At 56.3% G+C, this 54782-nt stretch carries 58 protein-coding genes and 1 tRNA gene (2 of these 59 only partly in view); 27 read left to right on the forward strand and 32 right to left on the reverse strand.

Annotated elements, in window-relative coordinates; translation table 11 throughout:
* The 5 genes from HKD42_RS02060 to argH all read right to left on the reverse strand — a co-directional run.
* Positions 1–1228 carry the 5' portion of a hypothetical protein gene (locus HKD42_RS02060; RefSeq protein WP_170009840.1) on the reverse strand. The gene continues 671 nt to the left of window position 1, outside the view, so the window shows 1228 of its 1899 coding nt (coding positions 1–1228); it begins with the start codon at positions 1226–1228; its stop codon lies beyond the left edge, outside the window.
* Between the two features lie 183 nt (positions 1229–1411).
* On the reverse strand, positions 1412–2182 hold the full coding sequence (locus HKD42_RS02065) for a precorrin-2 dehydrogenase/sirohydrochlorin ferrochelatase family protein (RefSeq protein WP_170009842.1): 771 nt from the start codon (positions 2180–2182) through the stop codon (positions 1412–1414).
* Between the two features lie 16 nt (positions 2183–2198).
* Complete coding sequence (gene lysA, locus HKD42_RS02070; RefSeq protein WP_170009844.1) at positions 2199–3461, reverse strand: diaminopimelate decarboxylase; 1263 nt, start codon at positions 3459–3461, stop codon at positions 2199–2201.
* A 20-nt stretch (positions 3462–3481) separates the two neighbouring features.
* Positions 3482–3739, reverse strand: coding sequence for a hypothetical protein (locus HKD42_RS02075; protein WP_170009846.1), 258 nt, complete (start codon positions 3737–3739; stop codon positions 3482–3484).
* A 4-nt stretch (positions 3740–3743) separates the two neighbouring features.
* Positions 3744–5120 carry an argininosuccinate lyase gene (gene argH / locus HKD42_RS02080; RefSeq protein WP_170009848.1) on the reverse strand — a complete coding sequence of 459 codons (1377 nt, stop codon included), beginning with the start codon at positions 5118–5120 and terminating at the stop codon, positions 3744–3746.
* Between the two features lie 103 nt (positions 5121–5223).
* Between argH and HKD42_RS02085 the strand changes: the two genes are divergently transcribed.
* Complete coding sequence (locus HKD42_RS02085) at positions 5224–5721, forward strand: TlpA family protein disulfide reductase (RefSeq protein ID WP_343042130.1); 498 nt, start codon at positions 5224–5226, stop codon at positions 5719–5721.
* Positions 5722–5817: 96 nt separating this feature from the next.
* Here HKD42_RS02085 and HKD42_RS02090 read toward each other — a convergent pair.
* A tRNA-Val gene (locus HKD42_RS02090) sits at positions 5818–5893 on the reverse strand.
* Positions 5894–5994: 101 nt separating this feature from the next.
* Between HKD42_RS02090 and HKD42_RS02095 the strand changes: the two genes are divergently transcribed.
* Positions 5995–6990, forward strand: a complete 996-nt coding sequence (locus HKD42_RS02095; RefSeq protein WP_170009852.1) for an asparaginase — start codon at positions 5995–5997, stop codon at positions 6988–6990.
* A gap of 15 nt (positions 6991–7005) precedes the next feature.
* Here HKD42_RS02095 and HKD42_RS02100 read toward each other — a convergent pair whose 3' ends face one another.
* From HKD42_RS02100 to fmt, 3 genes are read right to left on the reverse strand one after another with little or no spacing between them, the layout of a single operon-like run.
* On the reverse strand, positions 7006–8118 hold the full coding sequence (locus HKD42_RS02100; protein ID WP_170009854.1) for a zinc-binding dehydrogenase: 1113 nt from the start codon (positions 8116–8118) through the stop codon (positions 7006–7008).
* Between the two features lie 57 nt (positions 8119–8175).
* Positions 8176–8925 (reverse strand): tRNA pseudouridine(38-40) synthase TruA, encoded by a 750-nt coding sequence (truA, locus tag HKD42_RS02105; protein ID WP_170009856.1) that lies wholly within the window; start codon positions 8923–8925, stop codon positions 8176–8178.
* Positions 8922–9827 (reverse strand): methionyl-tRNA formyltransferase, encoded by a 906-nt coding sequence (gene fmt, locus HKD42_RS02110; protein ID WP_170009858.1) that lies wholly within the window; start codon positions 9825–9827, stop codon positions 8922–8924. The genes truA and fmt overlap by 4 nt, the downstream gene beginning before the upstream one ends.
* Positions 9828–9880: 53 nt before the next feature.
* Between fmt and recR the strand changes: the two genes are divergently transcribed.
* From recR to HKD42_RS02125, 3 genes are all read left to right on the forward strand, one after another.
* Positions 9881–10477 (forward strand): recombination mediator RecR, encoded by a 597-nt coding sequence (gene recR, locus HKD42_RS02115; RefSeq protein WP_170009860.1) that lies wholly within the window; start codon positions 9881–9883, stop codon positions 10475–10477.
* A 45-nt stretch (positions 10478–10522) separates the two neighbouring features.
* A complete protein-coding gene (def, locus tag HKD42_RS02120; RefSeq protein ID WP_170009862.1) occupies positions 10523–11113 on the forward strand; it encodes a peptide deformylase in 591 nt (196 codons plus the stop codon).
* Positions 11114–11235: 122 nt separating this feature from the next.
* Positions 11236–12660 (forward strand): DNA recombination protein RmuC, encoded by a 1425-nt coding sequence (locus tag HKD42_RS02125; RefSeq protein WP_170009864.1) that lies wholly within the window; start codon positions 11236–11238, stop codon positions 12658–12660.
* 326 nt (positions 12661–12986) lie between these two features.
* On the opposite strand, the gene HKD42_RS02130 is transcribed toward HKD42_RS02125, so the two are convergent.
* The 7 genes from HKD42_RS02130 to HKD42_RS02160 form a co-directional block, all read right to left on the reverse strand.
* Positions 12987–13838 carry a TrmH family RNA methyltransferase gene (locus tag HKD42_RS02130; protein WP_170009866.1) on the reverse strand — a complete coding sequence of 284 codons (852 nt, stop codon included), beginning with the start codon at positions 13836–13838 and terminating at the stop codon, positions 12987–12989.
* Positions 13838–14116, reverse strand: coding sequence for an HPr family phosphocarrier protein (locus HKD42_RS02135; RefSeq protein WP_170009868.1), 279 nt, complete (start codon positions 14114–14116; stop codon positions 13838–13840). Before HKD42_RS02135 ends, HKD42_RS02130 begins: the two co-directional genes overlap by 1 nt.
* A complete protein-coding gene (locus HKD42_RS02140) occupies positions 14113–14526 on the reverse strand; it encodes a PTS sugar transporter subunit IIA (RefSeq protein WP_170009870.1) in 414 nt (137 codons plus the stop codon). The genes HKD42_RS02135 and HKD42_RS02140 overlap by 4 nt, the downstream gene beginning before the upstream one ends.
* A 61-nt stretch (positions 14527–14587) precedes the next feature.
* A complete protein-coding gene (gene rapZ / locus HKD42_RS02145) occupies positions 14588–15514 on the reverse strand; it encodes an RNase adapter RapZ (protein ID WP_170009872.1) in 927 nt (308 codons plus the stop codon).
* A 39-nt stretch (positions 15515–15553) separates the two neighbouring features.
* Positions 15554–15982: an HPr kinase/phosphorylase gene (locus HKD42_RS02150; protein ID WP_170009874.1), complete on the reverse strand. Its 429-nt coding sequence runs from the start codon at positions 15980–15982 to the stop codon at positions 15554–15556.
* Positions 15983–15984: 2 nt separating this feature from the next.
* Positions 15985–17583 carry a sensor histidine kinase gene (locus tag HKD42_RS02155; RefSeq protein ID WP_170009876.1) on the reverse strand — a complete coding sequence of 533 codons (1599 nt, stop codon included), beginning with the start codon at positions 17581–17583 and terminating at the stop codon, positions 15985–15987.
* Positions 17576–18340 (reverse strand): response regulator transcription factor, encoded by a 765-nt coding sequence (locus HKD42_RS02160; protein ID WP_170009878.1) that lies wholly within the window; start codon positions 18338–18340, stop codon positions 17576–17578. Before HKD42_RS02160 ends, HKD42_RS02155 begins: the two co-directional genes overlap by 8 nt.
* Before the next feature lie 227 nt (positions 18341–18567).
* On the opposite strand from HKD42_RS02160, the gene HKD42_RS02165 reads away from it, so the two are divergent.
* The 4 genes from HKD42_RS02165 to HKD42_RS02180 all read left to right on the forward strand — a co-directional run bounded on the left by HKD42_RS02165 (position 18568) and on the right by HKD42_RS02180 (position 22099).
* Positions 18568–20220 (forward strand): phosphoenolpyruvate carboxykinase, encoded by a 1653-nt coding sequence (locus tag HKD42_RS02165; RefSeq protein ID WP_170009880.1) that lies wholly within the window; start codon positions 18568–18570, stop codon positions 20218–20220.
* 142 nt (positions 20221–20362) lie between these two features.
* Complete coding sequence (locus HKD42_RS02170; protein ID WP_170009882.1) at positions 20363–20725, forward strand: hypothetical protein; 363 nt, start codon at positions 20363–20365, stop codon at positions 20723–20725.
* Between the two features lie 28 nt (positions 20726–20753).
* Positions 20754–21278 (forward strand): DUF937 domain-containing protein, encoded by a 525-nt coding sequence (locus HKD42_RS02175; protein ID WP_170009884.1) that lies wholly within the window; start codon positions 20754–20756, stop codon positions 21276–21278.
* A 248-nt stretch (positions 21279–21526) separates the two neighbouring features.
* Positions 21527–22099, forward strand: a complete 573-nt coding sequence (locus tag HKD42_RS02180) for a phosphoribosyl-AMP cyclohydrolase (protein ID WP_170009886.1) — start codon at positions 21527–21529, stop codon at positions 22097–22099.
* 108 nt (positions 22100–22207) lie between these two features.
* On the opposite strand, the gene HKD42_RS02185 is transcribed toward HKD42_RS02180, so the two are convergent.
* From HKD42_RS02185 to HKD42_RS02195, 3 genes are all read right to left on the reverse strand, one after another.
* Positions 22208–23614 (reverse strand): tetratricopeptide repeat protein, encoded by a 1407-nt coding sequence (locus tag HKD42_RS02185; RefSeq protein WP_211483476.1) that lies wholly within the window; start codon positions 23612–23614, stop codon positions 22208–22210.
* 203 nt (positions 23615–23817) lie between these two features.
* Positions 23818–25671, reverse strand: coding sequence for a DUF885 domain-containing protein (locus HKD42_RS02190; protein WP_170009889.1), 1854 nt, complete (start codon positions 25669–25671; stop codon positions 23818–23820).
* Between the two features lie 55 nt (positions 25672–25726).
* Positions 25727–26092: a DUF3597 domain-containing protein gene (locus HKD42_RS02195; protein ID WP_170009891.1), complete on the reverse strand. Its 366-nt coding sequence runs from the start codon at positions 26090–26092 to the stop codon at positions 25727–25729.
* A gap of 124 nt (positions 26093–26216) precedes the next feature.
* Between HKD42_RS02195 and HKD42_RS02200 the strand changes: the two genes are divergently transcribed.
* Positions 26217–26441, forward strand: a complete 225-nt coding sequence (locus HKD42_RS02200; protein WP_170009893.1) for a hypothetical protein — start codon at positions 26217–26219, stop codon at positions 26439–26441.
* Positions 26442–26443: 2 nt separating this feature from the next.
* On the opposite strand, the gene HKD42_RS02205 is transcribed toward HKD42_RS02200, so the two are convergent.
* A complete protein-coding gene (locus HKD42_RS02205; RefSeq protein ID WP_170009895.1) occupies positions 26444–27136 on the reverse strand; it encodes a TonB family protein in 693 nt (230 codons plus the stop codon).
* Positions 27137–27294: 158 nt separating this feature from the next.
* On the reverse strand, positions 27295–27951 hold the full coding sequence (locus tag HKD42_RS02210; protein ID WP_170009897.1) for an alpha/beta hydrolase: 657 nt from the start codon (positions 27949–27951) through the stop codon (positions 27295–27297).
* 191 nt (positions 27952–28142) lie between these two features.
* Here HKD42_RS02210 and HKD42_RS02215 point away from each other — a divergent pair, with 191 nt between their 5' ends.
* Genes HKD42_RS02215 through HKD42_RS02225 form a run of 3 tightly spaced genes read left to right on the forward strand, consistent with a single transcriptional unit; the run spans position 28143 to position 30558 of the window.
* Complete coding sequence (locus HKD42_RS02215) at positions 28143–29135, forward strand: cysteine desulfurase family protein (protein ID WP_246236668.1); 993 nt, start codon at positions 28143–28145, stop codon at positions 29133–29135.
* Positions 29132–30226 carry a cysteine desulfurase family protein gene (locus HKD42_RS02220; RefSeq protein ID WP_170009899.1) on the forward strand — a complete coding sequence of 365 codons (1095 nt, stop codon included), beginning with the start codon at positions 29132–29134 and terminating at the stop codon, positions 30224–30226. Before HKD42_RS02215 ends, HKD42_RS02220 begins: the two co-directional genes overlap by 4 nt.
* A complete protein-coding gene (locus HKD42_RS02225) occupies positions 30223–30558 on the forward strand; it encodes a 2Fe-2S iron-sulfur cluster-binding protein (protein WP_170009901.1) in 336 nt (111 codons plus the stop codon). Before HKD42_RS02220 ends, HKD42_RS02225 begins: the two co-directional genes overlap by 4 nt.
* Before the next feature lie 5 nt (positions 30559–30563).
* Here HKD42_RS02225 and HKD42_RS02230 read toward each other — a convergent pair whose 3' ends face one another.
* Complete coding sequence (locus tag HKD42_RS02230; protein ID WP_170009903.1) at positions 30564–31481, reverse strand: DUF4349 domain-containing protein; 918 nt, start codon at positions 31479–31481, stop codon at positions 30564–30566.
* A 102-nt stretch (positions 31482–31583) separates the two neighbouring features.
* On the opposite strand from HKD42_RS02230, the gene HKD42_RS02235 reads away from it, so the two are divergent.
* Both HKD42_RS02235 and parC read left to right on the forward strand, forming a co-directional pair.
* Positions 31584–32423 (forward strand): ion transporter, encoded by an 840-nt coding sequence (locus HKD42_RS02235; RefSeq protein WP_211483477.1) that lies wholly within the window; start codon positions 31584–31586, stop codon positions 32421–32423.
* 83 nt (positions 32424–32506) lie between these two features.
* Positions 32507–34816, forward strand: a complete 2310-nt coding sequence (gene parC, locus HKD42_RS02240) for a DNA topoisomerase IV subunit A (RefSeq protein ID WP_170009905.1) — start codon at positions 32507–32509, stop codon at positions 34814–34816.
* A 67-nt stretch (positions 34817–34883) separates the two neighbouring features.
* Here the strand turns inward: parC and HKD42_RS02245 are convergent, their stop codons facing one another.
* The 6 genes from HKD42_RS02245 to HKD42_RS02270 form a co-directional block, all read right to left on the reverse strand.
* Complete coding sequence (locus HKD42_RS02245; protein WP_170009907.1) at positions 34884–36476, reverse strand: DEAD/DEAH box helicase; 1593 nt, start codon at positions 36474–36476, stop codon at positions 34884–34886.
* Between the two features lie 252 nt (positions 36477–36728).
* Positions 36729–37904, reverse strand: a complete 1176-nt coding sequence (locus tag HKD42_RS02250; protein WP_170009909.1) for a CCA tRNA nucleotidyltransferase — start codon at positions 37902–37904, stop codon at positions 36729–36731.
* Entirely contained in the window at positions 37897–38514 is a 618-nt protein-coding gene (locus HKD42_RS02255) for a CoA pyrophosphatase (protein ID WP_170009911.1), read from the reverse strand. Before HKD42_RS02255 ends, HKD42_RS02250 begins: the two co-directional genes overlap by 8 nt.
* A 7-nt stretch (positions 38515–38521) precedes the next feature.
* Positions 38522–39073 (reverse strand): DUF1285 domain-containing protein, encoded by a 552-nt coding sequence (locus HKD42_RS02260; RefSeq protein WP_170009913.1) that lies wholly within the window; start codon positions 39071–39073, stop codon positions 38522–38524.
* Positions 39074–39157: 84 nt separating this feature from the next.
* Positions 39158–39682 carry a GNAT family N-acetyltransferase gene (locus tag HKD42_RS02265; RefSeq protein ID WP_170009915.1) on the reverse strand — a complete coding sequence of 175 codons (525 nt, stop codon included), beginning with the start codon at positions 39680–39682 and terminating at the stop codon, positions 39158–39160.
* 82 nt (positions 39683–39764) lie between these two features.
* On the reverse strand, positions 39765–40988 hold the full coding sequence (locus HKD42_RS02270) for a PQQ-dependent sugar dehydrogenase (RefSeq protein ID WP_170009917.1): 1224 nt from the start codon (positions 40986–40988) through the stop codon (positions 39765–39767).
* On the opposite strand from HKD42_RS02270, the gene HKD42_RS02275 reads away from it, so the two are divergent.
* Positions 40987–41622 carry a ribonuclease HII gene (locus HKD42_RS02275; RefSeq protein ID WP_170009919.1) on the forward strand — a complete coding sequence of 212 codons (636 nt, stop codon included), beginning with the start codon at positions 40987–40989 and terminating at the stop codon, positions 41620–41622. The two genes, HKD42_RS02270 and HKD42_RS02275, sit on opposite strands and share 2 nt — an antisense overlap.
* A 20-nt stretch (positions 41623–41642) precedes the next feature.
* Here HKD42_RS02275 and HKD42_RS02280 read toward each other — a convergent pair whose 3' ends face one another.
* Entirely contained in the window at positions 41643–42542 is a 900-nt protein-coding gene (locus HKD42_RS02280) for a hydrogen peroxide-inducible genes activator (RefSeq protein ID WP_170009921.1), read from the reverse strand.
* 99 nt (positions 42543–42641) lie between these two features.
* Between HKD42_RS02280 and HKD42_RS02285 the strand changes: the two genes are divergently transcribed.
* The 5 genes from HKD42_RS02285 to folP all read left to right on the forward strand — a co-directional run bounded on the left by HKD42_RS02285 (position 42642) and on the right by folP (position 47741).
* Positions 42642–42815 (forward strand): DUF465 domain-containing protein, encoded by a 174-nt coding sequence (locus tag HKD42_RS02285; protein WP_170009923.1) that lies wholly within the window; start codon positions 42642–42644, stop codon positions 42813–42815.
* Positions 42816–42949: 134 nt separating this feature from the next.
* Positions 42950–44125: a Na+/H+ antiporter NhaA gene (nhaA, locus tag HKD42_RS02290; RefSeq protein ID WP_170009925.1), complete on the forward strand. Its 1176-nt coding sequence runs from the start codon at positions 42950–42952 to the stop codon at positions 44123–44125.
* Positions 44122–45039 carry a calcium/sodium antiporter gene (locus HKD42_RS02295; protein WP_170009927.1) on the forward strand — a complete coding sequence of 306 codons (918 nt, stop codon included), beginning with the start codon at positions 44122–44124 and terminating at the stop codon, positions 45037–45039. The genes nhaA and HKD42_RS02295 overlap by 4 nt, the downstream gene beginning before the upstream one ends.
* A gap of 248 nt (positions 45040–45287) precedes the next feature.
* Positions 45288–46439 carry a site-specific DNA-methyltransferase gene (locus HKD42_RS02300; RefSeq protein ID WP_170009929.1) on the forward strand — a complete coding sequence of 384 codons (1152 nt, stop codon included), beginning with the start codon at positions 45288–45290 and terminating at the stop codon, positions 46437–46439.
* Positions 46440–46625: 186 nt separating this feature from the next.
* A complete protein-coding gene (gene folP, locus HKD42_RS02305) occupies positions 46626–47741 on the forward strand; it encodes a dihydropteroate synthase (protein WP_170009931.1) in 1116 nt (371 codons plus the stop codon).
* Between the two features lie 26 nt (positions 47742–47767).
* On the opposite strand, the gene HKD42_RS02310 is transcribed toward folP, so the two are convergent.
* A complete protein-coding gene (locus HKD42_RS02310) occupies positions 47768–48193 on the reverse strand; it encodes a hypothetical protein (protein WP_170009933.1) in 426 nt (141 codons plus the stop codon).
* A 187-nt stretch (positions 48194–48380) separates the two neighbouring features.
* On the opposite strand from HKD42_RS02310, the gene HKD42_RS02315 reads away from it, so the two are divergent.
* Positions 48381–49157 (forward strand): outer membrane protein, encoded by a 777-nt coding sequence (locus tag HKD42_RS02315; RefSeq protein ID WP_170009935.1) that lies wholly within the window; start codon positions 48381–48383, stop codon positions 49155–49157.
* A 111-nt stretch (positions 49158–49268) separates the two neighbouring features.
* Here the strand turns inward: HKD42_RS02315 and HKD42_RS02320 are convergent, their stop codons facing one another.
* Positions 49269–50066 carry an SDR family NAD(P)-dependent oxidoreductase gene (locus tag HKD42_RS02320; protein ID WP_246236672.1) on the reverse strand — a complete coding sequence of 266 codons (798 nt, stop codon included), beginning with the start codon at positions 50064–50066 and terminating at the stop codon, positions 49269–49271.
* 47 nt (positions 50067–50113) lie between these two features.
* Positions 50114–51544 (reverse strand): sigma-54-dependent transcriptional regulator, encoded by a 1431-nt coding sequence (locus HKD42_RS02325; protein ID WP_170009937.1) that lies wholly within the window; start codon positions 51542–51544, stop codon positions 50114–50116.
* Positions 51545–51706: 162 nt separating this feature from the next.
* Here HKD42_RS02325 and HKD42_RS02330 point away from each other — a divergent pair, with 162 nt between their 5' ends.
* The 5 genes in view from HKD42_RS02330 to HKD42_RS02350 are tightly spaced (at most 54 nt apart) and all read left to right on the forward strand, a layout consistent with a single transcriptional unit that may run on beyond the window.
* A complete protein-coding gene (locus HKD42_RS02330; RefSeq protein ID WP_170009939.1) occupies positions 51707–51832 on the forward strand; it encodes an aa3-type cytochrome c oxidase subunit IV in 126 nt (41 codons plus the stop codon).
* Between the two features lie 12 nt (positions 51833–51844).
* Positions 51845–52963, forward strand: a complete 1119-nt coding sequence (locus HKD42_RS02335) for an NAD(P) transhydrogenase subunit alpha (RefSeq protein ID WP_170009941.1) — start codon at positions 51845–51847, stop codon at positions 52961–52963.
* The gene (locus tag HKD42_RS02340) at positions 52960–53400 is read left to right on the forward strand and encodes a hypothetical protein (RefSeq protein WP_170009943.1); all 441 of its coding nucleotides are present in this window, start codon (positions 52960–52962) and stop codon (positions 53398–53400) included. The genes HKD42_RS02335 and HKD42_RS02340 overlap by 4 nt, the downstream gene beginning before the upstream one ends.
* A 54-nt stretch (positions 53401–53454) precedes the next feature.
* Complete coding sequence (locus tag HKD42_RS02345) at positions 53455–53739, forward strand: NAD(P) transhydrogenase subunit alpha part 2 (RefSeq protein ID WP_170009945.1); 285 nt, start codon at positions 53455–53457, stop codon at positions 53737–53739.
* Positions 53739–54782: the 5' portion of an NAD(P)(+) transhydrogenase (Re/Si-specific) subunit beta gene (locus HKD42_RS02350; RefSeq protein ID WP_170009947.1), read on the forward strand. Its footprint extends 405 nt past the window's final position; only the first 1044 of its 1449 coding nucleotides appear in the window; it begins with the start codon at positions 53739–53741; the stop codon falls past the right edge of the window. Before HKD42_RS02345 ends, HKD42_RS02350 begins: the two co-directional genes overlap by 1 nt.

Genomic DNA, 54782 nt, shown 5'->3' on the forward strand with positions numbered 1-54782 from the left:
GGCCGATTGCTTTTCCGGTGTAATTGCAACCTTCATATAAAATCACTCTGGTATTGCCGGATAGAACCGGCGCGGGAACCCGGTTTGCTGTGTTCTGGCGCGGCGGGGTGGCTGCTGCGCGTCTGGTGGCAGGCTGCACGCGGATATACGATAATACGTCGTTGAAATCCTGATTGACCAGACAGGATTGGTAGGTGCTGAAAGTCTTGTTCACGCCGCCGCGAGCGTAATCATTAGAGGATGCCACCACTTCATATCCGGCTTGGATCTTGATCGAAGAAACAGTGTCATTTCTCATGCCCAAGCGGGACAATGCGGCTGTATCCCACGCGCCGGCATCCAGACCAACCGCCTTGCCGGTGAAATTGCACCCTTCATATAGGATGGCTTTGGTGTTCCCTGCCAAAACCGATGTGGTGTTCCGGTTTGGGGTGCTGGATGTTGTACGATTTCGGGTGTTTGAACTGGTGCGATTGTCGCTGCTATTCGTTCGCTGGCCGCGCTCCACTGCCTTAACAAAATCCGCTAGCGCGCCTGCCAATCCTGATCCTTTGGATGGCGGAGGAGAAGCGGGCGGACTGCTGCGTGTTGGTGCTGACCGGCTGGGTGTATCATCAGCGGAGAAAACAGTAAGTCCGCCGCTGCTGGCGGTATTACCGTTTGCTGATCGTGCCCGCGGAACACTGCTTGCCGGAACAAGGTTTAGTCCCATCGCATAGACCCTTTTCTTGTCCGCGCGGACGGTTAGTCCGGAAAATCTCAGATTATTGCCAAACAGCTGTTTGGATCGGCCATTTGCCAATGTGGATTGAAAGCCGCGTTTCGCGCCAGCTTCAGTTGTCAGCAAGAAAGAAGCGAGCGCTCCGGCAGGGCTGGTTTCAACTTCAAGCCCGTTGATGATGTCATCCCAACCCACGCTGACCCGTATTTGCTTCCCGACAAGCCGCCCGGCATAATTTGTACTGACGGGATCTGAATTGATATCGGGTTGATAATATATCTGAACCCCGTTGATCGCATCGACAGATTCATCATAAAATACGACAATCTCGCTCACATGTGCGGTCGGCGGCACATAGATTGTGAACTCGTTGCCCTTATCGAAACCATACGGTTCGGCAAAAGACGCTATCGCTGCTTTTTCGCTTTCATTCGATTGCGCGTGGCCGGGCGCAGAAAGACATACTGCAACAGCAGCGGTTAGCGAAAACAACGTGCGTAACTTCATCCAAATATCCCCAACCTATTGTGTCTTGAAGCGCCAATTTTAGCTATTTTTTTACAGGCAAGAAATGCCCCAATCGCCAAACAGCCCGAACTGATTATGCCTGCGGCCTAGCACGGCTGGACGCGTTTCATTGGTCAATTGCGACATCTGGCGGAATGATTGAGCTTTTGAGGGAAAAGGATATCACGCCCGCTTGAGCACCACCGTCAGCCCTTCTTTAGGCGGATCAAACGGCATTTCGCGGCGCAGGGCATCGGCGCGGGACCGGTCCAAAATTGCCGCCGGTATGGCGGGGTCATAGATCAGAGTGTCGACTGTGCCCAAGATGCGCGCTTGGCGCAGGGTCAGGTCTTCGGGATCGTCGCTGGTCAGCATGATTTCGATCGTTTGCGCGCCTGTGGGTTTTTCCTCCGAAGCGAGCCAGGCATCGACTTTTTCGGCCGAGGCGGGATCGAGCAGATCGAGCGTACCGCCTTCTGCAAGGGCTGCATCCAATGCGTTGCGGCGGTCTGATCCATCAGCCCAGCGCGCGCGCATGGCATCGCGGCTATTTTGCAGCTTGTCCGCCAATGCGCCCAGGCTTTGCGGCAACATAGCTTCCAGCCGCAGCCGCAATTGCTTGGCCATACCGGCGGATGCACCCGATGTGCCGATGGCGATCAATACCGGATCGCGGTCGAGTATGCTGGGTGTCGTAAATTCGCAGAGTTCGGGCCGGTCGGCGACATTGACCAGCAGGCCCTTATCGCTCAACCGTTTGGCGGCGGCTTCGGCCTCGCGCTCATCTTCCAATGCGATGAATGCCAGCTTTGCGTGATGCGCCTCTGGTTCGCCGCAGGGAATACCGCCAGCGCGTTCAATCAGCCGCGTCTTGGCTTCACCCATCTCGCCATCGCCCACAACCACAACGCGCTTGCCAGCAATGCGGTGGAGAAGTGGAAGGGACCGGATCATCGCGCTGCTAAAACCCTTACTCTAGCCAGTCGGGAACGCGTTCTGCGCCCATAATATCGGCGGGTGGCAGGCGGTCGGCCACAACGGCATATTTATCCCCATCAACGAGCACCTCGGCCACAAACCCGCGCGAGTTGTAACTGGATGCCATCGTCGCGCCATAGGCTCCGGCGGTGCGGAAAATCGCCAGATCGCCCGATTCCAACGTGTCCATTTCGCGGTTCATCGCAAAGGTATCACCCGTTTCGCAAATCGGGCCGACAATGTGCGATGTGCTTTTGCTTCCGGTTGGTTCAACCGCTTCGATATCGTGCCATGCGCCGTACATTGCGGGGCGAGCAAGATCGTTCATCGCGGCATCGACCACCACAAACGGGCTGGCGTTTGAACTGCGCTTTACGCGGATTACACGGGTCAGCAAAATGCCCGCATTGCCTGCAATAACGCGGCCCGGTTCAAAGGATAGCGCGCAGTCCCAATCCGCTGTGACCCGCGCAACCATCGCACCATATTCCGCCGGGCTGGGCAAAACCTCGCCCGCTTTATAGGGCACGCCAAGGCCGCCGCCGAGATCTGCATGGGTGACGCTTTGGCCCGCCGCGCGCAATTCCGTGATCAGCGCGCCGACTTTGCCAAAAGCGGTTTCGAGCGGTTCGAGTGTCGATAGTTGGCTGCCAATATGCACCGCAATCCCGCGCATTTCCATGCCGGGCAAAGCGGCCAACGCGCTGTAAATTTCCACTGCGCGGTCAATCGGCACGCCGAATTTGTTTTCCGCTTTGCCGGTGGAGATTTTTTCATGCGTGCGCGCATCGACATCGGGGTTCACGCGCAAAGCGCAGCGCGCGACTTTGCCAGCGCGCGCAGCAATTGCGGCCAGCTCGCGGCCTTCTTCTTCGGATTCCAGATTGAACTGGCCGATATTGGCTTCCAGCCCCTGAAGCAGTTCAGCATCGGTTTTTCCGACGCCGGAAAAGACAATATCTTCGGGCTTCATATCGGCTGCCAGCGCCCGGGTCAGCTCACCGCCGGATACTACATCCGCGCCGTATCCCTCGCGGCTGAGAACCTTCAGAACCGCCAGGTTAGGATTGGATTTCACCGCAAAGGCGATGTGCGGATTTCTTACGCCGCTCAGCGCATCGCGAAATACCCGCGCATGGCGCACCAGCGTGGCGCGGGAGTAGACATAGACAGGTGTGCCCACTTCCTCTGCAATTCGCGGCAAGGGGATGTCTTCGGCGTGCATCACGCCATTACGAAGTTGAAAATGGTCCATCGGGTCGCTTTGTCAGATGCTTATTCAGGAGGGGGGAGGTCGAAAGGGTCGTCCTCCCGTTCTTCGCTTCGGCGGCGCAGTTCGACACTACGTTCCGGAGCGGCTTGCGGAGTAGGCTCAAGCAGGTCAGCGGCAGTTGGCGCCGCGGCAGCTCCGGTTGGTGTCGGCGGTAAATCATTGCCAGCCAGCGGCACCAAATCAGCCGTTTGCGCGCAGGCTGACAAGGTGAGAAGACAGGCCGCAGCACTGCCGATGAGGGTAGCCTTTGCGTGTTTCATCGTCCTATCCCTCTATGTCCAGCGCGGCGCGTGCTTGCGCCACTTGACTACGCACTTGATCGGGCGCGGTTCCGCCATACGATGCTCTGGCAGCAACCGATGCTTCGACAGACAGCGCGGAATAGACCCGCTTATCCACCCGGCTGTCAATCGCTTGCAGTTCCTCGATAGAGAGTTCGTCTAACGCTACGCCCTTGCTTTCCGCCAGTTTGACGGCGGCGCCGGTAATATGATGCGCCTCACGAAACGGGATGTCCGCTTCTGTAACCAGCCAGTCGGCCAGATCTGTGGCCGTGGCGTAGCCCAGTTCCGCAGCTTGCCGCATCCGGTCCGTTTTGAACGTGCTGTCCGCCACCATGCCGGTCATCGCGGCAATGGACAGGGCCAGCAGACTGGCAGCTTCAAACACTGGCGGCTTATCGTCCTGCATATCTTTGGAATAGGCCAGCGGCAGGCCTTTCATCGTGATCATCAGGGATGTGCACGCGCCGATAATCCGCCCGGCATGACCGCGCACCAGCTCTGCCGCATCGGGGTTTTTCTTCTGCGGCATGATCGAACTGCCGGTGGAGAGGCTATCTGCCATCCGTACAAAGCCGAAAGGCTGGCTTGCCCAAATAATGAATTCTTCTGCGAGGCGCGACAGGTGCAACGATATCTGGCTTGCCGCCATCAGATAATCGAGCGCAAAATCGCGGTCTGATACAGCATCGAGGCTATTGGCGGTGGGCCGGTCAAAACCCAGCGCAGCCGATGTCGCATCACGGTCTATGGGAAAACCAGTGCCCGCCAGCGCCGCCGAACCGAGCGGGCTTTCATTCATCCGCACCCGCGCATCGGCGAGCCGCGAACGGTCCCGGCGGATCATTTCGTAATAGGCCATCAGATGGTGGCCCAGCGTGACCGGCTGCGCGGTTTGCAAATGGGTAAAACCGGGCATGATGCTGTCTGCATGATTGCCAGCCTGTATCACCAGCGCGCGTTGCAAAGCCTCCAGCCCGGCATCGGTTTGATCAATGGTTTCGCGCACCCACAAGCGAAAATCGGTGGCGACCTGATCATTGCGGCTGCGGGCAGTATGCAATCGGCCCGCAACAGGGCCAATCAGTTCGGCAAGCCGCCCTTCCGTGGTCATGTGAATATCTTCAAGATCCCAATCCTCCGGCACGCCGTCGCGCTCATATTCGGCGGCGACAGCATCAAGCCCGTCAGTAATGGTTTTGGCATCGTCGGCAGAGACAATATTCTGCGCGCCAAGCATGGCGACATGGGCCTTGCTCGCCGCGATATCCTGCCGCCATAAAGCCTTGTCAAAAGGGATCGAGGCATTGATTTCGCGCATGATCGCACTAGGTCCTTCAGCGAACCTTCCGCCCCACATTTGGTTGGAGCCTGCTGTGCTATTACCGTCTTCGCTCACAAAAACTGCCTTCATGCTTGCCGGACTGAGTCTGGCGCTAAGCGCTTGCGATAGGGAAGCCGCCGTGCCCGCGCAAGAACAGGCCGGTTTGGATGGTCAGAAGCAGAGCTTGTCAGGCGTAATTGATGATAGCCGGGCTGGAAGTCTGATGCCCGCGATCAATGTGACCGATCCAGCGGGTAACCAGCTTAATCTCGGCGCGCTTCAGGGAACGCCGGTTCTGGTCAACCTATGGGCAACCTGGTGCGCACCCTGCGTGGTTGAAATGCCGATGCTGGATGAACTGGCCGGCGATATGGACGGCGAGCTGCGCGTTCTTACCGTAAGCCAGGACTTACAAGGCGCGAAACAGGTTCAGCCATTCTTTGCAAAAATGCAGTTTGAAAATCTGGAACCGTGGATGGACCCGGAAAACCAGTTCGGCTTCGCTTTGGAAAGCGGCGTATTGCCCACGACGGTTCTCTACGATGGAAGCGGTCAAGAAATATGGCGCGTGGTCGGTGAATATGACTGGTCCAGCGCAGAAACACAGGAAGCCATCCGCGCTGCTTTGGCGAGCTGATTAGCTAAGTTTTTCTGCTGGGTAGGTTGCCCCGACGCTATCGCTCGGGATTTTTGGCCGAAAATCATTCCCCGAATGATTGCCTGTGGCCAAGAATGGTGGGCGCTGACGGGTTCGAACCGCCGACCCTCTCGGTGTAAACGAGATGCTCTACCAACTGAGCTAAGCGCCCGATATTCATCGGAAGCGCTGCTAATAGCGACCAAAGGTTCAAAATCAATTGCCAATGTGGATTTCTTTGAACCTTTTTTCATCGTGCCCTAAGGGCGGGCTATGAATAATGCTGACATTCGATCGCCGCATATCAAGGTGTTTGCCACTGGCGGGACCATCGCAGGTGTCGCAGGTTCCGCGACTCGGCGCGATTATCGGCCCGGTCAAATCGGAATAGATGATTTCTTGGGCGAGCTGGCCGCGATGGGTATTGAGACTGCGCTGATTGGCTCTCAATTCGCCAATATCGGTTCGGAAGATATCGGGCCCGCATTGTGGGCACAATTACATCAGGCGACCACCGACGCGTTGGCTGACGATGCGTGCAGGGGCGTCATCATCACACATGGCACGGATACTGCCGAAGAAACCGCGTTTTTGCTTGATCAGACAGTGTCCGCTGACAAGCCGGTGGTGATCGTGGGCGCGATGCGGCCGGCTGATGCGGTTGGATCGGACGGATTGCGCAATTTTGCCAATGCGGTGCGTGTTGCTGATGATCCGGATGCCGCGGGCAGAGGCGTTTTGCTGGTTATGAGTGACCGGATTTTCGCGGCCCGCGATGCGCGCAAAGCCCATACAGAGATGACCGACGCCTTTAAGGGATTTCCGCGTGGTCCTGTGGGCCATGTTACGCCGACTTCGCTGGAATGGTTCGGCCCGGCATGGCGCGCTGGCGAAGGGGCCCGATATAGGTTCTTCGAGGATATGCCGAAGGTGTCGATCCTGTATGCCTATGCAGGGATGCCGGCTGACAATGTTGCCGACGCACTCGATGGCGGAACTGCCGGGATTGTGCTGGCCGGTTTTGGCCACGGCAATGCGCCGCGCGGTATCCGCGATGCGTTGGCTGATGCAGTGAAGCAGGGTGTTCTGGTGGTCAGATCATCACGGGTGGATGAAGGCCTGGTTGACCGGGAGCCCGAAGATGATGATGCGGGCTTTATTGCCGCGCGCGCGCTAGGTCCGGCCAGAGCGCGTATTCTGTTGCAGCTCTTGCTCGCGAACGGGATCACTGACCCCGCTCGCGCTCAAGAAGAATTTAGCAGACGCTAGCCTGCCGCCGTTTTTTTAGGAATGCGGCGTGACGAGGTATTTCTCGCCAGTTTTCATCGCCCGGTAATCAAGAGCAGCCTCTTTCTCGAGCATTTGCTCCAGATTGACGTGCGCTTTGTAATTGCTGGCAAAGGTTGTTTTCATGTTGGTCAGCACGCGGGTGCGCATCCGGACGACCGTTTCCATGCCCGCTTTGGCGAGGAACGGCGTTAGCAGCCAGCCCGACACTGTCCATTGCAGACCGTAAGACGGGGTCAGAATGGTCGGGCCCAGATCGAGGCGGCCATACATGTACATTTTCTTGTCTTGATCCGAGCCATAGCGCGAAAATTCGGTCATCTTCCCGGCTGCGACTTGTTCCATTGCTTTCAGGACCGCATCGGTCATCTTGCCGCCGCCAATCGGATCAAAGCCAAGATATGCGTCGGTTTCATCAATTGCGCTGCGCAATTGCGCCATGAAATCATCATCGGATGAGTTCACAACATATTTCGCGCCTTGGCTTTTCAGCAGATCAGCGTGTTCTTGCTTGCGGACAATATTGACCAGCTTCATGTCGTCTTCTTGGCAGATGCGGTTAAGCATTTGGCCAAGGTTGGATGCGGCCGCCAAGTGGATGATGGCATTGTGCCCTTCCATCTTGGCAGTTTCCACGAAACCCAGCGCGGTCATCGGGTTCACAAAGGCAGACGCGCCATCGACGGAAGAAATGTCACCCAGCGGCAAACACATCGCGGCAGGTGCAACCGCATATTGGCCAAAGGCGTTGCCGGGTACGCACGCAACGCGCTGTCCAATAAGGGCCTGTGCCGCTGGATCTTCGCCAGCTGCAATCACAGTGCCAGCGCCTTCGTTACCGACAACCGATTTTTGGCCATGGCGGCCCTTGGCACCTGACAGAAACGGTTCTGGCATCTGTGCCACGATCTTGCCCGGAGTGTATTCCGCATTTTCCAGATCAGCGGCGCTGAACAGCAGGGCCAGATCAGACGGATTGATCGGGGCGGCCTCCATTTTAACCAGAACCTGCGCGCCGGTCGGGGCGTCAAACGACTTTTCGCCAACTTCCACGGTTAAAGTGCCGCCTGCGTCCAGAGTCGAGAAAATCTGCTTACCAGTAGTCGCCATTATGTGCTCTCCATTCACTTGAGTTGCTATACCGCTAGGCTGGCTCTGCTGATTTGGCTAGGTTTCATTTGGATACTGAGCTGACACGAAATACAATCCATGCGGCGGCGCATTGATGCCCAACATTTGCCGGTCTTTGGCCTCTAACGCGTCCTTCAAACGAGCTTCATCCCAGCGGCCCATGCCGACCAGAGCAAGACAGCCGACCATTGAGCGTACCTGATGATGCAAAAAACTACGCGCCTCAGCCTCGACAAAAACCCACTCATCCTTGCGGTACACATCGAGCCGGTCCAAGGTTTTTACCGGGCTTTGTGATTGGCAATTGACCGATCGGAAGGTGGTGAAATCATGCAATCCGGTAAGGATTTGCGCCGCATCATGCATCGCTTCTGCGTCCAGTTCCTGCGGGATTTGCCATGCATTGCCGCGTTCAAATGTCAGCGGCGCACGGCGGTTGCAGATTTTGTAAATATAGCTGCGTCCGGTGCAATCGAACCGCGAATGCCAATCATCCGGCTTGATCGCGATATGCGTAACCGCGACGGGATGAGGGCGCAGACAGGCGTTGATCGCTTCCTGCATCCGAAACAGCGAAAGGTCAGTGTCCAGATCAATGTGGGACACCATGCCATAGGCGTGGACCCCCGCATCGGTGCGGCCAGCGGATTGCATCCGCACATCTTGCCCGGAAAATTTTAGCACCGCGTCTTCCACGGCTTGCTGTACAGTCATGCCGTGGTTCTGGCGCTGCAAGCCCATAAAGGGTGCGCCATCAAATTCGAGAGTGAGCGCGTAACGGGTCAAGCGAGCTGCGTTCCCGCTGGCACGTTGGAGCCGCGCAGGAAATCATCGACATCCATTTTCGGCTTACCTGCGCGCTGGATCAGCAGCGGGCGTATCGCACCTGATCCGCACGCAATCGTCAATGCGTCATCCAATGTGCTGCCCGCGGGCCCTGTATCGCTGGCAAGCTGTGCCTTCAGCACTTTGATCCGTTCGCCATCCAGTTCAAACCATGCGCCGGGGAAGGGGGCCAGCGCCCGGATTTTGCGTTCGATGACAGCCGCATCATCGGCCCACACAATACGCGCTTCGGCCTTGTCGATTTTGGCGGCATGGGTGGCATCGCCGTCATCTTGCGCAACCGGGATATGATTGGCCAGTTCACGCAAGGTTTCCGCCATTAAACGTCCGCCCAATTCGGCCAGTTCAGCGGTTAATTCACCCGTTGTTTTGTCTTCGATGGGTGTCCGTATCGTGGACAGCATCGGGCCGGTATCCAGTCCCAGTTCCATTTGCATGATGGTAACGCCGGTTACTTCGTCACCAGCCATGATTGCGCGGTGGATGGGGGCCGCGCCGCGCCAACGGGGCAGGATAGAGGCATGGACATTGAGGCAGCCTTGCTTCGGCGCGTCGAGCACCGCTTGCGGCAGGATCAACCCATAGGCAGCCACCACCGCTACATCGGCGTTCAGTGCCGCAAATTCCTGCTGCGCTTCTGCAGTTTTGAGCGACACCGGATGGCGCACCATCAGCCCCAGTTCGTCTGCCCGTGTGTGGACGGCAGAGGGTTGCAGTTTCTTACCGCGCCCGGCGGGGCGGGGGGGCTGCGTGTACACTGCCGTAATATCATGCCCCAATTCGTGTAGGGCATTCAGCGTCGGCACGGCAAAGTCGGGTGTTCCCATGAAAATGATGCGCATAGCGGTGTCTGCTGGCCTTCCTATCAAGCTGCAAGCGCCCTATCTTGGCCCGCATGGCATCGCAAGAGATCGAGACACTGGCTTCGGCATTGGCACGGCTCCCCGGCTTGGGGCCACGCTCGGCACGCCGTGCGGTTTTGTGGCTGGTGAAGCGCCGCGACAATGCGCTTGATCCGCTCATCAATGCCCTTGTTGCCGTTCGTGACAGGTTGGTTGAATGCGAGACGTGTAGCAATGTCGATACGCAGAACCCGTGCGGCATCTGCGCCGATCCGCGCCGCGATCAAAAATCGATCTGCGTTGTCGAAGATGTGTCCGATCTGTGGGCGCTTGACCGGGCTAAGCTGTTTACCGGGCGCTATCACGTGCTGGGCGGCAAATTATCTGCAATGGACGGTGTCCGGCCAGAGGATTTGAATATTGCTGCATTGCTGGGCCGTGTGGCTGATGGCGGTATTGATGAAATCGTATTGGCGATGAATGCCACGTTGGAAGGGCAAACGACCGCCCATTACATCGCGGAGCGGTTGGAAGAATTCCCTATCAGGATCACGCAACTGGCGCACGGCCTGCCGGTTGGCGGGGAGCTGGATTACCTGGATGAAGGCACGCTGGCGCAGGCATTGCGCGCGCGGCGACCGGTGGATTAACTCTCACCGCTTGCAGCATTGCCCTCGCACCCCTAGATAGCGCCTATGGCTATCCGTGAAATCCTTGAAGTGCCGGACCCCCGGCTGAAAACCGTTTCGACCCCTGTGACAGAGTTCAATGATGAGCTCAAAACGCTGGTCGAGGATATGTTCGAAACCATGTATGACGCGCCGGGCATTGGCCTTGCCGCGATCCAAGTGGGTGTGCCCAAGCGTGTATTGGTGATTGATCTTCAACCGGAAGATACCGATGCGGAGCCGGAAGAATGCGGCCATGATCACGGGGATGGCCATGGGGACGGGCAGGGTTCTCACAAGCATTATCCGCTGAAAAAAGAACCGCGCATTTTCATCAATCCGGAAATCCTTGATCCGGCAGAGGAGCTGGCGACATATCAGGAAGGCTGCCTGTCGGTCCCTGAAATCTATGCCGATGTGGATCGCCCCGCGACCTGCCGTGTGCGCTATCAAGACCTTGATGGCAAAACGCATGAGGAAGATTTGGACGGCCTGATGGCCACCTGCATCCAGCATGAAATGGATCATCTGGAAGGCATTTTGTTCATCGATCACCTCAGCCGTTTGAAAAAGCAAATGGCGCTGAAGAAGCTGAACAAGCTGCGTAAGGCTGCCTAAGGCGCGTTTAAACAGCCCATCGCTACGCCGCTCTGGGTTCCCGCCTTCGCGGGAATGACGAAATTATGTGAGTATCACTGGGAGCCACTAGCGTTCCCTGTCCGTTCCGCCTATCAAGCGTTATGGATTCAACAATTTTAACCATCATCGTTCTACTCATCGGCCTCGCATTGGGTGGAGGGGCTGGTTGGTATTTCGGCTCTCGCCCCGTTGCCGATTGGCGCACCCGTTTTGAAGAACGTGATGCGGCGGCGAAAGAAGCGAGCGATACGGTCGCGCGCATGGCCCCCGAACTGGCGACCATGAGCGACCGCGCGGCACGGGCGGATGATCTGGCTGCGAAGCTCGATATGGCGCGGGATGAGAATGCGGCGTTCAAAGCCGAACGCGCCGGTTTTGCCGAGCAGAAAAAGCTGCTCGAAGAAAGCCGCGAGAAACTGCTCAAAGAATTTGAAAACACCGGCGCGCAAGTGCTTGGAAAGGCGCAGGAAGCCTTTCTACGGCGCGCGGATGAACGCTTCAAACAATCTGAAGAAACCGGCGAGCAGAAGATCAAAGCTTTGCTGGAACCTGTTGGTCAACGCCTCAAAAACTATGAAGAGCAAGTCGCGACTTTGGAGGCTAAGCGGGTTGATGCGTTCGGCCAGCTAACCGGCCTGATCGATAATATGCAGAAGGGCCAGGAAGAAGTCCGGCGCGAGGCGCAGCGGCTGGGGAATTCGCTGACCAACGCCCCGAAAGCGCGCGGGCGTTGGGGTGAGCGGGCATTGCAAAATGTGCTCGAACAATGCGGCCTGTCACAGCACACAGATTTCAATCTGGAACATTCCATTGACACATCGGAGGGTCGGTTGCGCCCGGATGCGATTGTGAACGTACCGGGCCAGAAAAAACTGATTATCGACGCGAAAGTTTCGCTCAATGCCTATCAGGAAGCGTTTGAGGCAGATGATGACGATGTGCGCAAAGTCTCGCTTGCTGCACACGCGAAATCCATGCGCAATCATGTCCAGCAATTGGGTGCTAAGTCGTATCAAAGCCAGTTCGATGAAGCGCCAGACTATGTCGTGATGTTTGTACCGGGCGAGCATTTCATTGCCGCGGCTTTGGAGGCTGATCCCGATCTGTGGGACTTCGCTTTCCAGAACGGGGTACTGCTGGCTTCCCCGACCAATCTGGTCGCCATTGCGCGCACAATCGCGCAGGTTTGGCGGCAGGACCAACTGGCCGATGAAGCGCGTGAAATTGGCAAGGCTGGGGCGGAACTATACGAGCGTCTCGCGGTTGCTTCCCAGCATTTGAAACGTATGGGCTCAGGCCTCGAAACAGCGGTCGGCAATTACAACAAATTTGTCGGCAGCTTTGAACGCAATGTCCTGTCGTCCGGCAAGCGCTTGGCAGAAAAAGGGATTGAGGTCGGCAAGCGGGAGATTGAAGAGGTGCCGCTGGTAGAGGCTGCGCCGCGCTATACTGCCAAAGACGCGGTGGAGGCAGATATCGATATGTCTGACATGGATGATGGCGAAACACCTGCTTTGCCCGGCTAATATCGGGGCCAAGCTAATATCGGGGCCGGACCGATAGGGTGCTCTTGCAAAGGCGGCTTATGGCTACGCGGTTTTCCTACTGGGAATCCTGCTGATATTATGACCCGGCTCTTTCACATCGTCAGTGTATCGCCCCCGCATGAATGGAACGGGTGAATTAGGATCAGCCGCGACCAAAACGTGCGCCACACGTGTCAACTTCGCAAAATCGCCTTAATGTACAGAAAACACAGAACAAATACATGATTTGGCTGCCTGACAGACTGTCAACTTCGTCAAGTTACCGCCCCGCCTGATTGATCCAGCCCCGATCAATCCAGCCTCAATCAATCGAGTGACGCCAAAACCTCGTAAGCCAGAACCGCACCGGCGACCGCTGCGTTCAAGCTATCGGCGCGGCCTTTCATCGGCATGGTCACCCGCAGATCGCAGGCGTCTTCGTATTCAGCGGGCAGTCCGCGCGATTCATTCCCCACCATGATGAAACACGGGGCGCAGTAGGGCGCGCCGCGATAATCGACCGCATCACGTAGGCTTGCCGCCACCAACTGGCCAGCACGGCCGCCATGATCTGCACGCAGCCATGCGGAGAAATCGTCCCACGTGGCTTGGCCGATTTGCTGGGTGAAAACCGCCCCCATGCTGGCGCGCACGGCCTCCACCGAAAAGGGATCAGCGCAATCGTCAATCAGGATCAATCCGCCGGCACCCACTGCATCGCAGGTCCGCAGCATCGTGCCCAGATTGCCAGGATCGCGCAGCGCCTGTGCCACCAGCCAGATATCGCCCCGGTCACGCTCCAATGCGGCCAGCGAGGTGTCAAATTCTGCGAACATCCCCACAACGGCTTGTGGATTATCCTTGCCGGTGATTTTGGTGAGGATGTCTGCCGAGGTTTCAATGATCTCTCCGCCAGCGTCCGCGACGGCCTGTTCAAGCTGCGACAAGAGCGGATGCGGATCACGTTTTGCCGCCATCACCAGCATTTGCGGAATATGGCCGCATTCGCGGGCATCGGTCAGCAACCGGAGGCCTTCGGCCAGAAATTTGCCTTCCCTCTTACGGTGCTTCTTCTCCCGCAAACTGCGAAGGTATTTGACAGTTGGGTTTGAGAAACCGGTTATTTCCCGGCGCGCTGAAAAACTCCCGCCTGCCCCGGTGCCCGTGTCAAAAGGCATTATTCTTCGCCGAAGCCATCTTCGATCATGGCCGCCAACCGGTCAAATGCGGGCTGCGGCTCGGTTCCGGACACGATCAGCTCAACCGTGTCGCCTTTGGCTGCCCCCAACATCATCAGGCCCAGTATCGATCCGCCTGCGGCCTCGTTACCGTCTTTGGCGATGGTGACTTTTACATCGCCGCCCAGATCAGCAACGGCACCGACGAATTTTGCACTTGCGCGTGCGTGCAGTCCGCGTTGGTTCACAATTACGATGTTCCGCCGCAGCTCGCTCATTTTGCGTCGCCTTCCTGACCCAAAAATTCTGATGCAATGGTGATATAGTTTTTGCCGGCGTCACGGGCGGCGGTGACTGCCTTCATAATGGTTTTCTTCTTCCGTGCCTCTGCCAGGCGGATGAGCATCGGTAGGTTAATTCCGGCTATCACTTCTACGTGGCCTGCTTCCATCAGTGAAATGGCCAAGTTTGACGGTGTGCCGCCAAACAGATCGGTAAGAATAACCACACCCGTGCCATCGTTCACGTCGTTAACCGCGCCAGCTATTTCAGACCGGCGCTGTTCCATATCGTCGCTTGGCCCAATGCAAATTGTAGCCAAGGCGGGCTGCTTGCCAACGACGTGTTCCATCGCGGACACGAATTCGTCGGCGAGATTGCCGTGAGTCACCAATACCATGCCGATCATGGTGCGAGCGTGTGTCCGAAAGTGATCGCAAGGTAAAGGGGTAACCGTTCAGCAAGCCACATCATGTCTTCCGCCCTTCGATTGCGTCAGCGGCTCTGGATGCCAGATTGCGGTGGATGACTGTCGGTTCAAATCCGGCTTCGGTCAGCTGGTTCGCCATTTGGGCGGCCGTATAGACGGAACGGTGCCGGCCGCCGGTGCATCCAAATGCAATATTCACGTAGCTTTTGCCCTGAGCGGCATAGCGTGGCAGCAACGTGATCAACAGCTCTCTGATCTGTGAAAACGCCTGATCAAAGGCGGGGTCTTTGCGGATATGCGCCCCAACGGGTTCATCCAGCCCGGTTTGCTCACGCAATTCTTCAATCCAGTGCGGATTGTCCAAAAACCGCATATCAAAGACCAGATCGGCCAGCGGAGGTGTGCCGCGCGCAAAGCCAAAGCTTGAAACGATAACCGACATTTGTTGCGGCGCGCTGCCCGAAAAGCGCTCACGGATAGATTGCTGCAATTGGTTGCTGGCAAATTCGGTTGTGTCCACGACCGCATCGGCCCAGCGGCGTAAAGGCTCCAGCAATTCACGTTCCGCCTGAATGCCGACATGGACAGGGCGCCCCTGAGCCATCGGGTGACGGCGGCGGGTTTCGTTATAGCGGCGTTCCAGCTCGCCCCCTGCGCAATCCAGAAACAGTGTGGTGACGACCAAATCATCACGCGCGGTGAGTTCTTTGACGGTTGCGATAATGTCATCGGGCACGAAGCCGCGTGTGCGAGAGTCAAATCCTATTGCGAGCGGGGCATGCTGGGCGTTATGCGCGTTGTGATCGACCAAGCCGCCCAGCAGCCGGATCGGGAAGTTGTCTATCGCTTCCCAGCCCAAATCTTCCAAGACACGCAGAGCGGTTGTTTTGCCGGCCCCGGACAACCCTGTGACGAGCAAGATACGTTGTCGTTCTTGGTCAGATGGAGTGGGCGAATCATAACTCATGGTGGCTTGTGTGCGCGCTATTGAGCCTGATGAAAAGACTTAGTCTGCACCACCGGGTAAGCCGTATCTTTTTAGCGCATATTCAGCCCGGATTGCGTCCGCAGAGCCATATAGCGGGAATTCCAGGCACGGGATGGCGTGCCCCATAAGGTGCGTCACCTGTGCTTCCTCAATATATCGAGGGGCCTCAGGTGCGATCTTTAAAACCAGTGATACAGGGGCGCGTCGGGCTGCGAGTTTGACAATTCCCACATTGCGTATTTCGATCAGGCCGACAGTCGCGGCTGGCGGCGCAGCCAACAAAGCGCCGTCATCATCTGTCAGGGCCACCCCGTCATCGCCAATCAAACTGGCTCCGCGATCAATCAAGGTCAAAGCTAGACCGGTTTTACCGCAACCGGGCGGGCCCTGTATCAGTAAGGCCCGGCCATTGATTGCCACAGCTGTGGCTTGGTGCAGATTTTCCATTGCTAGAAAACGCGCGGGCTGATGCGCGGTAGGCGCAGCAACAAACAGGCACCATCTTGACCGTCGGGCCGATCAATAGCTGTTAGCGTGCCGTCATGGGCATCAGCGATTGTCCGGGCAATAGCGAGCCCCAAACCGCTGTGATTTCCAAAATCCTCTCCATCGGGCCGGTCGGAATGAAATCGGGTAAAAATCTTCTCCCGGGCATCTACCGGGATGCCTTGACCATGATCACTGACTGTCAAGGAAACACATGTGTCATCGACGGAAATGGCCGCGCTGATGACCCCGCTAGGCGGCGAGAAAGATACGGCATTATCAAGCAAATTCTCGATCACGCGTTCCAGCCTTTCTGGAACACCGCGCACCATCGCCTTGCCAATAGGGTGGCTCAGTTCGACCCGCCTTTCATCATTCACCGACCGATAGGCGCGCCTATCGATGATAGCTTTGGTGATGGCGGTAAGGTCCATTTCTTCAAACGTCGCGCGGGACAGCTCTGCATCAATGCGGCTGGCATCAGCAATTTCGGTAATCAGCCGGTCCAAACGGCGTACATCGTGCGAGGCGATATCTGTCAGTTGTTTACGCAATTCCGGATCATCGACGCGGGCGAGCGATTCAATGGCACTGCGTAAGCTGGCAAGCGGGTTTTTGATTTCATGCGCCACGTCAGCCGCGAAATGTTCCACCGCATCGATCCGTTCACGCAAGGCTTCCGTCATATCGGAAACGGCGCGCGCGAGCAGGCCGATTTCATCATGCCTGTCGGGCAAGCGCGGGACTTCGACACCGCGCTCACGCCCCAGTCTGACCCGAATTGCTGCTTTCGATAAAGTCCGCAGCGGGCCAACGATAGTGCGGGCCATATAGAGCGATAATAATATGGAGCCGGTCAGCGCCAGCAACACGGCGATGCCCAATGTGGACCGGGCCGATCGCACCGCTTCTGTAATATCAACCGCGTTGCGAGTGGTAAGCAGTGTCGCGCCGATCAGGCCAACGGGGGCAGCGGCGGTGATGACAGGCGTGCCATCAGGCCAGTCGCGCAGTTCAATTTGGCTGACGCCTTCTTCGCGCGCACGGACGAGTTCCGGCCATGCATCTGCAGTGTCCGATTCCGGTTCGATATAATCAGGCACTGGTTCGGCAGACACAACAGTATCGACGATTTTGTCGAGCGTCTGAGCGAACTTTTGGCTCCAATCATCACGCGATGTGTCGGCGAAGCTAAAAGAGGGCTCGTCCAGGGCGAAACTATCAGCCCACAGATTTCCCTCAGCATCAAACATCCGCAAGCGCATCTTTTGCTCTTTGCCGATTTGGATCAGCAGCGCCTCTTGCCGTTCACGTGTCGCACCAGCCAATGCCTCGGCAGTGATCTGGGCCTCGATGCGGGCGAGTTTATACCGTTCATCCAGTAACTGGGCGCGGTAGCCATCCAGATAAAATATGCCGCCACCAAGAAAGGCGAGCGGCAATAGGTTGACGGCCAAGATACGCGCCGTGAGCGATATGCTTCGGAACCAGTTAAAGCGTACAGGATCCGTATCGGCGGATAGCGCCGCCAAATCCCCATTCTGTGAATAGGGTTCAGCCATCAGTGAAGCTGTATCCTGCGCCATAAAGCGTTTCGATTGCATCAAAATTTGGATCGACCACACGGAATTTGCGGCGCATCCGTTTGATGTGGCTGTCTACTGTACGGTCATCGACAAACATATCGTCGGGATAGGCTGCGTCCATCAGCAGGTTACGCGATTTGATGACACCTGGCCGCAATGCCAGAGCTTCCAAGATCAGAAACTCTGTCACGGTCAACGCTACTGCTTTTCCATCCCAGGAAACGTGATGCTTGGCGGGATCCATTTCCAACCGCCCACGGGAAAGCTTTTCGTTAGGGGGGCTCTGATCTTCTTCATAAGAAAAAGGCGAAGTTTCTGATCGAGCGTCGCTCCGCCGCAGGATTGCCCGGATGCGTGCCAGCAGCAAGCGCAGACTAAACGGCTTTGCGATGTAATCATCGGCGCCTTGCTCAAGACCGGCTTCTTCGTCTTGCTCATCATCTTTGCTGGTCAGGAAGATCACCGGCAAGGCAGAATGCTGCCGCAGGTTCTTCAGAAGCTCCATACCATCCATTTTCGGCATCTTGATATCGAACACTGCCAAATCAGGCGGGTTTTCCAGCAGAGCTTTCAAAGCGGCCTCACCATCTGAATATAGCCGCGTGGTATAGCCTTCCGCTTGTAAGGCGATTGATACGGTCGTCAGGATATTGCGATCATCATCGACAAGAGCAATCACGCGGTTGGGACCAGCGGATGCGGCAGGTGATGATGTGTCTGGCGATTCTGGCATGATGTCTCCGCCAGCCTTATGGCGTCTGGCCGTCGATATGCCAATATCACATCGTTAGCCCAGATGCCGGCGGCGGCTCTGTTGGTAGTTCAGCTAATGGTGGGTAAACAGCAAACGTCCTTCATCCACGCACAATTAGAGCGCGACAGTTTGACCTTACGGCAGACCGCTACTATGCGGGCCAAAATATTTTGCATTCGTATGCAGACGAGTCGAACCCCGCCGTAATGTGCACATCGCCGGACGTTTCTACCGGCCAGGAGACCATTGTGATCGCCCCCCTCGCTAAATCGCTTTCCAGTCAGAATATTGAAACTGGTGCAACCATCCATCCCAACCTTGGAACGCCGCAATTGGTAGAGCATGCTTTGGCCAACGGCGAAGGCCGTCTTGCCAAACATGGCGCATTGGTGGTGGAAACCGGCCAGCACACGGGCCGGTCGGCCAAGGATAAGTTCATTGTCCGCGACGAGGCGACTGAAGACGCGGTTTGGTGGGGCAAGGTCAACGCCTCCATGACACCTGAGCACTTCGCCAATCTCAAGGAAGATTTCCTCGTGGCTGTTGGCGAAAAAGACACTCTGTATGTCGCTGATTTGTTCGGCGGTTCGCAGCCAGAACACCGCGTAAACGTTCGCGTGATCAACGAACTGGCATGGCACAACCTGTTCATCCGGACGTTGTTGGTTCGCCCGACCGCGGAAGAGCTGGGCGCGTTTGCGCCGGAATATACAATCATCGATCTGCCGAGCTTCCGTGCTGACCCCGCGCGGCATGGCACCCGCAGCGAAACTGTTGTGGCGGTCAACTTGGCCGAAAAACTGATCCTGATTGGCGGCACCAAATATGCCGGTGAAATGAAGAAAAGTGTCTTCGGCATTCTCAATTACCTGCTGCCGACCAAAGGTGTGATGCCGATGCATTGCTCTGCCAATATTGGTGCGGATGGCAAAACAGCCGTGTTCTTCGGATTGTCGGGAACAGGCAAAACAACATTGTCTGCCGATGCGAGCCGCACGCTTATTGGTGATGATGAGCATGGTTGGTCAGACACCGCTGTCTTCAATTTTGAGGGTGGTTGCTACGCCAAGATGATCCGGCTTTCTGAAGAAGCGGAGCCGGAAATCTACGCGACGACCAAGAAATTCGGCACAGTCCTGGAAAACGTGGTCATGGATCCGGTTTCACGGGAGCTGGACTTTGATGACAACACGCTCGCGGAAAACACACGCGGCGCCTATCCGATTGAATCGATCCCCAACACATCTGCTGACAATCTTGGCCCGGTTCCAAGTAACGTCATCATGCTTACTGCGGATGCGTTTGGTGTATTGCCTCCGATCGCCCGTCTAACGCCTGATCAAGCGATGTATCACTTTCTGTCCGGCTACACAGCGAAGGTGGCAGGCACCGAAATCGGCGTGACGGAACCCGAAGCCACTTTTAGCACCTGTTTCGGTGCGCCGTTCATGCCGCGCCACCCAAGCGTCTATGGGAATTTGCTGAAAGAGCGTATCGCGACAGGCGGTGTGGCGTGCTGGCTGGTCAACACGGGTTGGACCGGCGGTAAATACGGGACTGGCAACCGGATGCCGATCAAAGCGACCCGTGCCTTGCTCAATGCTGCATTGGACGGTTCCCTTAATGATGTGGAATTCCGCAAGGATCCGAATTTCGGATTTGATGTGCCGGTAAGCGTTCCCAGTTTGGATGCGCTTGGTATCGACAGCACCATTCTTGATCCGCGTTCGACATGGGCAGATGGTGATGAGTATGACCAAACAGCGCAAAAACTCGTTCAGCTATTCGTTGATAACTTTGCAGAGTTTGAAGCCCATGTGGATGAAGGTGTGCGGCAGGCTGCACCTTCTGCTGCATAGATGGCCGCTGCATAAGCGGTTGGCGACAATCTAACACAATTTTACCAGTTGGAGAGGAGACCCTCTCCCCGCTTGTCGGGGAGGGGGTTTTTCTTTTGCCGGGAGTCGGCCAATGTAGGCGCAAACAACACATGGAGGTTTTATGAGCATTCTTGATTCGATCCTGACACAAGTCTCAGGCTCACCCGACACAGTGGCTGCCATCGCAGAGAAAGTCGGCATTGATCCGGCAATGGCAGAAAAAGCGGTTGCGGCGCTGGGGCAATCCCACGCTGAAGATGGTGACACCGTTGAACTGGCGGCGGGCAAGACCGGCCTAGACAGCGGCACGCTTGGTTCCATTATGGAGCAAATGGGCGGTGAGGGTGCATTGGGCGATCTGGCCGGGAAAATGGGCGGCGATTCCAAATTGGCCGGTCTCGCATCCATGCTTGATCGCGACGGTGATGGAAATCCGATCAACGATGTGATCGGTATGGCATCAAGCCTGTTTGGCAAAAAATAGTCACACTACCACCGCGGGGAGAAGATATATGAGTTTGGCGCAAATGCTGCAGCAAAGCGGCGTAATCGAAAGCATGGCGGGTGAGCTGGGCATTGATCCGCAAACCGCCAAGATCGGCGCCGGGGCTCTGTTGCCGGCCATCGTCGCAGGAATGGGGAGGAGTGCCACGGGCGGTTCATCGACGCCGGACCCGTTAGGTGGTTTGGGCGGCCTAGCCGGTGCAATTTTGGGCGGCGGCGGGGGCGGAATGCTCGATGCGGTACTCGGCCAGTCACCCACACCGACGCAACAGGGCAACGATATCCTCGGCACAATCTTCGGCAGCAAAGATGTCAGCCGCGGCGTTGCTGGCGAGGTTGCGGCAATGACCGGTATTGATGAAAGTGTTTTGAAAAAGATGCTGCCAATTCTGGCTATGGCAGCGGCTGGTTACATGGCCAAAAATGCCCAGGGTTCCGGCGGAGGCGCTGGCGGCAGTGCAGGCGGTAGTGCCGGGGGTGGGGCACTCGGCGGAATTCTTGGCTCTATCGTTACCGGCATGATTTCGCGCTAAACGCCCGGACAACATTCATAACAAACAAAAGCGGCGATGGGATTGGATCCCGTCGCCGCTTTTGTTTGGCATGCAGCATATTGAGGGATAGCTTTTCGATAGACTGGAACTATTGAAAAGTTCGATCATTTCATATTGGTCTATGTGATCATGTGACACCACATCTTAGATCAGACGGCGCGACCGAAGCGTCATCTGCAATTGGGGCTGAGGCGTAGATTTCTCCCCGGACAATGAAGGAAAAGATTATGAAACTTAAACACTTGGTTCTCGCAGCCGCTGCCCCACTTGCACTTGCAGCGTGTGGAACACCCTCCGACGCAGAAGGCACCACAGATGTAGCAACAGCGGAAGCTGGCGCGCCAATCACCGCTGAAGAAGTGGCTGCTGCTCAAACAGCCTGGGGTGAAGGCATTGTCGCAATCGGCAAAGTATTTACTGAAGAAGGCGACGTGAAAGCGGCTGCTGAGAAGCACATTGCTGACTTCTATGCCTATGAAGGTGGCGACACCGTTTTGTTCAAGCCAACTCTGGCCGCTGAAGACCAGTTCCGCGGTGACGCTGACGAAGCCCTGAGCTACTTCATCGGTACAGAAGGCACCGAAGATAAAGGCTTTGCGATCAAGCCATGGACTGCTGTTCGTTGGGAAAACGAAGGTACCGTAACCGATGGTGACAGCGCGATGGCAATGGGCAACTATTACTTCACTGACACCGATGGCAACGACACCAAGGTTGAATACACCTTCGGCTATGTGCGCGCTGAAGACGGTTCACTGAAGATCAATCTGCATCATAGCTCGGTACCCTTCTCGAGCTAAGACAGGGGAGCGTGGCGTTACCGCGAGTGGAGCGCCACGCTTTCATTCTATGGCGACTGTGCCTTGAATGGGCGTATTGAACGGCCCATCAATGGTGCCAGTAATCGTTTATTCTTCTCGACCATCTTGTTGGGTCACTTTGAACTTTGGCCTGCTGCGAGCTCTAAAGGGCTCTCCCTCGGTTGCGTTCTGTAGTGCAGCTATCAAGGCCTCGGCCCTAGAGGCCGTTCTACCTCCGTGAGGGTTGGCAGCTACCGGCGAAAGGCTTTCCTTTGCTAAAGCTATCTTGCCTTCTGCAGCTTGCATTGCGCCAACATTCACCCACAATCCGTGATCAAAGGGTGCGAGTTCCGCCGCCCGTTCCAATGCGTGCCTTGCCTGCTCAGGTGGCTCTTTTCCGCGCGCCACGAAACTACGGTAGTAATAGATCAAGGGCAAAGGGTGGTCATTCTCCAACGCATTCAACGCCGAAAATGGTGCCATCGCTGCTTTATAGGCGCTGTCCGGATCCTCTGCGTCAATTGCTTCACGAAATAGCGCATAGCCCTTTTGAACATATGCATTGCGCTGTTTTGGGTCGAGCGCGATAGCTGCGTTGGCAGCCGCAATGGCGGCTGCATTGTTACCTGCATCTACTTCCGCTTCGGCAAGAACCGTCAGAACAGCGGGATCATTTGGATATTGTTTGGCCACTTTCTGCACATCAGGTAGCAGCTCCAGCGCCTCCTCCCGTGTCACGCCCCTTTGTGAGCGCATCCTCAATGGCATTATGTCGGCTTCTCCCTCCGAAAGTTCCCGGATCGACACTTCACCGACAGTCAACCAGTCAGGTTTCAGGTTAAATGTCATCATTCGTCGCTGTTTCAAATAGCGATCCAAATCCTTACCGAGCTGATCAAGGTCTCCAAATGCTTCTTGTGCGGCATCGGTTGATGTCTCCCCTTCAACAACTCGTTTCCAATAGGCCGTGAGTTGCCCCTTCCGCGTGGGTTCAAACTGCAGGTAGTGATAAAGCAACCAGCTGCGACCATAGAATGAGTCGTATTTCCGCCCTTTGTTCTTCTCGTATAAGTTTCGATCAAGCAGTTCGTAGATGGAAACATCTTTGGCATAGGCCAATTCTCCAGCGCGGTGTTGCGCTGGCCTTCCAATCAGAACACTTCCGTCGCGATTGAATGTTGCTGCTGCAAAGAACTCAGCGGCACCCTCACTCATCCAGCGGGGCATTGCGTAGCGTGAGCTCGAGATCAAGAAGTGGTGTGCATACTCATGTAGCAGCACCACTGTTGAGAAATCAGGGTAGCCGCTTTTGAGACGAATATCCTGTACGAATGCCTTTGAGCCACCAGCACGCGGTATGTAAAAACCGGCTATCGTTGTGCTTTTTGATCCAGATAGCTTTCTGATGTCTCGTTTGCTGCCCACCGCAAAAATTGTAACTCTGTTTGATGGGCTAGGCTTATCCAGTTTGCGGCCCGTAATGAATTCCATCGAGGCATGATATTGTTCAAGCATTTCAGCGAAACGCCGAACATCCTTCTCGCTGTCATCGGCATAGATTACGAAATTATCGCTCTGTGCCTCGTACCACTTTGCTTCTGCCGCCGTGCTGAAAACCACCAATGAAAATAGTAGAATCCAATATTTCATTATCTGCCCCTATCGAATCGCCATTCAGACTAGCGAGATCGAAGAAGAATAGAAGTTGTATTTGTGATCTATGACACTGAAGTTATATAACGCGCGACGTTTTTGCCTAACACATCAAGCGGGGCGTTTCCGCCCAGAATAACTGCGTCGTTGAAGGCTTTGAAATCATAAGCATCGCCCAGTTTTTCCTCTGCCATGGTGCGTTGCCGAACAATTTCACTGTGGCCAACCTTGTAACCACAGGCTTGGCCGGGCCAGCTGCAATAGCGATCGACTTCGCTTTCAACCTCTTGCCGTTTGCTGCCATTGCGTTCGACGAAGAAGTTGACCGCTTCATCGCGGCTCCAGCGTTTGTGATGTAAGCCTGTATCAACGACCATCCGGCAGGCGCGGAAGGCCAAGCTTTGCAGATAGCCCAGACGGCCGACGACAAAATCGTCATAGGCGCCGAGTTCATCCGCCAATTGCTCGCCATAAAGTGCCCAACCTTCACTGAAGGCATTGAAGGCCAAAATGCTGCGGATCAGCGGTAAACGGTTAGAATATTCGCCTTCCCAAACGTGTCCCGGGATCGTTTCATGATAGGTGAGGTCGGCAAGGTCATATTTGCGGTGTAGATCGGTGGTGCGCAAATTGATCCACATCCGGCCAGGGATGGTGCCATCCTTGCTGCCAGCCCCGCCATACGCGCCGGGTGCGCCCGGTTCTTCCGCAAGCGGCAGGCGTTTTACCTCCAGATTAGGGTCGACAAGCGTATTGAAGGCGCGGGGCATCTGGCCCTTAATCCAACCGATCCGGTCTTTGATGAAATCCATGATCTCTTTACGGCCGGGATCGCCTTCTGCGAACTTGTACCGCGGATCTTGGCTGAGCGCCTGCATCCTTTCGCCAACCGTGCCGACCGTGTAGCCGATATCTTTGAGGATCGGGTCCATCCGCCCGTGCAAGGATGCGAGTTCTTCCAAACCCTGCTCATGCACTTCGTCCGGCGTTAGCGGCGTTGTGGTACTGGCGCGTAATGCCCATGCGTACCATTCGTCCCCTTTGGGCCGGGCGGCCATGCCCGGATCGCCGGTTGCGGATTTTTGTTGCCGGTACAGCTCTGCCAGTTGCGCCTCAAGCGCGGGTGCAATCTGGTTTTGCACTATGGCCTTGGCTTCGCCAGCTGCTTCGTTTGCAGCACCGAGTGTGGAATTTTCTAGCGGAGCGACCAGCGATCCGCCTTTCATGGCGTCGGTAATTGTCCGCTGCATTTGCGCGACGGCCTTCACCAATAAGAAATCTGGCGGCACCACACCCATATCGGTGGCTGCGCGCATCCGGTCCAATTCTCCGTCCAGCACGGCGGGGACTTGGGCCAGTCGGTCGAGATAGGCGCTGGCATCGCCTGCGTCCCGCATTGGATGGGTTGAATCCATAAAGCGAGGCAGATCGAGATAGGAGCCGACGTTCTGGATGACGACATATGGCGCGTTGCGCCAGCTGCCAACGGCAACGTCACCATAGGGCAGGGCGAACCCGTCCAGCGCGTTGGCATATCCGCTTTCGACGACTTCAAAATTGGTTCGGGTGTCGGCATCGAAACCGCTGGTGTCGATGGCGCGGATAGTGGTGAGGTCTTCGCGCAGTGTCGCCGCATACGCGTCTTGACCGGCTTGCGTCTGATCTTCCAATCGGGAGCGCAATCCAGCATAGGCGCCGGTATCAACACCCAGTCCGGTGGCGCGTTCTGGCTCATGTTGCAGCAGGCGATACGCCACCAGATCCAAAAACGCATTGGGCTGGATCATAGCGGCTGATTTTACCGCCTGGCTGGCAATACTGGCGGGCGCGCAGGCGGCGACGGCGGTTAAAGAAACACCCGCCCCAATCCCTGACAGGGCTTGGCGGCGGGTGATCGAATTCTGTGTGGGAATGGTCATTCCCAATGTCTGGCGTGGCTGAGCGTTTTAGTCAAACGTCCGCCACGCAGCAGGCTTAGTCGAGAAATTCAGCGGGAACTTTACCGCCATTTTTGGCCAGTTCTTGCAATGTCTTCTTGTGCAGCCAGATGTTCTCTTCAGCGGAACCGGAATAGTTTGTGTCACCCAGCTCACCAGCAAGTTCTTTGCGGTTGGCAAAGCTTGCATCGACACCGATCAGTTTCATAAGATCGACGATGGATGTGCGCCAGTTGAGTTTATCGGCACCGGGCATTGCATCCAGATTGGCGGCGACATCAACGTTGCTGATTGCGGCTGGTGCAGCAGGGGCCGCTGGCGCTGCTGGCGCTGCTGGTGCAGCTTTTGTTTCTTCTTCGTCTTTGCCGAAGACTGCGTTTTTGATTGAGCTGAAAATACCCATAGAAAATTCCCTATTCCAATAGCGAATCACCACCCCCGGCGTCGCTCTCCAACACCCACTATATGGGCATTGCGGCGCAGATATTAAACCGGTTCAAACCGCTGCATTTGTGCGCTAGTGTAAAATGATGAATATCGTTCTGTCTATCATGGTGCTGGCCGCGTTCGGGCTGCTGGCTGGCGCGTTCGCATTATGGAAGCGGGGCGGCCCCATAAAACAAGTGCTTATGATGGTGCTGCTTGCCGTTATCGCGGTGGTGAATGTCGCGATTTGGACGATACCCGATGCCGAGGGGACATCGCCCCTCGACAAGATCGAGCAAGTGGAAGAGCCTGCTAGCTCCTCTTAGCATCAATCGGGCAGTTCCCAGCGGACAGAACCGGTGTAGCTGCCAATGACTTTTTCACCGTTGCTATCACGGGCTGCTTCAAATCGGGCCCGGCGCGATGCCAATTTGCATGTTGCAGTATCCAAGACCGAATGGCCGGTAGATGCCATGATCTGGCAGTTTTGCACCCGGCCATTGGTCCCGATTGATAATTGGAAACGGGCAACCCCGGTATATTCGCGGTTGATCCAACTGGTCCGGTAATCGGACTGGGTGATCCAGCCGCTGGGGGCATTGCGCGGTTTGGCCGCAATCGGCTCAAATGTCGGCACCGGGGGTACGGGCGGCTGGATCACCATTATCGGTCCGGTTGGTAGTACCTCCCGCGTGACAGGGCCCGCCGGTACTGGTGTGGTGGATGTGGTGATCACCGGTCCGGCCGGGGTGATATCGATCGCCTGATCGGGCGTGAAGGGATCGGGCTGGGATATCGGATCAGCGCTGGGTTTGATGTCTTCAATGGGGGTCGGGGTCGGGGTTGGCTTGGGTAGCTCTATTTCGACATTGTGCCCTTCAAACGGTTTGGGCGGCGCCGCCGGAATGAAGTTTGTGGCCAGTCCTGTGACCAGCACAGTCCCAATCGCTGCGTGAATAACAATAACACCGGCTGCCGCTTTTTTTCGGTCTGCCGCCATGCCTTGATCGACATATGCCATGTTGTGTCTCCTCTACCCGCTGGTCGAGAAGTTACGACCAACTTCCAACAGGATGATACAACATCACAACAAGATACCCAAGAAGTATCGCGTGGCAATTTGCCACTAATACATTTTGGAATGAATATTAGATATGTAAACTAACGATGTTTGGGTGATCACTTGATCGGGCAGGATGGGTCCAGCCGGAAATCAAGGTAGTTATCAACCGAAGCCATCAATTCATCTTGTTCATTTTCAAAGAAATGGTTCGCGCGCGGAATTTCTTCGTGATGGATGGTGATGTGCTTTTGCGTGCGCAGCTTATCGACCAGTTTTTGTACGGCGCTGGGCTGCACAACTGTGTCAGCGGTACCCTGAATGAAGATACCGGAGGCAGGGCACGGGGCAAGGAAGCTGAAATCATACATGTTCGCAGGTGGCGCGATCGAAATGAAACCGCGCACTTCGGGACGGCGCATCAGCAATTGCATACCGATCAACGCACCGAAAGATACGCCCGCAACCCATGTGGTTTGCGCTTCTGCATGGATGGATTGCACCCAATCGAGAGCGGCGGCGGCATCGGATAATTCACCGATACCATTGTCAAAGCTTCCTTGGCTGCGCCCGACACCGCGGAAGTTAAACCGCAATGTCGCAAATCCGCGATCGGTGAATGTCTTGAACAGTTTTTGAGTCATCTGCTCGTTCATTGTACCGCCGCCCTGGGGGTGGGGGTGCAAGATCATAGCAACCGGCGCGCGCGGACGCGGAGCGGGAGTGTAACGGCCTTCAAGACGGCCTTCTGGACCGGGGAAAATTACGGATGGCATTGTTGATGTACCTGTCAGAAGATGAACACACGCGGGTAGCGCGGCGTATTTCGCAGTCTATATAGTGTTCTATCCATTTTTCGCAATTGCGATAACCATACACGCAAAGAAGTAGAGGCTGACCGATTACCGAGCGTATCTATCTTGACCATGCAGCGACCACTCCGATCCGGCCAGAGGCATCGGCCGCGATGCAGGAAGGTTTCGCGATCTGGGCCAATCCCAGCAGCCCGCACGCGGAAGGGCGCAAAGCCAAACAGGCGTTGGAAGATGCACGGGCGCGGGTAAAAAAAGCGCTCGGCTGGGATGGTGAAGTGATCTTCACCAGCGGGGCGAGCGAGGCCGCCGCCATTGCTGTTGGGCAGGTCCAAGCCGGACGCAAGGCTGTTAGCGAGATCGAACATGATGCGGTTTTTTTGAACGGGCCGGGTTCGTATGACGCGGTTCTTCCGGCCCAGAGTGACGGTTCTTTTGATCGCAGCGATATATATCAGGCAGTGGGCGCAGTCGGCATGGATCCTGCCGAGCGGGATTGGCGTACGCTTGTCTGCATCCAGCAGGTCAATTCCGAAACCGGTGCGCAGTTACAATTTGCAAAAGCGCAGCGGATTTTGGCTAATTTCGACGTGCTTACGCTGTCCGATTGTTCGCAAAGTGCCAGCAAGCTGGAATTGCCGGATGCGGATATGGTGATCGTTTCTGCCCATAAATTGGGCGGTCCCATAGGTATTGGCGCGTTACTGGTGCGGGATTACGCATTGCTACACCCAACCGGCGGACATGAACGTGGCTATCGGCGGGGAACGGAAAATCTGCCCGCGGCCATGGGCTTTGCAGCCGCGCTGGAGGCATCTGACTGGCAAACCTCTGCCGCGCAGCGCGCCGCGTTTTATGATGGTTTTGGCGATGCGCGGCTCAAGTTTACCGATCAAGTGGATTTTATCGGTGCCATCACTCATCCTACTTTGAGCGCCCAAGCGCTGCTGATCCGGCTCGATGCCATGGGCATTGCGGTATCGGCTGGCAGTGCGTGTTCCTCCGGCACTCTTAAGAAAAGCCGCGTGCTTGATGCTTTCGGCGTCGATGATGCCGTGGCAGCGAGGACAATCCGGGTCAGCCTAGGGTGGAATACAACACCGCAGGAACTGGAACGCTTCGCCGAGGCATGGGTAAGTCTTACATGATTTATCTCGATTATCAGGCCACCACACCCCTTGCCCCCGAAGCGCGCGATGCGATGCTGCGTTGGCTGGATGGTGCAGACGGGCAAGGCTTTGGTAATCCGCATTCATCACACCGGCTGGGGCGCAGCGCGGCGGCAGCTGTGGAGCTGGCGCGGGACCGGGTGGCGGCGTTGTTCCCTCCGGGTGGCTCAGTGGTGTTTACCAGCGGGGCGACAGAAGCGCTCAATACCGTGCTGAAGGGGTCTCGGGGCAATGTGCTGACCTTTGCCACGGAACATTCAGCGGTTCGCGATTGTGCCGTTCCGGTAGAGCGGCAGGGGCGTCAATTTAAAATTCTGCCAGTCGGTGATGACGGGATTGCAGACTTGGCCGCTTTGCGCGGTGCCGCCAATAAACAGACCGGTATTATCGCGGCGATGATGGTCAACAATGAAATTGGTTCGATCAATCCGCTGGCGGATATCACAGCGATTGCACGGGAAAACGGCGCGTTAGTGCTGTGTGACGGCGTTCAGGCCTACGGACGGATCGAAATGGCGGGGACGTGTGATTTCATCGCAGTTTCAGCCCATAAAATCCACGGGCCCAAAGGTATTGGCGCGCTGTGGATACGTGACGGGTTGGAAATCGATCCCTTGCTGCATGGCGGGGGACAGGAAGGCGCAGTGCGTTCTGGCACGCTCAGTCCGGCTCTGTGTGCTGGATTTGGCGCCGCAGCCAAGGTCGCGGCTGAGCGTATGCAGGACGATGCCGATCATATTGCGGGGCTGTGGATCGCGGCGCGTGCCCGTTTTGAAGGATGGGAATTGAACGGCAGTGCAGAGGCGCGCTGGCAAGGCAACCTCAACATCCGCAAGCAAGGCTTGGATGTGGCACGGCTGATGTCTGATGCGCGCACTCTGTGTTTTTCCGCCGGATCGGCCTGTGCCAGCGGGTCAGGACGGCCCAGCCATGTGTTGAAAGCGATCGGGCTTGATGATGCAGCGGCCAAAAGCTCCATCCGATTGGGCTTCGGGCGTTACACCACCATGGAAGAGTTAGACCAAGGTATCGACGCAATTCTGAAAGCGGTGAAGGAGCAAGGCCTGTGACTGTTTCTGTACGATTTACTGCCGCCAACGGTGATGTCGTTACCGCCGATGCGGCGTCCGGCTCCTCACTGCTTGAAGTCGGGCAAGCGGCGGGTATGCCCTTGGAAGGAACCTGCGAAGGCCAAATGGCGTGCTCCACCTGCCATGTCATTGTGGACACAGAATGGTTCGATCGCCTGCCCGAAGCGAGCGAGGAAGAGGAAGATATGCTTGACCTTGCTTATGGCGTGCAACGCACAAGCCGCCTGTCCTGCCAGATCGATCTGACAGATGAAATGGACGGATTATCCGTCGCTATCCCGAGCGATAGCAATGACGCATCGCGGATGTGATGGGATCACTCCTGCGCTTCCAGCGTAGTGTCGCGGGTTAAGGCAGATGGTTTGCGCAGTCGCATACCGCTTTTACGCCAGATCCAGCGGATACCCAGCACCAACAAGATGATCGGAATTGCAGCAGTCAGCAACAAGATGATCCCGGCAATCACTGAACCCATCACAGATCCTATGGATGAGAATGCCTGCCTGATCGGGCCCATAAAGCCGCCAGTGCTGCGTTCACCAGAGCTGTAATTGATCGTCATTTTGCTGAATGCGACCCGGTTTTTCATTTCAGCGAGCCAGCTGCTGGCTTGGTCAATTTCTTCGTTGACCTGCGCCACACCGCGTTCTGCTTCTACCAGCTCGGCCACTGTTCCACGCCGGGAGCGCAGAATTTCCATCAACCGGTCGCGCAGCAACGTCCGCGCCCGCAGCCGGGCTTCGGTGTCGACGATCTGCTTGGATAGGTCTTCACCCTGGATGGACTTCGATATTTGCTGTCCGTCCATTTGTTCCGAAACAGTAGCTAGCTCGGTGGAGAAGCTGCGCGCCGCGCCCGCCGCAACGGCAAGTTGCAGGCTGCCATAGGCATAGTCCCCCTCCGACCCTGATTGTTCGAGAGAGATAATACGGCACACCGTGTCGCCCTTGCTGGTGCACAGATCAGCGTGGCTCTGTTGGAGCGGGGACATCGCATCTGCAGTCACCCGGAACCCGAAATCATAAATATAGGCGATTTGCGGAGTGCTGACCGGAATGTCGGCGCTGGCGTTTGGGGCGGGTGATGTTTCGGCGACGCTAACTGCTGATTCAGCTTCTAACCGATCGGCTGGCGCCTCCGCTGCCTCGCGATCAGCGGTGTATTCCTGCGCGCCGTCTGAACATGCTGCCAGTAAAACCAACGGTCCCACCAACGGAAAAAGCACTTTGCGCATATCACATTCCTCTAGCTTGCCTTATTTTTGCCACAATTGACCGTGTCCGTTTGAAATAGTCAAGCAGAAAGCCCTGATTGCGGCGCCACATTGTTGGCGCTAATGGAGGGCGAATATCCGCCACGGGCTAGCCAGATTGCTGACTATAACCCCGTCGGGCGGCACATTACTGAAAGCAAAAAAATGCGCGAAACCATTCGCAACTTTATTGAATCGAGCCGGTTTGAATGGGGCATCACTGCCGTCATCGTGCTCAATGCGATTGTGCTCGGCATGGAAACAGTGCCGTCGGTAGTGCGCGATTATGGCGGGCTGCTGGCGCTATTGGATAGCGCATCCATTGCCATTTTTGTGGTTGAGATAGCGCTGAAATTGTTCGTCTACCGGCTGAAATTTTTCACCAATGGCTGGAATGTGTTCGATCTGATCATCGTATCGGTTGCGCTGATCCCTGCCAGCCAGCAGTTCAGCGTGTTGCGGGCGCTGCGCATATTGCGCGCTCTGCGGCTCATTTCGGTGGTCCCCAGCATGCGGAAGGTCATTGTGGGGCTGTTCAAGGCGATCCCCAGTATCGGTACGGTGATTGTGATGCTGTTGCTGCTATTTTATATCAGCGCGGTGATGGCGACCAAGCTGTTTGGCGCCGCCTTCCCCGACTGGTTCGGCAACCTTGGCCTGTCACTTTACTCACTATTCCAGATTATGACGCTGGAAAGCTGGTCGATGGGTATCGTTCGGCCGGTGATGGAAGTGTATCCCTATGCGTGGGTATTCTTCGTGCCGTTTATTCTGCTGACCAGCTTTATCGTGCTGAACCTGTTTATCGGTGTGATCGTCAACGCGATGGCAGAAGCAACCGAGGATGACGCGCATGGGGAGCGCGAGGAAATTCTGACCGAATTACGCAGGCTCAGGGCCGATATTGCCGAATTGAAGAAGTAAGCGCCCAAAATACCCAAACAAACTGGTGTGAAACCCACGATAAGCATCTCCCACAGTACGCGGCGACTTGCTAAGCACCGCGTATGAGCACAGCCGATACTGACAATTTAGAGCCTGATCCATTTGACGCGATTGTCGATGCACCGTTCGATTCCGCCTTGTCCGAACGGTATCTGGTCTATGCCTTGTCGACGATTACAGCGCGGTCCTTACCCGATTTGCGGGACGGCCTAAAACCGGTTCATCGCCGCTTATTGTGGACCATGCGGCAACTTAAGTTGGACCCGACCAACACGTTCAAGAAAAGTGCCCGTGTTGTGGGTGAGGTCATCGGTAAATATCACCCGCACGGCGATACTGCTGCCTATGATGCGATGGTCCGCCTCGCGCAGGATTTCTCGCTTCGTTATCCGCTGGTGGAAGGGCAAGGGAATTTCGGCAATATTGATGGCGATAATGCCGCTGCCTACCGCTATACCGAAGCGCGCCTGACAAAAACAGCGATGCATCTGATGGCGGGGCTTGATCAGGGCACGGTTGATTTCATTCCCACCTATAACGGGGAAGAAGAAGAGCCTGAGTTGATGCCGGGCCTGTTCCCCAATCTGTTGGCAAACGGCACCAGCGGTATTGCGGTGGGCATGGCGACCAATATTCCCAGCCATAATGTGGCCGAAATTATCGATGCAACGCTGGAGCTGATCGATAACCCCACGGTTGAACATAGCCGGTTGATGGAATTGTTCCACGGACCGGATCTTCCAACCGGCGGTTTGATTGTTGATAGTCCGGATGGTATTTCAAAAGCCTATGAAACCGGGCGCGGATCTTTCCGCATTCGCGGGCGGTTCCATGCCGGGGAAGCGGACAAAGAAGAAGACCGCAATGCAGGCATAGAGCGGCTGGGCGGCGGCCAATATCAGCTGGTGATCAGCGAAATTCCCTATCAGGTCCAGAAGGGTAAGCTGATAGAGCAGATCGCTCAACTGATCGCGGATAAGAAACTGCCGATTTTGGAAGATATCCGCGACGAGAGTGATGAAAATATCCGTCTCGTTCTGGTTCCGAAGAACCGCAATGTTGATCCCGAATTGCTGAAAGAGTCGCTGTATAAGCTGACCGATCTGGAAACGCGCTTCGGCCTCAATCTGAATGTGCTCGACGCATCGCGCACGCCGCTGGTGATGGGCCTGAAGGAACTGCTGCAAAATTGGACAGCGGCCCAGATCGAGATTTTGCAGCGCCGCACACAGCACCGGTTGGATAAGATCGCGGCGCGGCTGGAACTGTTGGAAGGCTATATCGTTGCTTTCCTCAATCTCGACCGTGTGATCGAGATTATCCGGTACGAGGACGAGCCCAAAGCGGTGATGATGGCCGAGTTCGAACTGACTGACCGTCAGGCAGAGGCCATCCTTAATATGCGGCTGCGCAGCTTGCGTAAGCTGGAAGAAATGCAGCTGCGCGGCGAACGCGATGATTTGCTGAAAGAACGCGATGAGCTGGAGAAGCTGCTCGGTTCTCCCGCTCGCCAGCGCACTCGTTTGAAGCGGGACTTGGCCAATCTGCGCAAGGAATATTCGGAGGAAACCGATCTCGGCCGCCGCCGCACCACCATTGCCGAAGCTGCGCCGACCGTTGAATTCAGCATGGATGCGATGATCGAGAAGGAACCGATCACGGTTATTCTGTCGCAAAAAGGCTGGATCAGAGGTGCGAAAGGCCATGTTGATCTGGGGGCAGATGGCAAGGGAGCCGACTTCAAATATAAAGAAGGCGATGGCCCCGCCTTTGCGCTTCATGCGCAGACCACAGACAAGCTGTTGATCGCGGCCGACAATGGCCGTTTCTTCACGCTGGGCTGTGATAAATTGCCCGGTGCGCGGGGCTTTGGTGAGCCTGTGCGGACGACTTTGGACATCGATGCCGAAGCGGCATTGGTTAACGTCATTGTCTACAAGCCGAAGGGGCAATTATTGCTCGCATCGACCAACGGAAAAGGCTTTGCCGCGCAGACTGACGAGATTTTGGCAGAAACGAAAAAGGGCCGACAAGTCGTTAATCTTAAAGGCGATGCCAAACTGTCTGTCGTTCGGTCAATCGAGACAGAGCATGATCACATTGCAGTGGTGGGCGACAACCGAAAGCTGGTTGTGTTCAATCTGGAAGAACTGCCAGAACTGGCGCGCGGGCAGGGCGTGATGCTGCAACGGTTCCGTGATGGCGGCTTGTCCGATGCAATCACCTTCAAGTTGGAAGATGGCCTTAGCTGGGCGATGGGCGGCGACAGTGGCCGTACCCGGACAGAAAGCGACATCTGGCAATGGAAAGTCGCCCGCGGTGCCGCCGGGCGGATGCCGCCACAAGGCTTCCCCCGCGATAATAAGTTCTAACGCACAAAAGGGCGCGAACCGGTCATACGGTTCGCGCCCTTTTTGGTAATGCGCTCGATAGCGTGGCTTAGCCTTGGCGGCGTCGTTGAGGGCGGTTTCCTGCGCCACCGCCTTGTGTTTGGCCGCCGCGTTTGTGGAACTTCTTGCCGGCTGGTTTGTCTGCAGACCGCTCATCGCGGCGCTTGGCTTCGACAATAGGTTTGGTCACTGGCCCTTTTTTATGACTCACATTTTTGGCGCGGCCATAGACAGGTTCGTCGCGGCCTTCTTTGCCGCCGCTGCGCCGGTCACGGTCGTCGCGGCTGCGGTAATTGCCTTGATCCGGGCTCCGGCCTTCTGCGTCACGCCAATTGCGATCCCGCGGTTGCTGCTTTTGTGGCTTCTTGCCGCGTGACTGGCCGCCGCGCGCACCGCCGCCACCAGAACCTTTCCGGAAGCGATTGGCACGGTCTTCGTCGCTGCGCTCGGCACCCGACCCTTTCCGCGCCGGTGCAGGAAGGCCAGCAGCCTGTGCGATAAAGTCATCCGGCAGTTTGGCCGGGGTCAATTTTACTTGGGTCAACCGTTCAATATCGCGGATATAGGGACGCTCGTCCGGCGCGATATAGCTGATCGCAATGCCGCTGCGACCTGCACGCGCGGTCCGGCCAATGCGGTGAACATATTGTTCTGCCACATTGGGAATTTCAAAGTTAAACACTGCGCTTACGCCGGGAACATCAATGCCGCGTGCAGCAATATCGGTGGCGACCAAAACGGGCACCGCACCGCGGCGGAAACCGTCGAGTGCGCGGGTCCGCTGGGCCTGTGATTTGTTGCCGTGAATGGCAGCGGCGTTAATGCCAGCGGCTACCAAATGGCGGACTACGCGGTCTGCACCGTGTTTGGTACGGGTAAATACCAGAGCTGTTTCAATCTCTCCGCTGTCGATGCCTTTGCGTAAGGAAATCGTCAGCAGCGCTTGCTTTTCCTTCTGGTCGATGAAGGTGGAGAACTGGTCGACCCGTTCTGCCGTGGTCGATTGCGGGGCAACCTCTACGCGGACGGGATTGGTGATGAAACGCTTGCCCAATTGCGCAATCGCATTCGGCATTGTGGCGCTGAAGAACAGGCTTTGGCGCTCTTTGGGCAGCATATTGGCAATACGGGTCAGCGGCTTGATAAAGCCCAGATCCATCATCTGGTCCGCTTCATCGAGAACGAAAATTTCCACGTGACCCAGTGTAAGTGCCCGCTGTTCGACCAGATCGAGCAGACGGCCCGGTGTCGCCACCAGAACATCGCACCCGGGGACGAGTTTACGCGCCTGTTGGCGCACCGGCAGTCCGCCAAATACGCATTGTACTGACAGGTCGAGGAAGCGTGCATAATCGCGCATATTGTCGGCGATTTGAGCCGCCAGCTCGCGGGTTGGTGACAGGATCAGCATCCGGCAACCGGCTGGGTGGCGGGCGATCGGGTTCTGCGCCAACCGGTGCAGGGATGGCAGCGAAAACGCCGCCGTTTTGCCGGTACCCGTTTGGGCAACACCCAGAAGGTCGCGGCCATCCAGCAGTGCGGGAATACTCTCGCGCTGGATCGGAGTAGGTTCAGTGTAACCCTTCGTGTTCAAAGCACGGAGGATAGGCTCGGCCAGGCCGAGTTGTTCAAAATAAGACATATATTACTTTCATTGCGCGCCAAGCGGATATGAGAATCCGGGCGCGGAGAGGTCCTTACGGCGACCCACGCGTGAAACGGGAAGCATTGCGATAACGCAAATTCCATGCACCATGTGCGGGACTAGCCCCTTGAAAATACGGGGAAGTTCACGCTCGCAGATGGTTTCACAGGACGGTTCCTGTGCTGGACGTTGAGAGCCATATAGGGGGCGACTTGTGAAGAAGCAATGAAATTACGCGATAGAGGCCGATCATTGCGCCAATATCGCGTCCAATATTTGCTCTACGCGGTCGCGATCCGGAAATGCTTCAGCCACCCACTGAGCCTCGACCTGTTTGAGAATGCGCGCCACTTCGGGGCCAGCCCCGACGCCGTGTGTCACGATCTCCCCACCTTTCATGGGCAGTTGCGGCGGGGTCCAATCCCGGATTGCCGATATGTCGGCACCGGCCAATAACAGCCGGTCCAGTGCACCTTGTGTGCCCTGGTAATAGGCCAGCGCTTTAGGGTCCGCAGCGTCGCTCGTTTGCCGTTCTGCCGCACACACCAATCGCGCGCGTTCAGCGCGGGACAGGCGCAATCGCACACCGACTTCATCGGCAATCGCGGGCAATGCAGGCAGTAAGGCAGCAAGTCGGCGAATGGGGTGGGGCGCAATATCCGCGCCAGCCTCCGCCGCGATAAGATCGCGCAGCCTTTGCAAATCGCGCGGGCCAGTTTCTGGCACAATCACTTTCCACACACCAAGCGACACCATCAATTCGGCAGTGTCCGCAGGGTCGGGCAATGCGAGAAGCAGCAATAGCTCTTTCGCCACACGTTCCCGGCTGAGCGCGGTCAAAGTTCCGGCAAGTTCGCGGCAGGCACTGATTGCTTCCTGATCCAGTTCAGCCCCAAACCGTGCCTGAAAGCGAAAATAGCGGAGGATACGTAGGTGGTCTTCACGAATGCGTTCACCAGCTTCGCCTATAAATCTTACATGGCGATTGGAAAGGTCCTCCAACCCGCCAAAAAAGTCGGAAATCTCCCCGGTTTCAGGGTTCGCATAAAGAGCATTGATCGTGAAATCACGACGGGCCGCGTCGTCGCGCCAGTCGCTTGCAAAGGCGACTGTCGCACGGCGACCATCGGTTGCCACATCTTTACGCAAGGTGGTAATTTCCACCGGGCCGCCATCCAAAACGCCGGTTACCGTGCCATGATCGATGCCGGTCGGGATGCAGCGAATGCCAGCCTCTTTCAATTGATCCATCACCGCGGCAGGAAGCAGCGGCGTTGCTGCATCGACATCGGAAACATCCGAACCCAGCAGGGTGTCACGCACTGCACCGCCAACCCAGCGGATATTGTCGGCGCCCAAAGCGGAAACCAACTGCGCCAAATCTTGCCGCCGTGTCCACGCGGCTGCGGGTAGAACCTTATCCATGATCTATACCGCCGAACACATCAGCAAATTTGATACGCTGAGACAGATTGTAGATGATACCGGCTGTCACGCCCCAAATGCGAAAACCTTGCCAGTTCATCTCAAGATACTCCCGCTTTGTGCCGCGCCATTCAACGGCATGGCGGGTCCACTGTGATTGATCGAGTACCAGATTGAGCGGTGCCTCAAACCATTCGTCCACTTCAGCCGGGTTCGGGGTAAGTGCGAGATCCGGCGGCACCACGCCCAAAACAGGGGTTACGTTGAAACCGGTGCCGGTGCGGTAGAGATCGGTGGTACCGATCAGCCGAACCGTTGCGGGATCAAGCGCCAGCTCTTCATTGGCCTCGCGAAGGGCAGCGGCAATGGCATCTTCGCCGGGGTCAAGCTTTCCCCCCGGAAAAGCCACTTGCCCGGGATGGTCGCGCATATCCTGCGGCCGCTGGGTCAGAATGATGCCCGGCTCAGCGCGGTCGGTAACAGCAATCAGCACAGCCGCGTCCTTGGTCCTGCGGTTGGCGTTGTAGCGTTCTTCGCTGATCAAATCACCGATGCCGGTACGGTGGCCGGCCTCGAACAGATTGGACAATTTGTTAAACAGAGCGCTCATACAGAGATCAAGAAGCCGGTATCAGAGAAAATGTTTGCCCAAGGCTGGAGACCGTCCAATCCTCTCCATTGGCCAAAGCGATGTCAGCCAATTGACCAAAGGTGCTGCGGTTGAGCCGCGCTTCGCAGCCTTGCCGGACATGAAGATAAAGAGCGGGAGTGTCGGGGTTGCCGCGGGCCACAAGCATATTGTCCGCCCCCGCAACAACCAGCTCGTCAGTATTGAGACGGAATGCCAAACCGTCACCGCGCAGCGCGACATCCACTGCGATAAAGGCAGCGTCTTCAACCTCTATCGACAGTTTCTGGAACGGGGTGACCAACCAATGGGCCCCGGCTTCATCGCGCAACAATAGGCTGGCAAAAGCCCGCACCATGGCTGGTCGTTTGATCGGGCTATCATCATGCAGCCAAGTGCCATCGGCACAAATACGCATCCGGCTGTCGCCTTCATGCTCCGGCGTCCAAGTGTTTACGGGCGGGAGCTTGCGCAGTTCAACCTGCTCGGCAATTTGGGCAAGCGACAGATCGGCAAGTTCTGGTGGGGGCGTATAGGGCATTTCGTGATGTGCGATGCCAGAAATAGGACCGGCGGCCAAGCCGTAAGCGTCTCATGCGCTTCTTATATACCGCATATTGGGGGCTTAGGCGTCTGGCAAATCGGTTGGCCAAGGGCCGAGCATGCCCTCGGTTGGGAGTATGGCTGGGTTTGCGCAACGGACCAGCAGACGGCTCCGCTCAAATGGCCCCGGGCAATGCCAATTTTGTGTTGGTGCGGCGGTAAACCCGAAAAAGCGTTCGTAATATTCAGGGTCGCCAATCATGATCTGGGGCAATGCGGAACCCGGTGCCAATGCGTCCAACGCAGCGACCATCAATGCCTTGCCGTAACCGTCATTCTGCTTTTCGGGTAGAACCGCGACCGGGCCGACCATGATCATTGGATGCGACCGCCCATCGGGATCAGTCAGAGCCACCGGCCATAATTGGATCGTGCCCGCGAGATATTCCTCATCATCCAAGGCGGCAAAGCTCAGCGCTTCGAGCCACTGGGCACCCTCGCGGATACGATAGGCAGTCCGCGCTTCGCGCCCCGGCCCGAAGGCGCGGTCAAGCAATTGCTCGATCATGTCCGGTTGGACGTTGGTGAGGGGGACAATCGTGGCCATAGAGCGCGCGCCGATAGGATGCGGCGCGCGCGCTGTCGATCAAATTCGGCTACAGGCCGGTAAGGACCAGCTTATGCGTAGATTATTGTCCTGCTTGCGGTTCGGCGTCCCAGCCGGCAGGCAACAAGCGCAACAAACGCCCGCCATCACCATCTTCCAGCACCCAGATTGCACCGTCAGGCGCTTCTGTCACTGCACGGATGCGCGCATCGAAATCATACCGGGCGCTTTCGGTGGCGTCGTCACCGTTAACGGTGATGTGGACCAAACCTTTGCTTTGCAAACCGGCGATTAAAGCGGTGCCTTTCCACTCGGCGAACATATCTCCGTCCAGGAATATCATATCGCCCGGTGCGATTACCGGTGTCCATGTAATGACAGAGCTGGCAAATTCCGGGCGAGTTGCGTTATCCGGGATGGCGTCACCATTATAGTGGTTGCCGTCTGATACAGCGGGCCAACCATAGTTTGCCCCCATTTTGACGAGGTTGAGTTCATCACCGCCAGCGGGACCGTGTTCGACTTCCCACAGGCGTCCATTTGCATCAAAATCCATACCCAGAATATTGCGGTGGCCGTAGGACCAGATTTCAGCGGTCGCTCCGCCTTTGTCAGCCATAGGGTTCTTCTCAGCCGGGCTGCCATCAAGGTTCAAGCGGACGATCGTACCGATCGTATTGGACGTATCCTGTGCCGGCGCCATTTTTTGCCGGTCGCCGGATGCCACGAATAAATACTGCCCATTGGGTGAGAAACGAATCCGGTGTGAATAGTGGCCGCGCCCGGTGGTCTTTGGCCCTTGGCGCCATATCACGGCGATATCTTCAACTGCGCAGCTGGTTGCCGTGAGGCAGTTTAACGTGCCGCGTCCAACCACAGCCCCGCGGGTGTTGTTCTCACCGGCCTCGGCCCAGCTCATATAGACCATTTTGCTGGTCTCATAATCGGGCGCAAACGCAATATCGCCCAAGCCGCCTTGGCCGCCATAATCTACGTCCGGCGCGCCCCCAACAGTGGCGATATTGCCTGTTGCGGGGTCAAACATCTTCAAATTGCCAGGCTTTTCAGTGATGAACAGCCGGCCAGTGCCCGGTTCAAACGCTGCCGCCCAAGGCTCCTCAAATTCACCATGCGCGGTGACTGAAAACGGGCCTACAATTTCCGCATCAGTGGCCCCGGCAATGGCGCTGACAGCCGGTTGACTGTCCCCCGATGCGGAGGCGCTACAGCTTGCGAGCATGATAGCAAAAGGGAATAGGGGAAGGGCGAATTTGCGCGCGAGCACAGTGGGATTTGTCTGGGTCATGCTTTTTGGAACTCCTGATCGCGGTTTTAGTGCCCGAAAATTGATTATCGGGGTTGATGAGGCAGGTCGAGGGCCTTTAGCCGGGCCAGTCGTAGCTGGTGCTGCGGTGCTGTGCGACAATCCGCCAACTGGGCTGGCAGATTCAAAAAAGCTGTCTGCGAAACGCCGGGCGGCGCTGGATATCGAAATCCGCCAGAGCTGTGTTTGGGCAGTCGGTGTGGTGGAGCCTGCCGAGATAGACGAATTGAACATTTTGGGTGCAACAATGCTCGCCATGACGCTGGCGGTGCAGCGGGTGACCGCCTTGTTGGAAGCGGCTCCCTCTGCGGTTCTGATTGACGGGAACATGACGCCAGATGGACGATGCGCGAATTGGGTCAATCCAGCCGGAGCGGATGTCAGGGCAATAGTCGGCGGTGACGGCAGTGAACCTTGCATTTCAGCGGCTTCTATCGTGGCCAAGGAATGGCGTGATCGGATCATGATCGATGCGGCAGTCAAATGGCCGCATTACGGGTGGGAGCGTAACAAAGGGTACGGAACTAAGGAGCATATGGAAGGCCTTCATTTGCATGGTCCCACACCGCTGCACCGACAAAGTTTTGCTCCGGTCGCTCAACTGAGTTTGCTCTAGATTACCTTTGCTCCGGGCCGTTAAGCCAGGATTTCGCGTGCTTCTGTCGCCACAACTTCGGCAATCGCGGCATATGTATCGGCAAACGCAGTACCTTCACGCCAGATCGCGGCGATCGACCGTTTTTCGGACCAGCCCTTGATATCAAACCGTTTGACCATGCCTTCGCCGCCGGTTTCCGATCGCAGGTATAGCTCGGGCAAAATGGCCATGCCCAGACCTGACCCGGCCATTTGGCGCAGACTGTCGAGACTGGTGCCTTCATAGTCGCGCTGGATATCGGCATTCATCTTCTCGCAAATTTGGTAGGCCTGGAGATGCAAGGGGTGGCGGCGATCAAGGCTCAAGACAGGCTCGCCCGTGAAGTCGCTATACTCGAGCGTCTCCTTCCCGAACAACGCATGATCGGGTGCGCCGATCAGATGCAGTCGCTCCTGAAATAGCGGTTCGATATGCAATTCAGAACCGGTCACGGGCAGCGGGGCCAGCATCATATCCAAAGTGCCATTGCGCAGCTCGGCAAATTGGTCTGAGGGAAGACCTTCACGCACATACAGCTTAAGCTGAGGATAATCCTTGTGCAGCCGCACCACCGCAAATGGCATCAGATAGGGGCCAATGGTTGGTGATACTCCAAAGCGAATGGTACCCGCCATGCCGTCTTTGCTGCGTTCTGCGATCAGCCGGATTTCGGAAATATCACGCAATACATTGCGTGCACGGGCGGCAATGTCCCGTCCGATAGGCGTCAAGCGGACGGGCCGTCCACGCTCCACCAATTTACTGCCAAGGCGCAATTCCAGCTCTTTGATCTGCTGGCTCAGCGTTGGCTGGGTGACGTGCACGCTATCGGCTGCACGTCCGAAATGGAGCGTGTCTTCGATAGCGACCAGATATTGTAATTGTCGAAGTGATGGCATGATAGACATTATCTATCAAATTAGACCAACACTTGCAATTGGATTTATCGACTTTTTGCTGCCATTTCATTCTCAGCGGGGCAACGAAAGGAGAGAATAATGAAAAATCATCTCGACAAATTGCGCCTTCGCCATCGGCGGTTGGATCGGTTGATCGACACGACGAAGGCTGCCGGCAAGCAAGAGGAATTGAAAACCCTCAAACGGATCCGGCTGAATTTGAAAGATAGAATTACCGCGCTGAGGCAGAGCAGAGCATCTGTGACGCAGTAGGTCGGTAAGGACGGCATCGGGTTTCCTCCCCCCTCCTCCTGGGAACCGGATGCCGTCCCAAACATATTAGATGAGACGAATTGCGGCGCGCGCAGGTCAATCCTGCCGCGCCGCACTGCTAAGGGGCACAAATAATGGCCGTTAAAGGCGCTGCACAATTCCTAAGGGATTTTCTAAAAGAGGAGAGCGCCGGCGGCGTTGTCCTGATGATCGCGGCGCTTGCCGCGCTTATAGTCGCCAATAGCGGTTTGGCCGGATGGTATTCCGATACGCTGGCCACACCCATCCACTTTACCGTGGGCGGAACCGGTATCGAAAAACCGGCCATCCTGTGGATCAATGACGGGCTGATGGCGCTGTTTTTCTTCCTAGTCGGTTTGGAAGTGAAGCGCGAAGTACTGACCGGCCAATTATCAAGCTGGAAACAAGCATCTTTACCGCTATTTGCCGCGCTTGGCGGAATGGTCGCACCGGCGCTCGTGTTCCTCGCGATCAACTGGAATACTCCGGAAAACCTCAATGGTTGGGCCATTCCGGCAGCGACCGATATTGCCTTCGCGCTCGGTATTCTTGCGTTGCTCGGCAGCCGGGTGCCAGTGGCTCTGAAAGCGCTGCTGCTCGCCATCGCAGTCATTGATGACATTGGGGCGATCATGATTATCGCATTGTTCTACACCCCAGGTGTGGAAACCAATATGCTGATCGGTGCAGCTGTGGTCTTTGCCGCGCTGTTTGCGATCGGCAAGGCACGGGTCGGATCCCGTTTGCCCTATGTCATTCTGGGCGTGATCCTGTGGTATCTGGTTCTGAAATCCGGTGTCCACGCGACACTGGCAGGCGTTGCCTTGGCGATGACTATCCCGCTCAAAAGTCGCGGCGGAGAAGACGTGCTTGAGCATATGGAGCATGACCTCCACCCATGGGTGGCATTCATGGTCGTCCCGATTTTTGCCTTTGCGAATGCCGGTGTCGGACTGCTTGATATCGAGTTCGCGGCGCTACTGGCACCGCTTCCACTCGGGATCGCTCTTGGCCTGTTGATCGGTAAGCAAATCGGGATCGTTGGTTTTGCATGGGTTGCGAAGGCAACCGGGATCGCCAGCCTACCGCCGGGCATCAGCTGGATGCAGCTATGGGGCCTATCGCTTATCGCCGGTATCGGCTTCACCATGAGCCTGTTTATCGGTAACTTGGCCTTCGCCTCGGCAGAGCAAATCGCAGCGGTGAAGCTGGGCGTACTCAGCGGATCGTTGATAGCGGCAATTGCAGGGGTGGTTATCCTCCGCGCAGCGAGTAATAAGCCTGCATGATAACTGCATCACTGCTGGTCCTCGCGGGCCTGATCGGATTGGGTTTTGGCGGCGAATGGCTGGTGCGCGGTTCCGTGGGGATCGCGCAGCGGATGGGCATATCCAATCTGGTAACAGGATTGGTGATTGTCGGTGCGGCGACATCCATGCCCGAAATGGTGGCGAGTATTCAGGCGGCCTTGATTGGGTCGCCTGAAATCGCATGGGGCAATATTGCCGGATCCAACTTGGCCAACACCCTACTGATTTTGGGCGCAGCAGCCATGGTTGCGCCGATTGTTTTGACCGGGGCAGGGCGGCGCGATGCCATCGTGGCCTTTGCAGCCTCAGTGCTTTTGTGGTTTCTGACATGGCAGGGTTATGCTTCGCCATTGATCGGTATCGGGCTGCTCGTCCTGTTGGTTGTCTACATCGTCTGGCGGTATCGTCATCCGCGCCCCGATGATGAGGAAGAAGACGAAGACCCGCCAGTGATGTGGCAGGCCATCGTCTATTTCCTCGTCGGTGTGGGCGCGCTGATTATCGGTGGTAAATTGCTGGTCGATGGGGCCGTGGATATTGCCCGCTTTGCTGGCCTGAGCGAGACCGTTATTGGTTTGACGGTGGTGGCCATTGGAACATCTTTGCCAGAACTGGCGGCTTCGGTGGCAGCGGCGTTGAAAGGCAAATCCGGCTTGGCGCTGGGCAATGTCGTCGGGTCGAATATCTACAATCTGCTGCTGATTGGCGGCGTCACTATGACGATTGCGCCGTTCCCGATTCCGGCGGAGCTGGTTGATGTCGAGTTTCCATTGGTTGTTGCCACGGCATTGCTCGTGCTGCTGATGTGTTGGTTCGCAAATAGCATTAGCCGCGTGGTTGGCGGCCTGTTGGTGGCAGCCTTTGCAGTGAACACAGTGCTATTCTTCGTCTGACAGGCGTTTAATAGGCCCTGCCAAAAAGAAATTCGCAAAAGCGAGTCTTCCACGCCACACCCCATCATATCGAGTCTGCCAAACGGGCGCAGACTCAAGATGTTGTGGCGGACTCCTTTCGTTCTCTCTCAAACAGAACATGGTTAGCGGCGCGTTAACCATGTTGGCCCATAGTCTGTGCTTGACGCGGAGTCCGTTTGGACTCACCCTGTGGATAACTTGCAGATCAGACAGTTTGGGGAACAATAATGGGGGTCATCGAGACCACGAGAATGCGCGCGAAAGCAGCGCCAAAACGGACAGAAAACGCTCCGGCTGATCTGCCGCTCAGCACCATTCTGTCTGGCGATTGTGTAGAGGCTATGCGCTCACTTCCCGACAATAGCGTGGATATGGTCTTCGCTGATCCGCCCTATAATCTGCAATTGGGTGGTGATCTCAATCGCCCGGATGGCAGCCAGGTCGATGCGGTTACCGATCACTGGGATCAGTTTGACAGCTTCAAAATCTATGATGATTTCACCCGCGACTGGATGACAGAGGCACGCCGCGTGCTGAAGCCCGACGGAGCATTGTGGGTCATTGGCAGCTATCACAATATCTTCCGCGTCGGATCAATTTTGCAGGATCTCGGTTTCTGGATCTTGAACGATATCGTGTGGCGCAAAAGCAACCCGATGCCGAATTTCAAAGGCACCCGTTTCACTAACGCGCATGAGACGTTGATCTGGGCGAGCCAGGGCGAGAAATCCAAATACCAGTTCAACTATCGCGCGATGAAAACGCTCAATGATGAATTGCAGATGCGCAGCGACTGGGTGCTGCCGATTTGCGGCGGCGGTGAACGGCTGAAACATAACGGCACCAAAGCCCATCCAACGCAGAAGCCGGAATCGCTTCTGTACCGCGTGATGCTGGCGACGACGGAGAAGGGCGATGTTGTGCTTGATCCTTTCTTTGGCACGGGCACGACCGGCGCGGTTGCAAAACGTCTTGGCCGCCAATGGATCGGCTGCGAGCGCGAGGATTTCTACCGCGATGTTGCGATGAAGCGCATCGAGAAAGAACTGCCGCTGGATGAAAGCGCTTTGGAAACCATGCAAAGCAAGAAGAACGCCCCGCGCGTTGCCTTCGGTGCTTTGGTAGAAAATGGTTATATCAAGCCCGGCACCGAAGTGTTTGACAAGAAACGCAAATGGGTGGCCACCGTGCGTGCGGATGGCTCACTAATCTATGGCAAGCAGATGGGATCAATCCACGGATTGGGTAAAGATTTGCAAGGCGCACCAAGCTGTAATGGCTGGACATTTTGGCATTTTGAACAAGACGGCCCCGGCGGCCCAGAAGTGAAACCGATTGATAGCGTGCGGCAGACATATTTGCTGGCTACTGAAGACTGACCGGCTGTCCTACAGAGCCGGCAGGTCCTACAAGACTGAGATCGCTCGGCTCCTATGCTGTGGGTGCGGCGCTATTATGTGCTAGCGCGTGGGCAGAAAACGGTGGGTGGGTGAGTAGATTTTTTTGCTTAGGACAGTGTACCATGTGTCACTCTCATTCAGTAATTCCGAGGTGAAGCTGAACGTATGACTGCTCAAATTTATATCCAACCTGTCGGTTTTACGGCGAGCCCGCAGAGTGAATTGGGCGATGCGATCCGTCTTGCAGGCGGCATGGTCTATGCCCACCGATTTGCGATCATCACCCGCGAAGATGGCCGAGTTGCTGACCGGGTTTTGGTGTCTTCACAGGGCATGGAACGGGCATTGTCTGCGCTGCCGGCAGACATCGCTGCTGATGCACGGGATCAATGGGCGGCGCTATCCAAGGTGCATTCCCCCATCCAATTGGGTGAACGGACCCTGCGGCTCGATCAGCCGCAGATTATGGGCATCCTCAATGTAACGCCGGACAGTTTTTCTGATGGCGGCGAATTTCTTGATCGACCAGAGGCCGGTAAAGCGCACGCTTCTGCAATGCTCGAAGCCGGAGCCGCGCTGGTCGATATTGGCGGTGAAAGCACGCGGCCCGGTGCTGCGGCCACATGGGAAGGTGACGAACTGGAGCGGGTTATCCCGGCAGTAGAATATTGTGCAGCTATGGGTGCAGCCATCAGTGTCGATACGCGCCGTCCTGCGGTGATGGAAGCAGCGTTGGACGCTGGCGCGCATATCATCAATGATGTGTCAGCGCTCCGCCACGATCCGCGCAGCCTGGCCTTAATGGCGGCGCAGGATTGCCCGGTTGTGCTGATGCATGCGCCGGGGGAGGGGGATAACCTCCACGCCAATGACAGCTATGATAACGTGGCTTTAGATGTGTTTGATTGGCTACGCACGGCACGGGATCGTGCGATCGAGGCGGGTATTGCGCGGGAACATATCATTCTTGATCCGGGTATCGGGTTTGGCAAAAGTCTGGCGGATAATCTGGCCCTGATAAATACCTTGCCGCTGTTCCATGCTTTGGGTCAGCCGCTGCTATTGGGGGCTAGCCGGAAACGGATGATTGGTGCCTTGTCCAATGAAGCCCCTGCTGACCAGCGGCTTGGCGGCAGTATTGCTCTCGCGATGGCGGGGATGAATGCAGGCGTGCAATTGCTCCGCGTGCATGATGTTCCGCAGACGGTTCAGGCGCGCAATGTGTGGCGCGGGCTGCGCGATGCGGCGCTTACCGATTTTGCTATGACGGCCCCGGACTGACGGCGCGAGCTTAGTTACCTTGTACTCTAAGCAGCTTGGTCCTGTGCGTTCCCGCCAACCGGACGGATGCGCGCAAAGATCAATTGCAGCGCCTGTTCCATCCAGCGTTCGTCCAAATGCTCAAACGCATCGGAGATCGGATTACCGGGATTGACGGTGAAGCGGCTGCGCTCAATCGGTTCGCATTGGATCACGACTTGGCCCTGTTGCAAGCTCATTGCGATGGCGATTGTCCGTTGACCGTGAATTTTGATGACGAACCGCTTGACCGCGCCGGTCGCGCCTTCTTCGGCCAGGTCAAAATCTTCGCGATCCTCAAATGCGCCGCGCAGCAGTTCCACCATCCGGGCAATCTTTGGCTGCTCGTCACGGGTCCAGCGAAACCGTTCAAATTGGGTGTTATCAACTGTGTTGGACAGTGTGTCACAAGCTTTCTGGAAATTGTCTTCCATTGTCATCATCCTCGGTTGATCTGGCGGCATTGCCTCTAGAATTGGGAATACCAAGAATGTCCTAACAACTTCCCATCACCGCGCTGCGATGATGGTGTGAAATAAAATTATTCAAATTTGTAACGGAATGCATCCGGCGTGCGAACAATCGATCGGGACGGGCACACTGATTGAGAGTTTTACTATTATGAATACCGCTATTTCACTTCGCACGATTGCTACTATCAGTTCAGTGGTCGCCTTGGCTGCTGCGTCTCCTGCGTTCGCGCAAGACACCAAAGAGTTTGAGCCAGAGGGTGGAGCCTATATTTCTGTTCTCGCCGGGGTTACGTCACCGACTGACAGTGATTTCAGCGGTGTTCAGGATCCACAAGGAAGCGCACCGGGTGTCGCCGGTGCACCAGCCGATGTGCGCGTGGAATTTGAAGATACGTTTCAGGGCGCGGTCGCCGTGGGATACCGGCTTCCAAAGCATGTCTTCGGCATCTTCCAACCCAGTCTTGAACTGGAATATAGCCGCTCCACACCGGACGTAGATGGCGGCGCCTTTAACGGCGGTAACCAGACATTCGCCGGTGATTTTGAAGTCAACACATATGCGGTCAATTACCAGTCGGATATTCGCTGGTCGAACAACCAGCGTGTGATTCCTTTCCTTGGCGGTGGTATCGGTATCGCTGACGTGGACGCAAACGCCACCTATTTCCCCAATAACGGCGTGGCGACAGCACCGACTTTCGCAGTTCGTGACAGCGATACGGCGCTATATTTGCAAAGCAATGCGGGCGTGACCTTCGTTCTCAACGAGAATTTCGACCTGAACACCCGGGTGCGTTATCAGCGTATTGATGGTTTGGATCTGGACCGCCGTTTCATTGCCGGCGGCGCCAATGACCTCAACGCCCAGCTGGAAGGTGATTATGAAACTGTCAGCTTGCTCGCTGGCATTCGGTTCCGCTTTTAATAGCTGACAGTTTTGGCGGCGTGTTCCCTCTCCTGAACATGCCGCCATACTGTGTTGCGACCACGCGGCAATCCAGCTGTAGACAGACTTGGGACAGACTTGGGCGATTTTCTAGAGCGAAAAGCCGCCATCGCTGATGTGGACTGTACCCGTTACGTTGGCCGCGGCGTCACTCAGCAGATATCCGATGTTCGCGGCGATTTCATCTGATGTAGCGAGCTTCCCGCGCGGGGTTCCCACGGCGAGCCCTTGCAAAGCGGCATCACGCCCATGCTTTTGAACGGCTTCGCGGAAGGCCTCGCCGGTGTCCCAAATCGCGGTATCTGCTCCGCCGGGGGCGATCGCATTCACGCGGATATTGTCTTGGGCACTTTCAGCTGCCGCCACGCGGGACATATGCGACACAGCAGCTTTGGCGACGCCGTAAGCGCCTATGCCGGGCACGGCCTTATGCCCTGTGACAGACGACACCAGAACAACACTGCCGCCGCCAGACTTTTTCATGGCGCGCAAAGATGTTCGCAAAGTCAGGAAGGCACCATCCAAATTGACACCCATCACACGCCGCCAGTCTTTCATGGTGTGTTCTGCAAACGGGCCGAATGCGCCAATGCCAGCATTTACCACGGCAAAATCCAGCTCGCTTAGCGAGGCATCCATCCTATCCCAGAAACTTTCATCACTGACATCGGCGCCATGGTTTTCGCAAGAGCATGACAGGCCCAGACGGCCGAGACCATCAAGGTCCCGATCAATCAAGATCAGTTTGCCAATGCCCTGACTGTCGAGCCAGCGCGCGCAGGAAGCGCCGATGCCCGATGCAGCGCCGGTTATGAGTGCGGTTTTGCCGGCAAAGCCGGGTAATGTAGTCGAAGGCATAGGTTTGGAAATCCCATCAAGGTTTCCCATTTCCTTGGCTGAGTTGGCCTGTCGAAGCAATGGCCAAGCGCACGGGCTTATGCCGCGTTGTCGATCCCTAAATCGCCGAGCTTGCGATACAGCGTAGACCGGCCAATTCCGAGGCGCCGGGCGACTTCGGTCATGCGGCCTCGATAATGGCCAATGGCCAACCGAATGACATCGGCTTCGATCTCTTCCAGTGGCCGCAAATTGCCATCTTCGGTGTAGAGCATAACGCCGACACCTTCCTGCAATGGATTGATAGCTTCGTCAAATTCACCAAGTAATTCAGACAATTGCGGGAAGCTTTCGGCTGTAAGCGCTTCTTTGTCGCAATGGACAGCAGCACGGAACAACACCGCTTGCAATTGGCGGACATTGCCGGGCCAATCGAAAGCTGAAAGCAGGGCCAATGCACTGTCATTGATTGATATTTTGCGCAGACCGGGTTGTTCGCCGATCCGGGCAAGGAAATAGCGTGCAAGGGCCGAAATATCACCCTGGCGCTTGCGCAAAGGTGGCAAGATGATGGTGGTTTGCGATATCTGCTTCAACAAGTCCGGGTGGAAGTGACCCACGCTGTTTTGGGTGCTGGTCATATCGGCAAGCGGTAAGTTGCTTGCGCATAATAGCCGCACATCAACCCGGAACCCGTGCTGTGCACCGATCGGGCGGACAATGCCGGTCGCCATTGTCTCTGCCAATTTGGCTTGCAATGTCTCATCCAGCCGGTCGATCTCATCCAAGATCAGCGTGCCACCATCGCAGTGCTGCAAAGCACCAATTTTGCGGTCAAACGCCCCGGGAAATGCGTTTTGCTCATGCCCGAACAACACGGATTCAATCGAGTTGGCCGCGACGCTGCGCACATTGATCAGCCGGAAGGCATTTTTTGCACGCGGACTGGCAGAATGCATCGCACGCATCAGCATTTCCTTGCCGGTGCCGTTCTCTCCCTCGATCAGAACCGGGCCGTGACCACGAGCAGCCTTTGCCGCTTTTGCCAAAGCAGCCCGGAAATCAGGCGCGTTTCCGATCATGGAATCGAAATCGAGCGCAGTGTGCATTTTCTCGGTTAGAGGTTGCAGTTCATCCTTTGGCGGTTCTTTCTTGGTGGAACTGCGAAGCGCCTGCATCAAACGGTCTGGTGATACCGGCTTGATCAGATAATCTGTTGCACCAGCGCGCATCGCTTCAACGGCGAGAAGCGGGCTCGCACTGGTCGTCAGCATTAAAATCGGCATTGCGGGGCGCCGCGTCTTGAGTTCTTCGATTAGCGTGCACGCATCATCGCCCGGAACCCATTGATCCAGTATGATGGCAGAGCACTGCATGCCTTGGCGGGTGCCGAGCGTAGCAATGGCTGTTTCGGAATCTTTGACCACGAGCGTGCGCCATCCTTCACGCGCGGCGAGCGCGGTGATCAACCGGCTTTGTGCCGGTTCATCATCGATCAACATGAGGAGTCGTGTATCGCTGTCTGACATAATCCCAAAATCGTCCCGCTGTGGTACAGTGGGTGCATTTAACCAGCATGAGTAAAGGTCAGATTAAGGGTAAGAAAAGCTTTCTCGCTCTTGAAGCACGGATCGTCGCACTATAGACGGATAGGCAATTCAAAATACAAACTGTGTGTAGGGATCAATATCATGCCGTCTGCAAATGACATGAAAGCCGCTGAAAAGACATATGACAGCTTCATCGCAAGCTTGAAATGGAGCGTGCCGTTAATCGCTGTGATTACCGCGATTGTCGTAATTATCATTGCAACATAAGCAGCACCTGCTTTGAAAATTGCAGCCTTGAAAGAGCGCGCTTCGGGGGAAGCGCGTGTATCGGTAACTCCCGAAACGGTGAAGAAATTCATCGCACTGGGCGCGGCAGTTTCGGTTGAAAAGGGCGCGGGTGAAGCCGCCTCTATATCCGATTCTGCTTACGAAGATGCCGGTGCCACTGTTGCGGCAGCCGCGAAAACCGTTGCTGGCGCTGATATAGTGTTGGGGGTCCAGGCCCCCGATGTGAAACTGCTGAAGGGTGTTAATCCTGGGGCCTGGGTGGCAGCCACCTTTGATCCCTTCGGTGATCCGCAGCGCGTTGAAGCTTATGCAAAGGCGGGTCTTGAAGGCCTGTCGATGGAATTCATGCCGCGCATCACACGCGCGCAGAGCATGGATGTTTTGTCCAGCCAGTCCAACCTTTCCGGCTACAAGGCGGTTTTAGCCTGTGCAGATGCATATGGCCGTGCTTTTCCGATGATGATGACCGCGGCTGGTACCGTTCAAGCCGCACGAGCATTCGTCATGGGTGTGGGCGTCGCGGGGCTGCAAGCTATTGCGACGGCCAAGCGGCTTGGGGCCCAAGTGTCGGCGACGGATGTTCGTTCTGCGACCAAAGAACAAATCGCATCGCTGGGTGCAAAGCCGATATTTGTTGAAGATGTTGCCGGCATCGAAGGCGAAGGCAGCGGCGGCTATGCGACTGAAATGAGCGAGGAATACCAGAAGGCGCAGGCCGAACTGGTATCGAGCCATATTGCCAAACAGGATATCGTGGTCACAACGGCACTGATTCCGGGCAAAGCAGCGCCGCGCCTGATCACCGACGCGCAAATCGCGACCATGAAGGCCGGCAGTGTGATTTTTGATCTTGCCGTTGCGCAAGGCGGCAATGTTGAAGGTAGCGAGCCTGATGCAATTGTAATCAAGCACGGCGTGAAGATTATCGGCTATTCCAACACGCCAAGCCATTTGCCTGCAGATGCATCAGCGCTGTTTGCACGGAACCTGTTTAATTTCCTGTCTGCATTTTGGGATCAAGAGCAGGGCAAACCTGTACTCGACGAAGAAATTGGTGATGCCGTCCGGCTCACCCAAGGCGGTAAAATCGTGAATGAGAGGCTGACATGAAAATCGGAAACATCAAAACGACTGGCGCAACGCTGGCTCTGACTGCAATGTGTTTTGGCATCGCGGGCTGTTCTATGCCGGGCGGCGAGGGTGGTTATAGCCCCGCTGATGCTGCCAATGGTGCAGCATTCCGTGTTGAGGCCAGCGAAGCATTTGGCCGCCTTGATCCCGTTTGCCCGTTTACCGACGATGCGGACCAGCTTGCCCGTTATGATGAACCACGGGCGCGTTATGCCGCTCTTAAGGAATGGGTCAGCGGTACTCCCTTCGCTACCGATCTGGCGATAATCGAAGCCGATTATCAGCAATATTGGGCGACCAATAGCGTGGATTGCGGCCCCAAAGACACTGAAGAGGGCATGATCCAGTTCAATGCCGAGCTGGAGGAGATCAACATCCGGTTGAACGCTCTGGAACAGTTAGCAGGAGTCGTTTGATCGGTTTGATCGAACATTTATTCTGGCTCCTAGATATCCGATGAAAGACCGCTGATGGACTTTATTTCGATCCTATCCATTTTCGTAATGGCCTGTTTTGTTGGTTATTACGTTGTTTGGTCGGTTACCCCGGCATTGCACACGCCTCTGATGGCGGTGACCAATGCGATTTCATCGGTGATTATTGTTGGCGCGTTGATCGCATCGGCAGAAGCGGGAAGCATGGTCGCAAAGTGGTTGGGGTTGGCCGGTGTCGTGCTTGCCAGCATCAATATTTTTGGCGGTTTTGCGGTGACGGAGCGAATGCTCGCAATGTATAAGAAGAAGGAGAAGAAGTAATGCTTCCTCTCCTCGCCAGCGGTGCGGACGCCGCCGCCACACCCGCGTGGGCCATGCTTGCATATTTGGCATCCGGCGTATTGTTCATTCTTGCACTGCGCGGGCTCAGTTCCCCGCAAACCAGCCGGGCGGGTAACCGTTATGGCATGATCGGTATGTTGATTGCTGTAGTTACCACGCTTGTGACGCATAGCATCGCGACACTGCCGGAAATCGGGATTGCGATTCTGCTGGGCGGGATCATCGGCTTCACCATTGCGCGCCGTATTGCGATGACGGATATGCCGCAATTGGTGGCGGCGTTTCACTCATTGGTGGGCTTGGCAGCGGTTTTGGTCGCTCTGGCGGCGTTCCTGGATCCGGGTGCGTTTGGCATTGTTGACGCGGCAGGGCAGATACTGCTCGTCAGCCGTGTAGAGCTGGCACTGGGTGCGGCGATTGGTGCCATTACCTTCTCCGGTTCGGTAATCGCTTTTGCCAAGCTGAACGGTAATATGTCGGGCACTCCGATCTTGTTACCCGCACGGCATATTATCAATTTGGGCACGCTGGCTGCCATTCTTGGTCTGACTGCACTCTATGCTGTTAGCCCGATGGGCGGTGCTGGCGAAGGATGGATGTTCTGGGCGATTTTGGCCGCTGCGTTCATCATCGGTTTCTTGCTGATCATCCCGATTGGCGGGGCGGATATGCCGGTCGTTGTGTCGATGCTGAACAGCTATTCCGGTTGGGCTGCGGCGGCGATGGGCTTCACCCTTGGCAATACTGCAATGATCATCACCGGCGCGTTGGTCGGCGCATCGGGCGCGATCCTAAGTTACATCATGTGCAAGGCCATGAACCGCAGTTTCATCAGCGTGATTGCTGGCGGTTTCGGGGCGGAGGCAGCATCCACCGATGGCGCCCCGCGTGAACAGCGTCCCTATAAGCAAGGCAGCGCAGCCGATGCCGCCTTTATGCTGGAGCAAGCAGAGCGGGTTATCATCATCCCGGGATACGGCATGGCGGTGGCCCAGGCGCAGCACGTATTGCGCGAGATGGCT

It is taken from the genome of Pontixanthobacter rizhaonensis (genome assembly GCF_012972675.1).
In the GTDB taxonomy this organism is placed as follows: Bacteria; Pseudomonadota; Alphaproteobacteria; order Sphingomonadales; family Sphingomonadaceae; genus Pontixanthobacter; species Pontixanthobacter rizhaonensis.

Excerpts from the sequence above, each read along its gene's own strand:
- HKD42_RS02180 (WP_170009886.1), top strand. The coding sequence starts at position 21,527 with ATGAAACTTAAACACTTGGTTCTCGCAGCCGCTGCCCCACTTGCACTT.
- HKD42_RS02245 (WP_170009907.1), bottom strand. The coding sequence starts at position 36,476 with ATGTCTTATTTTGAACAACTCGGCCTGGCCGAGCCTATCCTCCGTGCT.
- HKD42_RS02185 (WP_211483476.1), bottom strand. The coding sequence starts at position 23,614 with ATGCTTGAACAATATCATGCCTCGATGGAATTCATTACGGGCCGCAAA.
- def (WP_170009862.1), top strand. The coding sequence starts at position 10,523 with ATGGCTATCCGTGAAATCCTTGAAGTGCCGGACCCCCGGCTGAAAACC.
- HKD42_RS02300 (WP_170009929.1), top strand. The coding sequence starts at position 45,288 with ATGGGGGTCATCGAGACCACGAGAATGCGCGCGAAAGCAGCGCCAAAA.
- HKD42_RS02130 (WP_170009866.1), bottom strand. The coding sequence starts at position 13,838 with ATGCCTTTTGACACGGGCACCGGGGCAGGCGGGAGTTTTTCAGCGCGC.
- HKD42_RS02095 (WP_170009852.1), top strand. The coding sequence starts at position 5,995 with ATGAATAATGCTGACATTCGATCGCCGCATATCAAGGTGTTTGCCACT.
- HKD42_RS02170 (WP_170009882.1), top strand. The coding sequence starts at position 20,363 with ATGAGCATTCTTGATTCGATCCTGACACAAGTCTCAGGCTCACCCGAC.
- HKD42_RS02275 (WP_170009919.1), top strand. The coding sequence starts at position 40,987 with ATGCTTTTTGGAACTCCTGATCGCGGTTTTAGTGCCCGAAAATTGATT.
- HKD42_RS02260 (WP_170009913.1), bottom strand. The coding sequence starts at position 39,073 with ATGCCCTATACGCCCCCACCAGAACTTGCCGATCTGTCGCTTGCCCAA.
- HKD42_RS02135 (WP_170009868.1), bottom strand. The coding sequence starts at position 14,116 with ATGAGCGAGCTGCGGCGGAACATCGTAATTGTGAACCAACGCGGACTG.
- HKD42_RS02200 (WP_170009893.1), top strand. The coding sequence starts at position 26,217 with ATGATGAATATCGTTCTGTCTATCATGGTGCTGGCCGCGTTCGGGCTG.
- parC (WP_170009905.1), top strand. The coding sequence starts at position 32,507 with ATGAGCACAGCCGATACTGACAATTTAGAGCCTGATCCATTTGACGCG.
- HKD42_RS02065 (WP_170009842.1), bottom strand. The coding sequence starts at position 2,182 with ATGATCCGGTCCCTTCCACTTCTCCACCGCATTGCTGGCAAGCGCGTT.
- HKD42_RS02220 (WP_170009899.1), top strand. The coding sequence starts at position 29,132 with ATGATTTATCTCGATTATCAGGCCACCACACCCCTTGCCCCCGAAGCG.
- HKD42_RS02165 (WP_170009880.1), top strand. The coding sequence starts at position 18,568 with ATGTGCACATCGCCGGACGTTTCTACCGGCCAGGAGACCATTGTGATC.
- HKD42_RS02140 (WP_170009870.1), bottom strand. The coding sequence starts at position 14,526 with ATGATCGGCATGGTATTGGTGACTCACGGCAATCTCGCCGACGAATTC.
- HKD42_RS02235 (WP_211483477.1), top strand. The coding sequence starts at position 31,584 with ATGGAGGGCGAATATCCGCCACGGGCTAGCCAGATTGCTGACTATAAC.
- HKD42_RS02265 (WP_170009915.1), bottom strand. The coding sequence starts at position 39,682 with ATGGCCACGATTGTCCCCCTCACCAACGTCCAACCGGACATGATCGAG.
- HKD42_RS02150 (WP_170009874.1), bottom strand. The coding sequence starts at position 15,982 with ATGGAAAATCTGCACCAAGCCACAGCTGTGGCAATCAATGGCCGGGCC.
- HKD42_RS02255 (WP_170009911.1), bottom strand. The coding sequence starts at position 38,514 with ATGAGCGCTCTGTTTAACAAATTGTCCAATCTGTTCGAGGCCGGCCAC.
- folP (WP_170009931.1), top strand. The coding sequence starts at position 46,626 with ATGACTGCTCAAATTTATATCCAACCTGTCGGTTTTACGGCGAGCCCG.
- HKD42_RS02195 (WP_170009891.1), bottom strand. The coding sequence starts at position 26,092 with ATGGGTATTTTCAGCTCAATCAAAAACGCAGTCTTCGGCAAAGACGAA.
- HKD42_RS02230 (WP_170009903.1), bottom strand. The coding sequence starts at position 31,481 with ATGCGCAAAGTGCTTTTTCCGTTGGTGGGACCGTTGGTTTTACTGGCA.
- argH (WP_170009848.1), bottom strand. The coding sequence starts at position 5,120 with ATGTGGGGCGGAAGGTTCGCTGAAGGACCTAGTGCGATCATGCGCGAA.
- HKD42_RS02340 (WP_170009943.1), top strand. The coding sequence starts at position 52,960 with ATGAAAATCGGAAACATCAAAACGACTGGCGCAACGCTGGCTCTGACT.
- HKD42_RS02075 (WP_170009846.1), bottom strand. The coding sequence starts at position 3,739 with ATGAAACACGCAAAGGCTACCCTCATCGGCAGTGCTGCGGCCTGTCTT.
- HKD42_RS02160 (WP_170009878.1), bottom strand. The coding sequence starts at position 18,340 with ATGCCAGAATCGCCAGACACATCATCACCTGCCGCATCCGCTGGTCCC.
- HKD42_RS02190 (WP_170009889.1), bottom strand. The coding sequence starts at position 25,671 with ATGACCATTCCCACACAGAATTCGATCACCCGCCGCCAAGCCCTGTCA.
- HKD42_RS02280 (WP_170009921.1), bottom strand. The coding sequence starts at position 42,542 with ATGCCATCACTTCGACAATTACAATATCTGGTCGCTATCGAAGACACG.
- HKD42_RS02310 (WP_170009933.1), bottom strand. The coding sequence starts at position 48,193 with ATGGAAGACAATTTCCAGAAAGCTTGTGACACACTGTCCAACACAGTT.
- recR (WP_170009860.1), top strand. The coding sequence starts at position 9,881 with ATGGCATCGCAAGAGATCGAGACACTGGCTTCGGCATTGGCACGGCTC.
- HKD42_RS02210 (WP_170009897.1), bottom strand. The coding sequence starts at position 27,951 with ATGCCATCCGTAATTTTCCCCGGTCCAGAAGGCCGTCTTGAAGGCCGT.
- HKD42_RS02325 (WP_170009937.1), bottom strand. The coding sequence starts at position 51,544 with ATGTCAGACAGCGATACACGACTCCTCATGTTGATCGATGATGAACCG.
- HKD42_RS02175 (WP_170009884.1), top strand. The coding sequence starts at position 20,754 with ATGAGTTTGGCGCAAATGCTGCAGCAAAGCGGCGTAATCGAAAGCATG.
- HKD42_RS02215 (WP_246236668.1), top strand. The coding sequence starts at position 28,143 with ATGCAGGAAGGTTTCGCGATCTGGGCCAATCCCAGCAGCCCGCACGCG.
- fmt (WP_170009858.1), bottom strand. The coding sequence starts at position 9,827 with ATGCGCATCATTTTCATGGGAACACCCGACTTTGCCGTGCCGACGCTG.
- lysA (WP_170009844.1), bottom strand. The coding sequence starts at position 3,461 with ATGGACCATTTTCAACTTCGTAATGGCGTGATGCACGCCGAAGACATC.
- HKD42_RS02100 (WP_170009854.1), bottom strand. The coding sequence starts at position 8,118 with ATGGCGACTACTGGTAAGCAGATTTTCTCGACTCTGGACGCAGGCGGC.
- HKD42_RS02315 (WP_170009935.1), top strand. The coding sequence starts at position 48,381 with ATGAATACCGCTATTTCACTTCGCACGATTGCTACTATCAGTTCAGTG.
- rapZ (WP_170009872.1), bottom strand. The coding sequence starts at position 15,514 with ATGAGTTATGATTCGCCCACTCCATCTGACCAAGAACGACAACGTATC.
- HKD42_RS02125 (WP_170009864.1), top strand. The coding sequence starts at position 11,236 with ATGGATTCAACAATTTTAACCATCATCGTTCTACTCATCGGCCTCGCA.
- HKD42_RS02155 (WP_170009876.1), bottom strand. The coding sequence starts at position 17,583 with ATGGCTGAACCCTATTCACAGAATGGGGATTTGGCGGCGCTATCCGCC.
- HKD42_RS02330 (WP_170009939.1), top strand. The coding sequence starts at position 51,707 with ATGCCGTCTGCAAATGACATGAAAGCCGCTGAAAAGACATATGACAGC.
- HKD42_RS02250 (WP_170009909.1), bottom strand. The coding sequence starts at position 37,904 with ATGGATAAGGTTCTACCCGCAGCCGCGTGGACACGGCGGCAAGATTTG.
- HKD42_RS02270 (WP_170009917.1), bottom strand. The coding sequence starts at position 40,988 with ATGACCCAGACAAATCCCACTGTGCTCGCGCGCAAATTCGCCCTTCCC.
- HKD42_RS02320 (WP_246236672.1), bottom strand. The coding sequence starts at position 50,066 with ATGGGAAACCTTGATGGGATTTCCAAACCTATGCCTTCGACTACATTA.
- HKD42_RS02295 (WP_170009927.1), top strand. The coding sequence starts at position 44,122 with ATGATAACTGCATCACTGCTGGTCCTCGCGGGCCTGATCGGATTGGGT.
- nhaA (WP_170009925.1), top strand. The coding sequence starts at position 42,950 with ATGGCCGTTAAAGGCGCTGCACAATTCCTAAGGGATTTTCTAAAAGAG.
- HKD42_RS02345 (WP_170009945.1), top strand. The coding sequence starts at position 53,455 with ATGGACTTTATTTCGATCCTATCCATTTTCGTAATGGCCTGTTTTGTT.
- HKD42_RS02285 (WP_170009923.1), top strand. The coding sequence starts at position 42,642 with ATGAAAAATCATCTCGACAAATTGCGCCTTCGCCATCGGCGGTTGGAT.
- HKD42_RS02205 (WP_170009895.1), bottom strand. The coding sequence starts at position 27,136 with ATGGCATATGTCGATCAAGGCATGGCGGCAGACCGAAAAAAAGCGGCA.